This is a genomic window from Stappia sp. TSB10P1A, assembly GCF_900185725.1.
In the GTDB taxonomy this organism is placed as follows: Bacteria; Pseudomonadota; Alphaproteobacteria; order Rhizobiales; family Stappiaceae; genus Stappia.
This window is the reverse complement of the sequence record NZ_FYAU01000024.1, coordinates 394339-449939: the sequence shown is the minus strand read 5'-3', so window position 1 is coordinate 449939 and position 55601 is coordinate 394339. Positions and strand designations below refer to the sequence as shown.

Annotated in this window: 54 protein-coding genes (2 of these 54 only partly in view); 23 read left to right on the top strand and 31 right to left on the bottom strand. The window is 68.3% G+C overall.

From position 1 onward, the window contains the following. The 3 genes from TSB10P1A_RS10645 to pobA form a co-directional block, all read right to left on the bottom strand. A protein-coding gene (locus TSB10P1A_RS10645) for an amidohydrolase family protein (protein ID WP_186387880.1) crosses the window boundary here: on the bottom strand, positions 1-120 show its 5' end (the start). It extends 1170 nt beyond the left edge of the window; the window shows 120 of its 1290 coding nt (coding positions 1-120); it begins with the start codon at positions 118-120; its stop codon lies beyond the left edge, outside the window. 101 nt (positions 121-221) lie between these two features. Beyond that, positions 222-1226 (bottom strand): polyphosphate kinase 2, encoded by a 1005-nt coding sequence (ppk2, locus tag TSB10P1A_RS10640; RefSeq protein WP_244293074.1) that lies wholly within the window; start codon positions 1224-1226, stop codon positions 222-224. Between the two features lie 297 nt (positions 1227-1523). Next, positions 1524-2738: a 4-hydroxybenzoate 3-monooxygenase gene (gene pobA / locus TSB10P1A_RS10635; RefSeq protein WP_186387878.1), complete on the bottom strand. Its 1215-nt coding sequence runs from the start codon at positions 2736-2738 to the stop codon at positions 1524-1526. Between the two features lie 178 nt (positions 2739-2916). Between pobA and TSB10P1A_RS10630 the strand changes: the two genes are divergently transcribed. Then, positions 2917-3723 carry an AraC family transcriptional regulator gene (locus TSB10P1A_RS10630; RefSeq protein ID WP_186387877.1) on the top strand — a complete coding sequence of 269 codons (807 nt, stop codon included), beginning with the start codon at positions 2917-2919 and terminating at the stop codon, positions 3721-3723. Between the two features lie 12 nt (positions 3724-3735). On the opposite strand, the gene pap is transcribed toward TSB10P1A_RS10630, so the two are convergent. Beyond that, complete coding sequence (gene pap, locus TSB10P1A_RS10625; protein ID WP_186387876.1) at positions 3736-5202, bottom strand: polyphosphate:AMP phosphotransferase; 1467 nt, start codon at positions 5200-5202, stop codon at positions 3736-3738. Positions 5203-5455: 253 nt separating this feature from the next. Between pap and TSB10P1A_RS10620 the strand changes: the two genes are divergently transcribed. Beyond that, the gene (locus TSB10P1A_RS10620; protein WP_186387875.1) at positions 5456-7549 is read left to right on the top strand and encodes a bifunctional DedA family/phosphatase PAP2 family protein; all 2094 of its coding nucleotides are present in this window, start codon (positions 5456-5458) and stop codon (positions 7547-7549) included. On the opposite strand, the gene TSB10P1A_RS10615 is transcribed toward TSB10P1A_RS10620, so the two are convergent. Further along, positions 7504-7815: a helix-turn-helix transcriptional regulator gene (locus tag TSB10P1A_RS10615; RefSeq protein ID WP_244293066.1), complete on the bottom strand. Its 312-nt coding sequence runs from the start codon at positions 7813-7815 to the stop codon at positions 7504-7506. The genes TSB10P1A_RS10620 and TSB10P1A_RS10615 overlap by 46 nt on opposite strands. A gap of 163 nt (positions 7816-7978) precedes the next feature. On the opposite strand from TSB10P1A_RS10615, the gene TSB10P1A_RS10605 reads away from it, so the two are divergent. From TSB10P1A_RS10605 to TSB10P1A_RS10580, 6 genes are all read left to right on the top strand, one after another. Next, positions 7979-8422, top strand: a complete 444-nt coding sequence (locus tag TSB10P1A_RS10605; RefSeq protein ID WP_186387872.1) for a YeeE/YedE family protein — start codon at positions 7979-7981, stop codon at positions 8420-8422. Between the two features lie 3 nt (positions 8423-8425). Beyond that, on the top strand, positions 8426-8863 hold the full coding sequence (locus TSB10P1A_RS10600) for a DUF6691 family protein (RefSeq protein ID WP_186387871.1): 438 nt from the start codon (positions 8426-8428) through the stop codon (positions 8861-8863). Between the two features lie 56 nt (positions 8864-8919). Next, the gene (locus TSB10P1A_RS10595; RefSeq protein WP_186387870.1) at positions 8920-9813 is read left to right on the top strand and encodes an MBL fold metallo-hydrolase; all 894 of its coding nucleotides are present in this window, start codon (positions 8920-8922) and stop codon (positions 9811-9813) included. A gap of 11 nt (positions 9814-9824) precedes the next feature. After that, positions 9825-10265: a TIGR01244 family sulfur transferase gene (locus tag TSB10P1A_RS10590; protein ID WP_186387869.1), complete on the top strand. Its 441-nt coding sequence runs from the start codon at positions 9825-9827 to the stop codon at positions 10263-10265. A gap of 131 nt (positions 10266-10396) precedes the next feature. Further along, the gene (locus TSB10P1A_RS10585; RefSeq protein ID WP_186387868.1) at positions 10397-12181 is read left to right on the top strand and encodes a SulP family inorganic anion transporter; all 1785 of its coding nucleotides are present in this window, start codon (positions 10397-10399) and stop codon (positions 12179-12181) included. A 39-nt stretch (positions 12182-12220) separates the two neighbouring features. Next, positions 12221-13282: a hypothetical protein gene (locus tag TSB10P1A_RS10580; protein WP_186387867.1), complete on the top strand. Its 1062-nt coding sequence runs from the start codon at positions 12221-12223 to the stop codon at positions 13280-13282. A gap of 69 nt (positions 13283-13351) precedes the next feature. On the opposite strand, the gene TSB10P1A_RS10575 is transcribed toward TSB10P1A_RS10580, so the two are convergent. Beyond that, complete coding sequence (locus TSB10P1A_RS10575; RefSeq protein ID WP_186387866.1) at positions 13352-15421, bottom strand: GGDEF and EAL domain-containing protein; 2070 nt, start codon at positions 15419-15421, stop codon at positions 13352-13354. 177 nt (positions 15422-15598) lie between these two features. On the opposite strand from TSB10P1A_RS10575, the gene TSB10P1A_RS10570 reads away from it, so the two are divergent. After that, complete coding sequence (locus tag TSB10P1A_RS10570) at positions 15599-15970, top strand: septal ring lytic transglycosylase RlpA family protein (protein WP_186387865.1); 372 nt, start codon at positions 15599-15601, stop codon at positions 15968-15970. 232 nt (positions 15971-16202) lie between these two features. Here TSB10P1A_RS10570 and TSB10P1A_RS10565 read toward each other — a convergent pair whose 3' ends face one another. Then, positions 16203-17123: a LysR substrate-binding domain-containing protein gene (locus TSB10P1A_RS10565; RefSeq protein WP_186387864.1), complete on the bottom strand. Its 921-nt coding sequence runs from the start codon at positions 17121-17123 to the stop codon at positions 16203-16205. Between the two features lie 187 nt (positions 17124-17310). On the opposite strand from TSB10P1A_RS10565, the gene TSB10P1A_RS10560 reads away from it, so the two are divergent. Then, positions 17311-18531 carry an acyl-CoA dehydrogenase gene (locus TSB10P1A_RS10560; RefSeq protein ID WP_186387863.1) on the top strand — a complete coding sequence of 407 codons (1221 nt, stop codon included), beginning with the start codon at positions 17311-17313 and terminating at the stop codon, positions 18529-18531. Between the two features lie 257 nt (positions 18532-18788). After that, complete coding sequence (locus TSB10P1A_RS10555; RefSeq protein WP_186387862.1) at positions 18789-19979, top strand: alanine--glyoxylate aminotransferase family protein; 1191 nt, start codon at positions 18789-18791, stop codon at positions 19977-19979. Between the two features lie 18 nt (positions 19980-19997). Here TSB10P1A_RS10555 and pyrF read toward each other — a convergent pair whose 3' ends face one another. Then, the gene (pyrF, locus tag TSB10P1A_RS10550) at positions 19998-20747 is read right to left on the bottom strand and encodes an orotidine-5'-phosphate decarboxylase (protein ID WP_186387861.1); all 750 of its coding nucleotides are present in this window, start codon (positions 20745-20747) and stop codon (positions 19998-20000) included. A 166-nt stretch (positions 20748-20913) separates the two neighbouring features. On the opposite strand from pyrF, the gene hisB reads away from it, so the two are divergent. The 7 genes from hisB to coaA all read left to right on the top strand — a co-directional run bounded on the left by hisB (position 20914) and on the right by coaA (position 25860). Continuing rightward, complete coding sequence (gene hisB, locus TSB10P1A_RS10545) at positions 20914-21507, top strand: imidazoleglycerol-phosphate dehydratase HisB (protein WP_186387860.1); 594 nt, start codon at positions 20914-20916, stop codon at positions 21505-21507. Positions 21508-21528: 21 nt separating this feature from the next. Then, positions 21529-22044 (top strand): DUF2628 domain-containing protein, encoded by a 516-nt coding sequence (locus TSB10P1A_RS10540; RefSeq protein ID WP_186387859.1) that lies wholly within the window; start codon positions 21529-21531, stop codon positions 22042-22044. Between the two features lie 59 nt (positions 22045-22103). Further along, positions 22104-22754, top strand: coding sequence for an imidazole glycerol phosphate synthase subunit HisH (gene hisH, locus TSB10P1A_RS10535; RefSeq protein ID WP_186387858.1), 651 nt, complete (start codon positions 22104-22106; stop codon positions 22752-22754). Positions 22755-22785: 31 nt separating this feature from the next. Beyond that, complete coding sequence (gene hisA, locus TSB10P1A_RS10530) at positions 22786-23517, top strand: 1-(5-phosphoribosyl)-5-[(5-phosphoribosylamino)methylideneamino]imidazole-4-carboxamide isomerase (RefSeq protein ID WP_186387857.1); 732 nt, start codon at positions 22786-22788, stop codon at positions 23515-23517. Positions 23518-23616: 99 nt separating this feature from the next. Beyond that, on the top strand, positions 23617-24396 hold the full coding sequence (gene hisF / locus TSB10P1A_RS10525; RefSeq protein WP_186387856.1) for an imidazole glycerol phosphate synthase subunit HisF: 780 nt from the start codon (positions 23617-23619) through the stop codon (positions 24394-24396). Positions 24397-24465: 69 nt separating this feature from the next. Beyond that, positions 24466-24789 (top strand): phosphoribosyl-ATP diphosphatase, encoded by a 324-nt coding sequence (locus TSB10P1A_RS10520; RefSeq protein ID WP_186387855.1) that lies wholly within the window; start codon positions 24466-24468, stop codon positions 24787-24789. 96 nt (positions 24790-24885) lie between these two features. Next, complete coding sequence (gene coaA / locus TSB10P1A_RS10515) at positions 24886-25860, top strand: type I pantothenate kinase (protein ID WP_244293065.1); 975 nt, start codon at positions 24886-24888, stop codon at positions 25858-25860. Between the two features lie 10 nt (positions 25861-25870). Here coaA and TSB10P1A_RS10510 read toward each other — a convergent pair whose 3' ends face one another. From TSB10P1A_RS10510 to TSB10P1A_RS10455, 12 genes are all read right to left on the bottom strand, one after another. After that, positions 25871-27181 (bottom strand): folylpolyglutamate synthase/dihydrofolate synthase family protein, encoded by a 1311-nt coding sequence (locus tag TSB10P1A_RS10510; protein ID WP_186387854.1) that lies wholly within the window; start codon positions 27179-27181, stop codon positions 25871-25873. 122 nt (positions 27182-27303) lie between these two features. Further along, on the bottom strand, positions 27304-28302 hold the full coding sequence (gene accD / locus TSB10P1A_RS10505; RefSeq protein WP_186387853.1) for an acetyl-CoA carboxylase, carboxyltransferase subunit beta: 999 nt from the start codon (positions 28300-28302) through the stop codon (positions 27304-27306). A gap of 72 nt (positions 28303-28374) precedes the next feature. Continuing rightward, positions 28375-29205 carry a tryptophan synthase subunit alpha gene (gene trpA, locus TSB10P1A_RS10500; protein ID WP_186387852.1) on the bottom strand — a complete coding sequence of 277 codons (831 nt, stop codon included), beginning with the start codon at positions 29203-29205 and terminating at the stop codon, positions 28375-28377. A 171-nt stretch (positions 29206-29376) separates the two neighbouring features. Further along, a complete protein-coding gene (locus tag TSB10P1A_RS10495) occupies positions 29377-30540 on the bottom strand; it encodes an iron-containing alcohol dehydrogenase (protein ID WP_186387851.1) in 1164 nt (387 codons plus the stop codon). Between the two features lie 50 nt (positions 30541-30590). Then, entirely contained in the window at positions 30591-31979 is a 1389-nt protein-coding gene (locus tag TSB10P1A_RS10490; RefSeq protein ID WP_186387850.1) for an aldehyde dehydrogenase family protein, read from the bottom strand. Positions 31980-31994: 15 nt separating this feature from the next. Then, a complete protein-coding gene (locus TSB10P1A_RS10485) occupies positions 31995-32399 on the bottom strand; it encodes a type II toxin-antitoxin system VapC family toxin (protein ID WP_186387849.1) in 405 nt (134 codons plus the stop codon). Next, a complete protein-coding gene (locus TSB10P1A_RS10480) occupies positions 32392-32781 on the bottom strand; it encodes a hypothetical protein (protein WP_186387848.1) in 390 nt (129 codons plus the stop codon). The genes TSB10P1A_RS10485 and TSB10P1A_RS10480 overlap by 8 nt, the downstream gene beginning before the upstream one ends. A 90-nt stretch (positions 32782-32871) precedes the next feature. Further along, positions 32872-34236, bottom strand: coding sequence for a glutamine synthetase family protein (locus tag TSB10P1A_RS10475; protein WP_186387847.1), 1365 nt, complete (start codon positions 34234-34236; stop codon positions 32872-32874). A 90-nt stretch (positions 34237-34326) separates the two neighbouring features. Next, positions 34327-35376: a TRAP transporter substrate-binding protein gene (locus TSB10P1A_RS10470; RefSeq protein ID WP_186387846.1), complete on the bottom strand. Its 1050-nt coding sequence runs from the start codon at positions 35374-35376 to the stop codon at positions 34327-34329. A 135-nt stretch (positions 35377-35511) separates the two neighbouring features. Next, positions 35512-36834, bottom strand: a complete 1323-nt coding sequence (locus TSB10P1A_RS10465; RefSeq protein ID WP_186387845.1) for a TRAP transporter large permease subunit — start codon at positions 36832-36834, stop codon at positions 35512-35514. Beyond that, positions 36834-37430, bottom strand: a complete 597-nt coding sequence (locus TSB10P1A_RS10460) for a TRAP transporter small permease subunit (protein WP_186387921.1) — start codon at positions 37428-37430, stop codon at positions 36834-36836. The genes TSB10P1A_RS10465 and TSB10P1A_RS10460 overlap by 1 nt, the downstream gene beginning before the upstream one ends. Before the next feature lie 2 nt (positions 37431-37432). Next, the gene (locus tag TSB10P1A_RS10455; RefSeq protein ID WP_186387844.1) at positions 37433-38242 is read right to left on the bottom strand and encodes an N-formylglutamate amidohydrolase; all 810 of its coding nucleotides are present in this window, start codon (positions 38240-38242) and stop codon (positions 37433-37435) included. A gap of 182 nt (positions 38243-38424) precedes the next feature. Between TSB10P1A_RS10455 and TSB10P1A_RS10450 the strand changes: the two genes are divergently transcribed. Continuing rightward, complete coding sequence (locus tag TSB10P1A_RS10450) at positions 38425-39312, top strand: MurR/RpiR family transcriptional regulator (protein WP_186387843.1); 888 nt, start codon at positions 38425-38427, stop codon at positions 39310-39312. Positions 39313-39330: 18 nt separating this feature from the next. On the opposite strand, the gene pcaQ is transcribed toward TSB10P1A_RS10450, so the two are convergent. Beyond that, on the bottom strand, positions 39331-40248 hold the full coding sequence (gene pcaQ, locus TSB10P1A_RS10445) for a pca operon transcription factor PcaQ (RefSeq protein WP_186387842.1): 918 nt from the start codon (positions 40246-40248) through the stop codon (positions 39331-39333). A gap of 98 nt (positions 40249-40346) precedes the next feature. On the opposite strand from pcaQ, the gene pcaC reads away from it, so the two are divergent. The 4 genes from pcaC to TSB10P1A_RS10425 are packed head-to-tail and all read left to right on the top strand — an operon-like array spanning position 40347 to position 43417. Further along, a complete protein-coding gene (gene pcaC, locus TSB10P1A_RS10440; protein ID WP_186387841.1) occupies positions 40347-40757 on the top strand; it encodes a 4-carboxymuconolactone decarboxylase in 411 nt (136 codons plus the stop codon). Then, on the top strand, positions 40754-41476 hold the full coding sequence (gene pcaH / locus TSB10P1A_RS10435; RefSeq protein ID WP_186387840.1) for a protocatechuate 3,4-dioxygenase subunit beta: 723 nt from the start codon (positions 40754-40756) through the stop codon (positions 41474-41476). The genes pcaC and pcaH overlap by 4 nt, the downstream gene beginning before the upstream one ends. Beyond that, a complete protein-coding gene (pcaG, locus tag TSB10P1A_RS10430) occupies positions 41476-42042 on the top strand; it encodes a protocatechuate 3,4-dioxygenase subunit alpha (protein ID WP_186387839.1) in 567 nt (188 codons plus the stop codon). Before pcaH ends, pcaG begins: the two co-directional genes overlap by 1 nt. Positions 42043-42073: 31 nt before the next feature. After that, positions 42074-43417: a lyase family protein gene (locus TSB10P1A_RS10425; protein WP_186387838.1), complete on the top strand. Its 1344-nt coding sequence runs from the start codon at positions 42074-42076 to the stop codon at positions 43415-43417. A gap of 8 nt (positions 43418-43425) precedes the next feature. On the opposite strand, the gene TSB10P1A_RS10420 is transcribed toward TSB10P1A_RS10425, so the two are convergent. The 10 genes from TSB10P1A_RS10420 to TSB10P1A_RS10375 all read right to left on the bottom strand — a co-directional run. Beyond that, positions 43426-44370, bottom strand: coding sequence for an ABC transporter permease (locus TSB10P1A_RS10420; RefSeq protein WP_208987064.1), 945 nt, complete (start codon positions 44368-44370; stop codon positions 43426-43428). Continuing rightward, positions 44367-45461, bottom strand: coding sequence for an ABC transporter permease (locus tag TSB10P1A_RS10415; protein ID WP_186387837.1), 1095 nt, complete (start codon positions 45459-45461; stop codon positions 44367-44369). The genes TSB10P1A_RS10420 and TSB10P1A_RS10415 overlap by 4 nt, the downstream gene beginning before the upstream one ends. Further along, entirely contained in the window at positions 45458-47014 is a 1557-nt protein-coding gene (locus TSB10P1A_RS10410; protein WP_186387836.1) for an ABC transporter ATP-binding protein, read from the bottom strand. The genes TSB10P1A_RS10415 and TSB10P1A_RS10410 overlap by 4 nt, the downstream gene beginning before the upstream one ends. Positions 47015-47095: 81 nt before the next feature. Next, a complete protein-coding gene (locus tag TSB10P1A_RS10405; RefSeq protein WP_186387835.1) occupies positions 47096-48100 on the bottom strand; it encodes a BMP family protein in 1005 nt (334 codons plus the stop codon). A gap of 274 nt (positions 48101-48374) precedes the next feature. Continuing rightward, positions 48375-49982 carry a murein biosynthesis integral membrane protein MurJ gene (gene murJ / locus TSB10P1A_RS10400; RefSeq protein ID WP_186387834.1) on the bottom strand — a complete coding sequence of 536 codons (1608 nt, stop codon included), beginning with the start codon at positions 49980-49982 and terminating at the stop codon, positions 48375-48377. A 104-nt stretch (positions 49983-50086) separates the two neighbouring features. Then, positions 50087-52924 carry a [protein-PII] uridylyltransferase gene (locus TSB10P1A_RS10395; protein ID WP_186387833.1) on the bottom strand — a complete coding sequence of 946 codons (2838 nt, stop codon included), beginning with the start codon at positions 52922-52924 and terminating at the stop codon, positions 50087-50089. 173 nt (positions 52925-53097) lie between these two features. Then, entirely contained in the window at positions 53098-53469 is a 372-nt protein-coding gene (locus TSB10P1A_RS10390) for a helix-turn-helix domain-containing protein (protein WP_186387832.1), read from the bottom strand. After that, complete coding sequence (locus TSB10P1A_RS10385) at positions 53466-54053, bottom strand: Smr/MutS family protein (protein WP_186387831.1); 588 nt, start codon at positions 54051-54053, stop codon at positions 53466-53468. The genes TSB10P1A_RS10390 and TSB10P1A_RS10385 overlap by 4 nt, the downstream gene beginning before the upstream one ends. After that, the gene (locus tag TSB10P1A_RS10380; protein ID WP_186387830.1) at positions 54050-55111 is read right to left on the bottom strand and encodes a murein transglycosylase A; all 1062 of its coding nucleotides are present in this window, start codon (positions 55109-55111) and stop codon (positions 54050-54052) included. The genes TSB10P1A_RS10385 and TSB10P1A_RS10380 overlap by 4 nt, the downstream gene beginning before the upstream one ends. A 103-nt stretch (positions 55112-55214) precedes the next feature. Continuing rightward, positions 55215-55601, bottom strand: the 3' portion of a protein-coding gene (locus tag TSB10P1A_RS10375) for a Tim44/TimA family putative adaptor protein (RefSeq protein WP_186387829.1). It continues 327 nt past the right edge of the window; only the last 387 of its 714 coding nucleotides appear in the window; its start codon lies beyond the right edge, outside the window; it ends in the stop codon at positions 55215-55217.

Sequence of the window (55601 nt, the reverse complement as noted above, 5' to 3'; positions counted from 1 at the left end):
CCCCGCCTCGCCCGAAATGCCGGGCTCGACGGCAGCGATGCGGCCGTCCCGGCAGGCGATGTCGATGCGCTCGCGGCCGTCGGGCAGGGTCGCGTTCTTGACGAGAAGATCGAAGGACATGGGCGGCGTTTTCCGGAATCGGCGCAAGGCTCGGGGCGGGTTCGCCGCAGTTTCGGCCGCAACCGCGCCGGTTTCAAGCGCGGTCGCGACCCTGCCTCACTTTACAGCGACCGGGCGATGGCGTCCGGGGCTTCCCAGCCGCGACGCTGGTCGTACTCGCCGCGCTCATGGATGACGTTGGCGCGCCCGACCAACAGATCGTCGACGCGTCCGATCCGCTCGCCGTCCTTGTCCTTGTAGGGCATGGCGTGCAGCACGTAGCGCATGGCGTTGAGCCGCGCCCGCTTCTTGTCGTCGGACTTGATCACCGTCCAGGGCGAATCGGCCGTATCGGTGTGGAAGAACATGGCTTCCTTGGCCTGGGTGTAGTCGTCCCACTTGTCGAGCGAGGCAAGGTCGACCGGGGACAGTTTCCATTGCTTGAGCGGGTGGACGTTGCGCTCGCGGAAGCGGCGGTTCTGCTCCTCGCGGCTGACCGAGAACCAGAACTTGATCAGATGGGTGCCGCTGCGCACCAGGTTGCGCTCGAACTCCGGCACCTGGCGCAGGAACTCGCGATACTCCTCTTCGTTGCAAAACCCCATGACCCGTTCGACGCCAGCGCGGTTATACCAGCTCCGGTCGAACAGGACGATCTCGCCGACGGTCGGCAAGTGCCTGACATACCTCTGGAAATACCACTGGCCGCGTTCGACCTCATTGGGCTTTTCCAGCGCCACGACCCGCGCGCCGCGGGGATTGAGATGCTCCATGAAGCGCTTGATCGCGCCGCCCTTGCCGGCGGCGTCGCGGCCCTCGAACAGGATCACAACCCGCTGGCGGGCATCCTTGACCCAGGACTGCAGCTTGAGCAGTTCCGTCTGCAGAGTGAACTTCTGGCGCTCGTAGTCGCGCCGCAGCATCTTGAAGCGATAGGGATAAGCGCCTTCGCGCCAGTCGGCGGACAGCTCGTCGCTGGTCCGTCGCGGCGTGCCGGCGGCCTTGGGCAGGCCGAGCGCCCGCCGCATCACGCCGGCATCGTCGGGCGAGGCGCCCTCGAGGATCGCGTCAAGCCCCTCGTCACTCGTGCCGATGTCCTGCGAGGCGATCCGCTCGACCGCGGTCACTTCGCTTTCCTGCGCGGCAACGACCCGCTGCTCCGAAAGTCCCGAGAGATCGACCCGCCGCCCGCGCCGGCCGGAGCCGGCGGGAGGGCTGGTGTCCGGTTCGGCGAGCGGGTCCGCTGCTGCCTGCCTGCCACGTGTGTCGGATACCTGCCGGTCGCTGTCTGTCACGCGCGCCTCCTCCTGCCGCAAAACCGATGCGCTCCGCCGGCCGCAAGGCGGTCCGGCGGAGGTCGCTGGGTCAGCCTGCACACTTTTGCGGGATTCGCCTTGACCGGCATCAAGCGCGCTGCGCGAAACTCAATAGGGCAGGCCGACATAGTTCTCGGCGAGCGCCTGGCGGGCGGCGCGGGAGGAGGCGAGATAGTCGAACTCCGCCTCCTGCATGCGGGCGGCAAAGGCGCCGCGATCGGGAAAGGCGTGCAGCGTCGTCGTCATCCACCAGGAAAAACGCTCGGCTTTCCAGACCCTTGCCAGCGCCCGGTCTGAATAGGCGGCAAGACCGCTGTCGTCGCCGCGCCGGTAATGGGCGGTCAGCGCCTCGGAGAGATAATGGATGTCGGAGGCCGCGAGATTGAGGCCCTTGGCGCCGGTCGGCGGCACGATATGGGCGGCATCTCCGGCAAGGAACAGCCGGCCGAAGCGCATCGGCTCGGCGACGAAGGAGCGCAAGGGCGCGATGCTCTTCTCGATCGACGGACCGGTGACCAGGCGGCCGGCGATGTCGGCGGGCAGGCGGGAGACCAGTTCCGTCCAGAAGCGATCGTCGGACCAGTCTTCGACCTTCTCGTCGAGCGGGCACTGGACATAGTAGCGGCTGCGCGTGCGCGAGCGCATCGAGCACAGCGCGAAACCGCGCTCGTGGCCGGCATAGACCAGTTCATCATGCACCGGCGGCACGTCGGCGAGCAGCCCGAGCCAGCCGAACGGATAGACCATCTCGAACAGCCGCAGCCGGTCGGCGGGGATAGACCGGCGCGAGACCCCGTGAAACCCGTCGCAGCCGGCGACGAAATCGCATTCGATGCGGTGATATCTTTCGCCGAGGCGGAAGGTGACGAAGGGCCGCCCGCCCTCCAGATCGTGCAGTTGAACGTGCTCCGCCTCGTGCAGCACCGTGCCGCCCATGGCATCCCGTGCTTCGTAAAGGTCGGCCGTCACCTCGGTCTGGCCATAGACCATAACGGTCTTGCCCTCAGTGAGATCGGCAAGGTCGATGCGCAGGCGCCGGTCATGGAACGAGATCTCGACGCCGTCATGGACAAGCCCCTCGCGGTCCATGCGGGCGCCGACGCCGGCCCGGCGCAGCAGGTCGACCGCCCCCTGTTCCAGCACGCCGGCGCGGATCCGCGACAGAACATAGGCGCGGGAGCGGCGCTCCAGCACCACATTGGCGATGCCGGCAAGATGCAGAAGCTGGGACAGCAGCAGGCCGGAGGGACCGCCGCCGACAATGACGACCCCGGTGCGGGCGGGAACGTCGGCGGGGCTGCAGCCGGAAAGATCGGGGGTCATGCGCACGGATCCTTGACGCGATCGGCCCGCGAGCGGGCCTGCCAGTGTGCCGAGAATGGGCGCGAAGCACTGGACAAGGGAATGCAGAATTCGGTCAAATACAGGGATGAATCGAACATTCCAGGCTGCGCCGGATTACGGACTCTATGGGGAACCGGTGGGATCCGGCTTTCCCGACATGCTCCATATCGAACATCTCTCGGTTCGCAGCGGACCCCGCCGCTGGCGCATCGCCCGGCACCGGCACCCCTCGCTGCATCAGCTCTTCTGGATCGAGCGGGGCGGCGGCGTGCTGCTCGGTGAGGGGGGCGAGAGCGCGCTGGCCGGCGGCGACGTCCTGAACATGCCGGCAGGCGTTGCCCATGGCTTCCGCTTCCTGCCGGGCAGTGCCGGCATGGTGCTGACCCTGCCGCTGGCGGTGTTCGAGCCGATCCGCGCCCGCATCGATCCGCAGGGGCGGCTGCTTGCCCCGTGCCGGGGCCGGGCGCGCACTGCGCCGCCGGAGATGGAAGCGGTCCAGGCGGAGTTGCTGGGGCGGCGGGCGGGGCGGGACGAGGCGCTGGCGGCGCTGGCGGCACTGACCTTCATTTGGGTGCTGAGGCGGCTCGACGCGGGTCCGGACATGGCAAGCCCGGCGGCCAGCGGCCAGGCGGCGGCGCGGCTGGCGGCGCGTTTCCAGGCGCTGGTCGACGCCCATTACCGGCACTGGCACGGGCTCGGCCCCTATGCCGCGGCGCTGGCGGTGACGGTGCCGCACCTGACGCGGGCCTGCCGACAGGTGCTCGGCCAGCCCGCCTCCGCCGTGCTGCGGGGGCGGCAGATGCTGGAGGCGCGGCGGCTGCTCGCCTACACTCAGACAAGCGTCGCCGACATCGCCTATCGGCTCGGCTTTGCCGATCCGGGGCATTTTTCCCGTGTCTTCTCGGCCGCCACCGGCCTGTCGCCGAGCGCCTTCCGCGCCGGCTTCACCTCCGGCGCGGACTGAAGCGCCACGCCCTCACAAGGCCTGTTCGAGCCGTCCGACGAGCTGGCGCAGCATCTCGACGCGGGCGAAGCGCTTGTCCTCGGCGGCAACCAGATGCCAGGGCGCGAGGCGGGTCGAGGTGCGGTCGACCATGTCGCCGGCGGCCTCGGCATAGTGATCCCATTTCAGCCGGTTGCGCCAATCGTCATCGGTGAGCTTGAACTGCTTGTAGGGGACCTCCTCGCGCTCCTTGAAGCGGGCAAGCTGTTCCTGCCGGCTGATCGCCAGCCAGAACTTGACGACGATGGCTCCGGCATCCGCGAGTTCAGCCTCGAACTCGTTGATTTCGTTGTAGGCGCGCGACCAGGCCGCCTCGCTGCAGAAGCCCTCGACCCGCTCCACCAGCACCCGCCCGTACCAGGATCGGTCGAAGACCGCCGCATGGCCACGGCGCGGCAGCCGGTTCCAGAACCGCCAGAGCCAGGGATGGGCGTGCTCCTCCTGGCTGGGGGCGGCGATGCGGTGGACACGATAGCGGCGCGGATCGAGCGGGCGAATCAGGCGGCGGATGGCACCGCCCTTGCCGGCCGCGTCGTTGCCCTCGAAGGCGACGACCAGGGAACGGTCGCGAAAGGCCTTGCGGTCGACAAGACGGGCGAGCTCGTCCTGCAGGCGGTCAAGTTCGGTGCGATAGCGGTGGTTGGACAGGCGGGCGCCGAGGTCGACCGCCTCCACCGCGCTGCGTCGCTCGACGCGGGCAACCACGGCCGGCAGCGCCAGCGGATCGGCGGGGGCGGCCTCCAGCCGGCGGCGGATCGCCATTTCGACGCAGCGGCCCAGCGCCAGGTCGCGGGCCCGCGGCTCATCGCTGGGGATGACGATCCAGGGGGCGATCGGCGTGGAGGTGGCGAGCGCCGCCTGCTCGAAGGCCGCCTGGGCGCCGGAGGCATGGGCGATGTCGGTCCATTCGGCAAGGATGCGGCGGGCGCGGCCCTTTCTGCCGAGCCCCTTGAGCCGGCGCTTCTGCATCGCCGGCGTCAGCGAGAACCAGAATTTCAGCACCAGCACGTTCTCGCGGGCGAGCAGCCCCTCGAACCGGTTGATGCGGGCGAGGCGGCGCTCGAACTCGGCCTCGCCGATCTCGCCCTGGACGAAGCAGCGCAGCGGCTCGTTGTACCAGGAGGAGACGACGATCGAGGTCTCGCCCAGCGCCGGCAGGTCGCGCCAGTAGCGCCACAGGTCCGGACGGCCGCGCTCCTCGTCGGTCGCCTCGTCATAGGCGTTGCAGGTGACATAGCGCACGTCCAGCCATTCGTGCAGGCGGGCGATGGCGTCGTTCTTGCCGGCGCCGTCGACGCCGGCGATGACGATCAGCACGGAGAAGGGCTTCTTTTCGATCACCTCGAGCTGGGCGGCGAGCAGCTCGGTGCGCAGCTTCGGCTCGAGCGCATCGAAATCGGTGCGCGACAGGTCGACGGGAAGGGAAGCCGACTGGAACACGGGCACACGTCTCCTGCTGTCTTGTTTTCAAGCACCGTTTGATCGAGCACAAGGTGCCGTGCCCGGCGCCGCGATGCAATGGCGCCGCCGTCCGCACCGATCATGACCGCCGGGCCAGCCTTCGGAGCGCACAGGGAAAAATGCGTCTTGCGAGGATTGGCGAAGCAGGCCGCAGGACGTACATGTAGCGGGCCGCGACCGGGGAAATCCACCCCTCGCCAGCCAGGAACCAGTTCATGCCGGGCCGCGTCTCGTGACGGACCTTCTCAACCAGCTTGTCGCCTTCATCGGCGAGAACCCGACCCTCGCCAATGCGGTCGTGTTCCTGATCGCGATGGGCGAGGCGCTGTTCATCGTCGGCATGTTCGTGCCCTCCACGGTGGTGCTGGTCGGCGCGGGAACGCTGGTCGGCCTCGGCAAGCTCGATCCCTGGCCGATCCTGCTGTGGACGACGCTCGGCGCCATCGCCGGCGACGCGATCTCCTACTGGGTCGGGCATGTCTACAAGGACCGAATCAAGTCGGTCTGGCCGTTCAACCGCTACCGGACGCTGGTCGAGCGGGGCGAGGCCTATTTCCGACAGCATGGCGGCAAGAGCGTTTTCATCGGCCGCTTCGTGCCGGGGGTGAAGGCGATCGTGCCGGGCATCGCCGGCATGGTCGGCATGCCGGTCGGCCGCTTCACCTTCATCAACGTCACCTCGGCGATCGCCTGGGCCATCGTCCATCTCGGCCCCGGCGTCATCGCCGGCACCGCCTTCAGCGCTCTCGGCGCGATCAGCGGCCGGCTGGCGACGGTGCTCGGCGTGCTCTTGGTGCTGCTGTTCGTCGCGGTGATGATCGCCCGCTGGCTGATCCTGATCGTGCTGCCGCTCTATGCCGGCAGCCGGCTGAGGACCGTCGAATGGCTGGGCCGGCACGAGAACCGCGTCAGCCGGTGGTTCGCCCGCATGCTCGACCCGGCGCATCCGCGCTCGGCCGGCATGATCGTGTCGGCGCTGCTGCTGATCGTCACGGTGCCGCTGTTCGTGGCGCTGGCCGCGGCGATCTCGCCCGACAATGGGCTGAGCCGCGCCGACACGGCGATCCGCAACCTGTTCCAGGACCTGCGCACCCCGGTCGGCGACGACATCATGACCTTCATCACCATGCTCGGCGACGGGGTGGTGATCGCCGCCGTGGCGGCGGTGGTGATCGCCTATCTGTTCGCCCGCAAGGCCTGGCGCCGGGCAACCGGGCTGATGATCGCGATCGCCGGCGCGGCGGTGTTCGTGCCGCTGTTCAAGATGCTGTTCCAGCGCGAGCGGCCGATCGACATCTACACCGGCGCCGACGCGCTGTCCTTTCCCTCCGGCCATGCGACGCTGACCGTGGTGCTGTTCGGCATCGTCGCGGTGCTGGTCGCGCACGACCGCTCTCCGCTGACCAAGGCCGGGATCTTCTCGCTGGCCGTGCCGCTGATCGGCGCCGTCGCCTTCTCCCGCATCTATCTCGGCGCGCACTGGATGAGCGACGTGGTCGGCGGCATCACCTTCGGCACGGCGATGGTCGCCGCCTTCGCCTTCGTCTTCGGCTCGGTGCACAACGAGAAGATCGGCCGCTGGTCGCTGGCGGCCTTGACGGCAGCGACGCTGTCGGTGGTCGGCGGCATTCACATGGCGCGCAATTTCGACCAGGCGCGGGAGATGTACCGCCCGAGCATGCCGGTGGAGATCCTGAGCGCGGACGAATGGCTGTCCGGCGGCTGGCAGAAGCTGCCGACGCACCGGATCGAACTCAGCGGCGAGCAGGAGGAACCGCTGATCCTGCAATGGAGCGGCGACCCGCAGGCGCTGGCCGAAGCCCTCGCGCAGGACGGCTACCGTCCGGCGCCCGGCTGGTCGCTCGTCACCTTCACCGGCTTCCTGACCGGACAGACGGCGGCGGAAGACCTGCCGACCCTGCCGCGCATCCAGAACGGACGCGGCGCCGATCTGGTGCTGGTGCGCCGCGACGGCGACGACACCGACGGCACGCAAGGCGGGCGCTGGGTGCTGCGGCTCTGGCCGACGCGCTTCGAGGTGATGACGCAGACCGGCGAACGGCTGCCGCTCAGGGTCGGCTCGCTGATTCACGAGCGCATCCTGCGGCCGCTCAACGAGTTGTCGGCCCCGCGCGCCGACCGCGACCTGCCGCAGGCGGACGAGAACCCGCTGAACGACCTGCCGGGGATCGTGCTGAGGATGCGGCGGGACGGCTCGACCGTGGCGCTGGGAGGACCGGCGGCGATGCGCCCGGCAAACCCGGCGGATCCGCTGCCGGATCAGGCTCCCGCTTCGACGCCCGGCGCGGAAGGGGCGGCGCAATAGATGCCGTAAAGCGCCTCGAGAACGGCAAGAACCTCGTCGCCGGCCAGCCGATAATAGACGGTCTGGCCGTCGCGACGGGCCTCCACCAGACCCTGGGCGCGCATCCTGGCGAGATGCTGGGACAAGGCAGACTGGCTGAGGCCGACCCGCTCGGCCAGCGCGCCGACGCAATGCTCCCCGCGCACCAGATGGCACAGCACCAGCAGGCGGCGGCTGTTGGCCATCGCGGCGAGGAGAGCGGCGGCCTCGTCGGCCTTATTTTCCATGTCTTGAATATTCATGCTTGCTAATTTATTGCCCCTTTATATATTTGCAATCCGAGGAAGCCCTGATGGGTCAGCAAGTCGCAACCACACAAGGTGCCATTGACACCGCAGGCTCTTCGTTCTCCCGAGATCTCCGCCACCCCCCGTTCCGCGAGACATCGACATGAGCGAGTTCACACCCTTTTCTTCCGCCGCCGGCGGCGCGCTGATCGGCCTCTCCGCCGTCATGCTGATGGCGCTGCTTGGCCGTATCGCCGGCATCAGCGGCATCATCGGCGGCCTGCTGCCCCCCTATGCAACCGGGTCCGTCGCGGCCGCAGAGCGGGGCTGGCGCCTGGCCTTCCTTGTCGGCATGATCGCCTCGCCGCTGGTGCTGCTGGCGGCAACCGGCAGCCTGCCCCAGATCGAGGTGCCCGTGTCGCTGCCGATGCTGGTGGCTGGCGGCCTGATCGCCGGTGTTGGCGTGTCCTATGCGAGCGGCTGCCCCTCCGGGCACGGCGTGTGCGGCATGGCGCGCTTCTCGAAGCGCTCGATCACCGCCACCTTGACCTTCATGGCGACCACGGCCGCCACCGTCTTCATCGTCCGCCACATCGCCGGAGCCTGACCGATGACCCGAATCCTTCCCGCCTTCCTCATCGGCCTGCTGTTCGGCACCGGCATCCTGCTGTCGGGCATGGCCAATCCGGCCAAGGTGCTGAACTTTTTCGACATCGCCGGAACCTTCGACCCCTCGCTCGCCTTCGTCATGGGCGCGGCGCTGATCGTCACGGTGATCGGCTACCGGCTGGTGATGGCCCGCCCGGCGCCGGTGCTTGCCGCCGGCTTCTCGCTGCCGGGCACCACCCGGCTCGACCTGCGCCTGATCGGCGGTTCGGCACTGTTCGGCATCGGCTGGGGCCTTGCCGGCTTCTGTCCGGGCGGCGTGGTGCCGGCACTCGGCCTCGGCCGCAGCGAGCCGTTCGTCTTCGCCGGCGCGATGGTGGCGGCGATCGCCGCGATCCGCCTCGTCGAAGCCTGGCGGGTGCGGCAGCCGCAGACCGCCTGAGCCCGCCTGACACGGCCTTTCACGAAACGACATCGATACCGATGGAGCACGACACGATGACCGAGACGACCTATCCCATCGATCCGACGACCCGGCCGGAGGTCACCGCCTTCTTCGACCCGCAGACCAACACCATCTCCTATGTGGTCAAGGATCCGGCCTCGACGGCCTGCGCCGTCGTCGACAGCGTGATGGACATCGACTATGCCGCCGGCCGCATCTCCTTCGAGTCCGCCGACCGGATCATCGACTTCGTCCGCGAGAACGGGCTGACGGTCGAGTGGCTGATCGAGACCCATGTCCATGCCGACCACCTGTCCGGCGCCCCCTATATCCAGGGCAAGCTCGGCGGGCGCATCGGCATCGGCGAGAACATCAGGATCGTCCAGGACACGTTCGGCAAGGTGTTCAACGAGGGCACCGAGTTCCAGCGCGACGGCTCGCAGTTCGACCACCTGTTCCGCGACGGCGACACCTACACGGTCGGCGGCATGACCTGCTTCGCCATGCACACGCCCGGCCACACGCCAGCCTGCATGACCCATGTGATGGGCAATGCCGCCTTTGTCGGCGACACGCTGTTCATGCCCGATGGCGGTACGGCGCGGGCCGACTTCCCCGGCGGCGATGCGCATGAGCTTTTCCGGTCGATCCACAAGGTGCTGGCACTGCCCGACGAGACCCGGCTGTTCATGTGCCACGACTACGGCCCGAACGGCCGCGAGATCCGCTGGGAAACCACGGTCGGCGAGGAGCGCAAGCACAATATCCATGTGCGCGACGGTGTGACGGAAGAGGAATTCGTCGCCATGCGGCAGGCGCGCGATGCGACCCTGGACATGCCGAAATTGATCATTCCCTCGATACAGGTCAACATGCGCGCCGGCAAGCTGCCCCCCAAGGACGAAAGCGGCCGGACCTTCCTGAAGGTGCCGGTCAACGGATTGTAAGGACAGGAAGAATGCAGAGCGCACGGGTCGACGACACCCTCACCGTATCGTTCCAGATCCAGCCGGAGGATGTCGCCGCGATCCGCGATGCGGGCTTCGTCGCCATCATCAACAACCGGCCGGACGGCGAGGTCGCGGACCAGCCGGCGGGCGAAGAAATCGCCCGCGCCGCCGCCGAGGCGGGCCTCGCCTATGCGGCGCTTCCGGTCTCGGGCCGCGAGGGCATCACGCCCGACACGATCCGCGGCTTTCAGGAGGTGCTGGAGGCCGCCGGCGGTCCCGTCTTCGCCTTTTGCCGGACCGGCACGCGCTCGATCAACCTGTGGGCCCTGTCCCAGGCTGCCGATCGCGACCCGGCCGAACTGCTGCAACTGGCGGCGGAGGCCGGCTACGACCTGTCCGCCCTTGCCCCGGCCCTGCGCCAGATCGCCAGCCACGGCCTGCCCGGCTAAGGCCCACCGGCGCTGACGCCGGAGCCCGAGCCGCACGGCAGGTGGGTCTCCCCTTGCGAGGGGACCGTCTCGACGCGCCGCGCGCTTGCGCGCGGCGTCCCTTTTCCTGCGACCTCTATTCCGGCCCGGACATGACTCGCCTTGCCTCCTATCTCCCGATCCTCGACTGGGGACGCAGCTACACCCGGCACACGGCGACCGACGATCTGATCGCCGCGCTGATCGTCACGATCATGCTGATCCCGCAGTCGCTCGCCTATGCGCTGCTGGCCGGCCTGCCGCCGGAAGTCGGTCTCTACGCCTCGATCCTGCCGCTGGTGGCCTATGCGCTGTTCGGCACCAGCCGGGCGCTTGCCGTCGGGCCGGTGGCGGTGGTGTCGCTGATGACCGCCTCGGCGGTGGGAGAACTCGCCGCCCAGGGCACGCCCGAATATCTCGGCGCGGCGATCGTGCTGGCTCTGCTGTCGGGCGCGATGCTGATCGCGATGGGGCTGTTCCGCCTCGGCTTTCTCGCCAACCTCTTGAGCCATCCGGTGATTTCCGGCTTCATCACGGCGAGCGGACTGATCATCGCCGCCGGGCAGCTCAAGCATATTCTCGGGCTCGGCGGCTCCGGCAACACCTTGGTGGAGATCCTCGCCGGGCTCGCTTCCGAACTCGGCAATGTCAATCCCTACGCTCTCGCCATCGGCGTGCCGGTCACCGCCTTCCTGTTCTGGGTGCGCAGCGGGCTGAAACCGGCGCTGATCCGCGCCGGGCTGCGGCCACGGCTTGCCGACATCATCGCCAAGTCGGGCCCGGTCGCAGCCGTGGCAGCGACGACGCTGGCGGCCCATGTCTTCTCCCTCGGCGACAAGGGGGTGAAGCTGGTCGGCCACATTCCCGCCGGGCTGCCGACCCCGGCGCTTCCCTCGCTCGACCCGCACCTTTGGAGCCAGCTTCTGGTGCCGGCGCTGCTGATCTCGGTGATCGGCTTCGTCGAGTCCGTTTCCGTCGCCCAGACGCTGGCGGCCAAGAAGCGCCAGCGCATCGTCCCCGACCAGGAACTGATCGGCCTCGGCGCGGCCAACATCGCCTCCGGCCTGTCCGGCGGCTATCCGGTGACCGGCGGCTTCGCCCGCTCGGTGGTGAATTTCGACGCAGGCGCGGCAACCCCGGCCGCCGGCGCCTTCACCGCGGTCGGCATCGCGCTGGCCACCCTGTTCCTGACGCCGCTGATCGCCGACCTGCCGCAGGCGACGCTGGCGGCAACGATCATCGTGGCAGTGCTGTCGCTGGTCGACCTGAAGGCGCTCAGGCGGGTCTGGGCCTATTCGCGCAGCGACTTCGCGGCGATGGCGACCACCATTGCGGCAACGCTTGTCCTTGGCGTCGAAACCGGCGTCACCGTCGGTGTCGGCGTGTCGCTGGCGCTGCACCTTTATCGCAGCGCCCGGCCGCACATGGCGATCGTCGGCATCGTCCCGGGCACGGAGCATTTCCGAAACGTCAACCGGCACAAGGTGATCACCGGCGACACCGTGCTCACCTTGCGGGTCGACGAGAGCCTGTTCTTCGCCAACAGCCGCTTCCTGGAGGACCGGCTGACGGAGCTGGTGGCAGAACGGCCGAAGCTGCGCCATGTGGTGCTGATGTGCACGGCGGTGAACGAGATCGACGCCTCGGCGCTGGAGAGCCTGGAGGAGATCAGCCGGCGGCTGGAGGCCGCGGGGGTCGGCTTCCACCTGTCGGAGGTCAAGGGCCCGGTGATGGACCGGCTGCAGCGGACCGATTTCCTGACCCATCTCAACGGCAAGGTGTTCCTCACCCAATACGAGGCTCTTGCCGCGCTCGACCCGCGCACGACCCATATCGCGGAGGCACGCCAGCCGCGCAAGGCAACCAGAGCGGACTTCTGGATCGGCCCGGAAATCTGAGGCGGGAGGATGGGTGGCGGGAGGATGGGTGGCGGGACGATGGACGGCGACGCGCGGACAGGCGAGGGACACGATCCGGCAAGCGGGCTTGCCTGGCGTTTTCGCCCCGCACCCGCCGGAGGCAGCGACTTGCTTGCCGTGGTCTTCTCGCAGGTGCGCGTGCCCCCCGGCCGCTTCGGGCTGGAGCGGTTCTTCTCCAACACCCGCCACGCCTGCCTGTTTCTCAACTGTCCGGACCCCACATGGTATCTCGGCTGCGAGACAGCGATCGACCGGGCGATCGATGCGGCGCTTGCGGCCTCCGGCGCGGCGCGGATCGTCCATTACGGGGCCTCGAAGGGCGCTTATGGTGCGCTCGTCACCGCGCTGCGGCGCGGCGACGGGCAGGTCTTCGCCTTCGGCCCGGAACTGCTACTCGGCCGGCCCGGCAGCCAGAGCGGCGCGGTGGTCCGGCCGGCGATGGCCACCGCCCCGGACCTGGCACCACGGCTGGCGCGGTGCGGCGAAGGACCGGAGCTGACGCTGGTCTTCGGCATCTTCGACGCGACGGACGCGGCCGGCGCCGTGGCCCTGGCCGGGCAGGATCTGCCGGCGCGGGTCAAGGTGCTGCGGCTCCTCTCCTCCCATGCCAGCCACGACCATCTCTACACGCTCAACATCGCCCGCAAGCTGATCGCCGGCTTCTCCCGCGATCTCGGGACCCTGTGCGCCGAACGCGGGCTGATCGCCGAGGACGGCACCGCCGAGTTCGCCCGCTTTGCCGCCTTCGCCGGTCGCATGGCGGCGGAGGAGCACGATAGCCAGGACGCGGTGGGGGAGGCGCTTGCCGACCCTTACGCACGCGTCAATCCGGGCTATGGGCTGGCGGTGGGCCAGGCGCTCATCCGCCTCGGTGAGCGCGAGCAGGCGGCACATTGGCTTGCCGGGGTGCAGGAGAGGGTGGACGCGATGCCGGGAGCCGGCGCGCTGCCCAAGCGCTGGCGCAAGATGGTGTGGCAGGCACGGCTGACGGCGGCCGACGCGACGACCCGCACGGCCCTGGCGGCGCAGGCGCGCGAGCGGTTTCCCGGCGAGGACTGGCCGGAGGCGGCTCCCTGGTGAGCCGGCGGCGGCCGCAACCCGTCAATGCCAGGCTGGGGCCGGGCTGGGGTGCCAGGTTCAGTGCCAGGTTCAGTGCCAGGTTTCGGGCGGCGACACGGCCTGCCCCTGGGCGAAGCAAACGCCGAGTTCCCTCAGGATGTCGAGATGCCGGGCTTCCGTCACATATTCGGCGACGGTCGGCAGGCCGAGCGCCTCCGCAAGGCCGACGACCCCCGAAACCGCGGCCCGCTTGACCGGATCGCCGGCAAGGCCCGCCGTCAGCAGCCGGTCGATCTTGATGAAATCGAACGCATTGGCGCGCAACTGGGTGAAGGCGGCGAACCCACGGCCGAACTTGTCCAGCGTGATGCGGCAGCCGAGCGCGCGCAGGTCCGCCATCAGGTTCCACGCCTCCGGCTTCAGCCGCGACAGCGCCGTCTCCGGCACCTCGAAGACGAGCCGCTCCGAAAGACCCGGCGAGCGCCCCAACCGATCGAACAATTGGCGGGCGAAGACCGGACTGTGCAGGGTTTCCTCCGACAGGTCGATCGCGATCGGTAACCGGTGGCTCGTTCCCGCCTCGAGACGGGACAGCACGGCATTGACCACCAGCCGGTCGACCGCCCGCATCAGGCCGTGCCGTTCGGCAATGGCGCGGATCATCGAGGGTCCGTGCAACTCGCCGTCCTCGGTGGCAAGACGCGGCAGCACCTCCTGCATTGCCGGCAAGCCGCTGGCGAGATCGACGATGGCCATGACATTCAGCACGAAGCCGTTGCCGGCGATTGCCCGTTCGACCGCGAGCAGGTGACGGATCTCCACCTTCCTGTCGTCGCCGGGCTTCCTCATGCCGTCATGCACGACGATGCGATGGCCTCCGGCCGCCTTGGCCTGCATGCAGGCGAAGTCGGCCCATTGCAGCACCCGGCCGACGGTGACGGCCTGCCGCGCGCCCTCCTCGTCGCCAGCCGCGGGCACCGCCACGGTGGCGATGCCGATGCTGGCGCTGCTGCGGAAGCTCATGCCTTCCCAGTTCAGGCGGTATCCCTCGAACGTGGCCAGCAACCGGTTGCAGATCGCCTGAGCGGCAAGGGGCAGCATGCTGTCGATGATCAGGCCGAACTCGTCGCCGCCGATGCGCGCCACCTCGACGTCCTCGCCGGCCGATTGCTGCAGCAGCCGCGCGATATCCTGAAGAAAACGGTCGCCAGCGCCGTGTCCGGCCGTGTCGTTGACCAGCTTGAAGCCGTCGAGATCGATGAAGACGACGCTGAAGCCTTCGCTCCGGCGCGCCCGGAAGGCGGCAACGCGCTCCTCCAGCCCGGTTTCGAAGGCGCGGCGGTTGGCGATGCCGGTGAGATCGTCCTGCAGCGCCAGCCGCTCCAGCCGCTCCGACAGGCGACGGGTCTCGGTGACGTCGCGCAGGGTAACGACGACCGCGTCGATCTCGCCATCGCTGTTTCGGAAGGGTTCGAGGCGGGCGTCCATCACCACCGGAGAGCCGTCCGGCGCCGTCTCGTGGAAATCGTATTCCACCGCCTCGCCGGCAAGGCATCGGTCGAGCCAGGGGCGGACCTCGGCGGCGAACCGCGCCTCGCCGACAATCTCGATCAGCGACTCTCCGCGAAAGCTCTCGGCGGTACGGCCATGCCAGCGGGCATTGCTTTCGTTGGTGAGGATGTAGCGGTAATCGCGATCGACGATCGACAGGCGGTCCGACATCTGGGTGACGGCGCTCTCATAGAGCCGCAGCACCTCCTCCGCCGCCTTCAGATCGGTGATGTCGCGCCCATAGGCGGCAACCCCGAGCAAGTGACCCGCGGCATCATGCACCGGCTGGTAGCGCACGTGAAAGAAGCGGCGGCCCTGGCCGGGCACGTTGATCCAGTCCTGCAGCACCGTGGCGCAACCGGACAGGGCTTTTTCCAGGAACGGCGCGCGGCGCGGGAAGGCCGTGGCGCCGGCAATCTCCTGCACCGTGCGACCGATCGTCTGCTCGCGGCTGAGGCCGGCGATCATCACGTAAGGTTCGTTGGCCTCGCGGATGACATAGTCCGGCGTGCAGAAATAGATGGGATCCTGAGACGCAGCGATGATCGCGGCATGCAGCCCCTCAGCGGGCCATGCCAGGTCCGGCCTTGCCGCGTCATCCGATGTCATTCGGTCCGCCCCCGCAACATCGTTCCACTTTCGCAGAAGCCGTAGCGGCATGAAGCGGGATTTGCCACAACAAAGTCATGAAAAACGGCCATTCCCGGAGGAGATGATCAATACCGTGTCGGAGCCGCGTGGCGCGATCCGCAAGATAGTTAGGATTGACAATATGGATTGCCGAAAATGATTCGCAAGCCCCGGGCCCGCCTGTTGGCGTTGTCGCTCTGCGCCGGACTGACCGCCAAGCCTGCCCTGGCGGAATGCGGCAGCGCCTCCTGGTACGAACTGACCGGGCGCACCGCAAGCGGCACCCCCAACAATCCGGAAGCCCTGACTGCGGCACATCGCACCCTGCCCTTCGGCACGCGGGTGAAGGTCGAGAACCTCGCCAATGGCGAGACGGTGACGCTGACCATCGTCGACCGGGGACCCTTCGCGCGGGGCCGGGTGCTCGACGTCTCGCGGCGGGCGGCACGCGAGCTGAAATTCCTGCGTCGGGGAGTGACCAAGGTGCGGGTGACGGTGACCGGCAAGGCGACGCCCTCCTGCGGCTGAGACCGCACGCCGAAGGCTGCGGCCGGACGCCTGTCGGCCGGGAGGCCGAAGCGGACGGGAAACTGGTCCTGACCGTGAGGAGGGAGGGGGAAACCCCACGGCCAGGACCGCCGCATCTCCTTGACGAAGACAGATCGATAGCAACAGGATTCGCCGCGGCTGCAAACCCGGAATCTTGCGTATCGCCGCTGTGCCCGTCGTGGCTGGCGAAGCGGTGGCCGCCGGTGGCGCCTCAGCCCGGCAGCGCAGGCCGGTCGCCGCCACCGGCCACCACCTCCCCCATCAGCCAGTCGCGGAACCGGGCAGCGACGGGGCGCAGCGAGCGGTCCTCCGGATAGACGAGGTGATAGGCGGAGGGCAGCCGCAGCACCGTGTCGAAGAGCTGCACCAGCCGTCCGGAGGCCAGTTCCTCGGAAACGAAGAAGCGCGGCACCAGGGCCGCGCCGAGGTCGTTGGCGGCGGCTTCGGCCATCATCACGAACTGTTCGAAGCGCGGCCCCTGGAAGGCGAGTTCCGTCTCGACCCCGGCGCATTCGAACCACTGGCGCCAGGCGAGCGGCCGCGTCGACTGATGCAGCCGGGTGAGCGGCGCAAGATCCTGCGGCCGGCGGATCCGGTGGCGGGCGCGGAAGGCCGGCGAGGCGACCGCGATCACCTCCTCGCGGAACAGCGGCTCGGCAACGGCGCCCGCCCAGACCGGATCGCCGTAGTGGATCGCCACGTCGAACGGCTCCTTGGCAAAATCGAAAGGCCGCAGGCGCACCGTCACATTGAGGCTGGCGGTCGGATGGACGGCGATGAAGCCCGAGAGGCGCGGAGCCAGCCAGCGGGTGCCGAAGGAGGGCAGGGTGGCCAGGTTGAGCACGTCCTCGTTGCCCGCGAAGGACATGACCTGGCGGGTGGCGGCGGTCAGGCTTTCCAGCGCGCCGCGCACATCGTGCAGATAGAGCCTCCCGGCATCGGTGAGCACGATGCGCTGACGCACCCGCTTGAACAGTTCGACGCCGAGCCGGACCTCGAGATGGCGCACCTGCTTGGAGACGGCACCTTGAGTGAGATGCAACTCCTCCGCCGCGCGGGTGAAGCTGCCGTGCCGTGCCGCGCACTCGAAGGCGATCAGGCTGTCGACATGGGGAACGAAGCCGCGTTTCAAACCCTATTCCATCCGCTCATGAACTTGGGACAACATATCACTTTTCGCCGGGGGCGACAGACCGGACACTCGCGCCCGGACATTCACCCCTTTCGCGGGTCCGGCCGCCCAGAGCGGCGCGGGCCCTGATAACGAACGCACTCCGCCAGCAGCAGCGCCCGCAGGCGGATCGGAGGAGACCACAGCCATGACCGCACACGCATCCGTTCACAAGTCCGACCCGACCGGCGGCGGCCGCTTTTCCTGGGAAGACCCGTTCCTGCTGCGCGACCAGTTGAACGAGGACGAGATCCTGATCATGGAAACGGCCCGCGCCTATGCCCAGGACAAGCTGCAGCCGCGCGTGCTGGAAGCCTATGCGCAGGAGAAGACCGACCGCGAGATCTTCAACGAGATGGGCGAACTCGGCCTGCTCGGCATCACGCTGCCGGAAGACTATGGCTGTGCCAACGCCTCCTATGTCGCCTATGGCCTCGTCGCCCGCGAGATCGAGCGGGTCGATTCCGGCTACCGTTCGATGAACTCGGTGCAGTCGTCGCTGGTGATGTATCCGATCTATGCCTATGGCAGCGAGGAGCAGCGCAGGAAGTACCTGCCGAAGCTCGCCAGCGGCGAATTCGTCGGCTGCTTCGGCCTGACCGAGCCCGATGCCGGCTCCGACCCGGCCGGCATGCGCACCCGCGCCGAGAAGATCGACGGCGGTTACCGGCTGAAGGGCTCCAAGATGTGGATCTCCAACGCGCCGATCGCCGATGTCTTTGTCGTCTGGGCCAAGTCCGACGCCCATGACGGGGCGATCCGCGGCTTCGTGCTCGACAAGGGGATGAAGGGCCTTTCCGCGCCGAAGATCGGCGGCAAGCTCAGCTTGCGCGCCTCGATCACCGGCGAGATCGTCATGGACAATGTCGAAGTCGGCGAGGACGCGCTGCTGCCGAATGTTTCCGGCCTGAAGGGCCCGTTCGGCTGCCTCAACCGCGCCCGCTACGGGATTTCCTGGGGCGCGCTGGGTGCGGCCGAGGATTGCTGGCACCGGGCCCGCAACTACGGCCTGGAGCGCAAGCAGTTCAACAAGCCGCTGGCCCAGACCCAGCTCTTCCAGAAGAAGCTCGCCGACATGCAGACCGAGATCGCGCTCGGCCTGCAGGCCTCGTTGCGCGTCGGCCGCCTGTTCGACGAAGGCCGCGTGGCGCCGGAGATGATCTCCATCGTCAAGCGCAACAATTGCGGCAAGGCGCTGGACATCGCCCGCCAGGCCCGCGACATGCATGGCGGCAACGGCATCCAGGAGGAGTACCACGTGATGCGGCACGCCCAGAACCTGGAGACGGTGAACACCTACGAGGGCACGCATGACGTTCATGCGCTGATCCTCGGCCGCGCCCAGACCGGCCTGCAGGCGTTCTTCTGAGCAGGTGATGGAGGGCGGGGGCCCGCGGCCCCTGCCCCATTCCTCGTCACCGGCCTGCCACGGCACAGGCTCGATCTCGGCGCGCCGTCGCACGAACGGATTGCACAACGACGCGTGGTGGTGGAAAACACCATGGTCTGATCCTGCAGGGTTCGCCTCACGCGCAGCTTGCACGGCCATTCTCTCCCCCGCCCGCGCGGCGGGCCCGCCACGACATGCGGGCCGCCTTTTGCCGCGCAGCCTTTCCGGAGCCTGCCATGACGCTCGCCAGCGGCCGCGAATTCCTGATGATCCCTGGGCCGACCACGGTGCCGGACGAAGTGCTCAGGGCCATGCACCGCCCGGCGATCGACATCTATACCGGCTCGCTCGTCGGGCTGACCGACAGCCTGCTCGCCGACCTGCCGAAGGTGTTCGGCACCACAGGCAAGGCCTTCCTTTATGCCGCCAACGGCCACGGCGCCTGGGAAGCGGCGCTGACCAACACGCTGTCGCGCGGCGACCGGGTGCTGGTGCTGGACTCGGGCCGCTTCGCCCGCGGCTGGGGCGAGATGGCGAAAATGTCCGGCCTCGAGATCGAGGTGCTGCCGGGCGACTGGCGCCGGGCCGTCGATCCGCTGGCGGTGACCGCGCGCCTTGCCGCGGATACCGCGCATGAAATCAAGGCGGTGCTGGTGGTGCAGGTGGACACGGCCTCGGGCGTGCTCAACGACATCGCCGCCCTGCGCAAGGCGATCAATGCGGCCGGCCATCCGGCGCTGTTCATGGTCGACACCATCGCCTCGCTCGGCTGCGTGCCCTACAAGATGGACGCGTGGGGCGTCGACGTGACCGTCACCGGCGCGCAGAAAGGGCTGATGACGCCGCCGGGCCTTGCCTTTGTCGGCGCCAATGCCAAGGCGCTCGCCGCGCATGAGACGGCAACCCTGAAGACCTTCTACTGGGACTGGACGTTCCGCCAGGGCAGCGAGCACTACCAGAAATATTGCGGCACGCCGCCGGAGCACCTGCTCTTCGCCTTCCGCCAGGCGCTCGACCTGCTTCTGGACGAAGGGCTGGACGCCGCCCATCACCGCCATGCGCTGCTGGCCGCGGCCGTGCGCGCCTGCGTCGCCAAATGGGCCGAAGGCGGGGCGATGGAGCTGAACATCCTGGAGGAGGCCCAGCGCTCCAACTCGGTCACCGTGGTGCTGACGCCGGGCTTCGATCCGGCCGTGCTGCGCCGCTGGTGCCAGCAGACCTGCAACGTCACCATCGGCGGCACGATCGGCGAGATCGCCGGCAAGGGCATCCGCATCGGCCATATGGGCCATGTCAACGCGCCGATGGTGCTGGGCACGCTCGGGACGCTGGAATTGGGGCTCAAGATGCTCGGTGTGCCGCACGGTGCGGGCGGCGTGCAGGCCGCGATCGAGTGCCTGGCGGCGGGGCTCGCCGAGCCCCGCTGATCCGGGTCCTGGGTTCGCTTAGAGCGCGCGGCCGATCTCCTCGACGATGGCCTCCGCCGCCGCCCGGCGGTTGGCGACCATGATCACGGGCCGCGCGACCACCAGATAGTCGGCACCGGCAGCAATCGCATCGGCCGGGGTCATGATGCGCTTCTGGTCGCCGGCCTCGGACCCTGCCGGACGGATGCCAGGCGTCACGGTGACGAGGCGCGGGCCGACCACCGGGCGCAGCGAGGCGACCTCCAGCGGCGAGCAGACGATGCCGCCCATATTGGCCGCGCGGGCATCGGCAGCGCGCGCAATCACCAGATCCTCGACGCCGCCGGCATAACCGGCATCGTGCAGGTCGTCCTCGTCCATCGAGGTCAGCACGGTAACGCCGAGCAGGCAGACATCGCCGCCGGCCGCGGCAAGGCCGGCAACGGCCGCGCGCATCGCCTTGGGATAGGCGTGGATGGTGACGAAGCGCACGCCCATGCGGGCGATGTTCTCGACCGCCTTCATCACCGTGTTGTCGATGTCGAGAAGCTTCACGTCGAGAAAGATGCTGTGGCCCTCGCGGGCAAGCTCGGCGGCCAGTTCCAGGCCGCCGGCGAACTGAAGCTGCATGCCGATCTTGTAGGTGCCGACGGCACCCGCGGTCTCGCGCACGATGGCGCGGGCCTCCTCCACCGTCGGCACGTCAAGGCCGACAATCAGGCGGTCGCGGGCGCTCGCCGGCGCGAAAGGGGACGGGTCCTCGTCCAGCGGTAGGGCAGCGCTTTGCATCGGCAGGTCTCCGGAACGTTGCAAGTGTCGAAAATCCGTCTTACCCGTGCAGGGCGATCTTGGCCAGATCGCGGCGCGGCGCGCGCAGGTATTTCATTGCGGCAAGCCTCCTGTTACAAGGCTTCGCTGCCGGCAGCAGGCCGGTGACAGAAGGACAGGGTCGCCCATGCGCACCGCGAAGATCTCGCGCAAGACGAAGGAAACCGACATTGCCGTCGAGATCGTCCTCGACGGGACCGGCGCCTATTCGGTGCAGACCGGGGTCGGCTTTCTCGACCACATGCTGGAGCAACTGTCCCGGCATTCGCTGATCGACATGACGATCCGCGCCAGCGGCGACACCCATATCGACTTTCATCACACGGCCGAGGATGTCGGCATCGCCCTCGGCCAGGCGCTGCGCCAGGCGCTCGGCGACATGACCGGCATCACCCGCTATGCCGACTGCCATCTGGCCATGGACGAGGCGCTGACGCGCTGCGCCCTCGACGTGTCGGGCCGGCCGTTCCTGGTGTGGGACGTCACCTTCCCACGCGACAAGGTCGGCGACTTCGACACCGAGCTGTTCGAGGAGTTCTTCCGCGCCTTCGCGATGAATGCCGGCATCACGCTGCATATCGCCAACCTGACGGGCAGCAACTGCCACCACATTGCCGAGACCTGCTTCAAGGCGGTGGCGCGGTCGCTGCGCAAGGCGATCGAGCCGGACCCGCGACAGGCCGGCCGCGTGCCCTCGACCAAGGGCCAGCTCGGCGGCTGAGACCGCCGGACGGAGGGATAGATGACGATCCATATGGTGCTGATCCCGCCCGGTACCTCGCCCGAGACGATCGGCGAGGGTGCGGCCGAGCGCACCGTCTTCATCCCCGACCGCTTCAACTGGGCGGCGCTGGTCTTCACCCTGCCCTGGCTGCTGGTGAAGCGGCTGTGGCTGGTGCTGCTCGCCTATCTGCTGGTCGGCCTTGCCGCCGAACTCGCCTCGCGGTTTGTCGGCGGGCCGATGCCCGGCATTGCCACGGCGGCGCTGTCGATCCTCTTCGCCTTCGAGGCGAACGGGTTGTGGCGCTGGACGCTGGAGCGGCGCGGCTGGCAGTTCGTCGCGGTGATCGAGGCGCAGAACCGCGAGGAGGCGGAACGGCGCTTCTTCGCAAGGCTTGCCGCCCACCAGGCGCAGGCAGACGCCGCCGGCACCACGCCGAAGCCCGAGACCCCGCCGCCGCATCGCCCTGGCTACCCGGTGCCGCGCATCGGCGCGGAGCGGGTCGTCGGCCTGAGCCTTGCCCCGCATCAAGGCTGACATCCGGCACACCGCGCCGCCCCCTGCCACCTTCCCGCATCGCCTGACGGATTGAACCCATGCTGATCGCCATCATCGACTACGGCTCCGGCAACCTGCGCTCGGCCGAAAAGGCCTTCGAGCGGGCCGCCCATGCCCATGGCCATGGCGCCAGCGTGCGGGTGACGGCCGACCCGGACGTGGTGGCGCGGGCCGACCGGATCGTGCTGCCGGGCGTCGGCGCCTTTGCCGACTGCCGGCGCGGCATCCGCGCGGTCGACGGCATGGAGGCCGCCCTCGTCGAGGCGGTCGAGGCGAAGGGGCGCCCCTTTCTCGGCATCTGCGTCGGCATGCAATTGATGGCGAGCCGCGGCCTGGAGTTCGAGAAAAGCGAAGGCTTCGGCTGGATTCCCGGCGACGTCACCGCGATCACGCCGGACGATCCGGCACTGAAGATCCCGCATATGGGCTGGAACACGATCCGCAAGCTTGCCGATCACCCGCTGCTTGCCGGGATCGAAACGGGCGAGACGGGCCTGCACGCCTATTTCGTCCACTCCTTCCACCTGAAGGCGGCGGACCCGGCGCATGTCATCGCCACCGCTGACTATGGCGGGCCGATCACCGCGATCGTCGGACGCGACACGATGGTGGGCACCCAGTTCCACCCGGAAAAGAGCCAGCGGCTCGGCCTTGCGCTGATCGCCAATTTCATCGAGTGGGCGCCGTAAGCGGCACCTGCGACGAGACGGAACACCTATCATGCCCATCCTGTTTCCCGCCATCGACCTGAAGGGCGGCCAATGCGTCCGCCTGAAGCTCGGCGACATGGCGCAGGCCACCGTCTTCAACGACGACCCGGCCGCCCAGGCCCTCAGCTTCCAGACGCAGGGCTTCCGCTACCTGCATGTGGTCGACCTCGACGGCGCCTTCGCCGGCGAGAGCCGCAATGGCGCGGCGGTCGACGCCATCCTGCAAGCAACGACCAATCCGGTGCAGCTTGGCGGCGGCATCCGCAGCCTTGCGCATGTGGAAGCCTGGCTCGCCAAGGGCATCGCCCGGGTGATCCTCGGCACGGTGGCGGTGCGCGATCCCGATCTGGTCAAGGCCGCCTGCAAGGCCTTTCCGGGCCGGGTCGCCGTCGGCATCGACGCGCGCGGCGGCAAGGTGGCGGTCGAGGGCTGGGCGGAGACCTCCGAACTCTCGGCCATCGAGCTCGCCCGCCGCTTCGAGGACGCCGGCGTTGCCGCGATCATCTATACCGACATCGACCGCGACGGGGTGCTGGCCGGCATCAACTGGGACGGCACGCTGGAGCTGGCCGGCGCCACCTCGATCCCGGTGATTGCCTCCGGCGGCCTTGCCTCCATCGAGGACGTCAAGCGGCTCGCCGCCCCCGACTGCGCCGTGCTGGAAGGCGCGATCTCAGGCCGGGCGCTCTATGACGGGCGGCTCGATCCGGCCGAGGCCTTGAAGATCCTTGCCGCAGGGTAAGATGCTAGTCGTCGCCGCCCTTGCGCTCTTTCCCGGCTTTGCAGCACGGGTCAGGACCTGTATGCTGCGACCGCGAAATACGTCGGGTAATCGCCTAACATGCTGAAAGCACGTGTCATTCCCTGTCTGGACGTCAAGGACGGCCGCGTCGTCAAGGGCGTGAACTTCGTCAATCTGGTCGATGCCGGCGATCCGGTGGAGGCCGCGAAGGCCTATGATGCGGCCGGCGCGGACGAACTCTGCTTCCTCGACATCACTGCAAGCCACGAGAACCGCGACACGATCTTCGACGTGGTCCGGCGGACGGCGGAGGCCTGTTTCATGCCGCTGACCGTCGGCGGCGGCGTGCGCCGGGTCGAGGACATCCGCAAGCTGCTGGTGGCCGGCGCCGACAAGGTGTCGATCAACACGGCGGCGGTGAAGAACCCCGATTTCATCCGCGAGGCGGCGGAAAAGTTCGGCGCCCAGTGCATTGTCTTGTCCATCGACGCCAAGCAGGTCAACGCGCCCGGCGAAGCGGAACGCTTCGAGATCTTCACCCATGGCGGGCGCGAGGCGACCGGCATCGACGCCGTCGACTTCGCCCGCAAGGCGGTGGAGCTGGGCGCCGGCGAGTTGCTGGTCACCTCGATGGACCGCGACGGCACCCGCACGGGCTTCAATCTGGCGCTGACCCGCGCCATCGCCGATGCGGTGCCGGTGCCGGTGATCGCCTCCGGCGGCGTCGGCACTCTCGACCACCTGGTCGAGGGCGTGCGCGACGGCCACGCGACGGCGGTGCTCGCCGCCTCGATCTTCCATTTCGGAACCCACACCATCCGCGAAGCCAAGGAACACATGGCCCGGGCCGGCATTCCCATGCGGCTCGACGCGGCCTGACACCAGGGCCCGCCCCGACGCGCAGAAAACAGCCGGCAGGGGCGCGAAGCCGCAGGAGATGTCCGACCAATGACCGGCTTCACACTGACCGACCTTGACCGCATCATCGCGGCGCGGGCGCAGAGCGACGACGAGAGCTCCTACACCCGCAAGCTGATCGGCAAGGGGCCGGCGAAGATCGCCCAGAAAGTGGGCGAGGAGGCAGTGGAGACGGCGATCGCGGCGGTGGCCGGCGATGCGCGGGAGCTGACCGGCGAGGCCGCCGATCTGCTCTACCACCTGCTCGTCCTGCTCAAGGTGCGCGACGTGCCGCTTGCGGACGTGATGGCGGAGCTGGAACGCCGCACGGCACAGACGGGTCTTGAGGAGAAGGCATCGCGGCGGCCCGGCTGACAACCGGCCTTGCGACGGACTGCCCGGCACGGCCCACGCGACCGTTTCCGGGTCTTGCGAGCGAACGGCCGGGCATCCGGCAGGAGCGAGGATTGCATGGTCGCCATGGAGCACAGCCTCAACAGGTTCACCGAGGACGATCTGTCGCCGTACCGGGTCTTTACCGAGGCGGAATGGGCGAAACTCAGGGCCGACACGCCGATGACGCTGACGGCGGCGGAGGTGCGCCGGCTGCAGTCGCTCAACGATCCGGTGTCCATCGCCCAGGTGGAATCGATCCTGCTGCCGCTGTCGCGGCTGCTCGCCTATTATGTCGAGGCGACACAGCAGTTGCACCGTGCAACCACGCGCTTTCTCGGCAGCAACGACGTCAAGAACCCGTTCGTCATCGGCATCGCCGGCTCGGTGGCGGTCGGCAAGTCGACGACGGCGCGCCTGCTGCAGGCGCTGCTGGCGCGCTGGCCGGCGAGCCCGAAGGTCGACCTCGTCACCACCGACGGCTTTCTCTATCCCAACGCGGTGCTGGAGGCGGAGGGCCTGATGCGGCGCAAGGGCTTTCCCGAAAGCTACGACCGGGCAACGCTGCTGAAGTTCCTGTCGGACCTGAAGGCCGGGCGGCGGCATGTGCGCGCGCCGGTCTATTCCCACTTCTATTACGACGTGATGCCGGGGCAGTTCGTCACGGTCGACCGGCCGGACATCCTGATCCTCGAGGGGCTCAACGTGCTGCAGACGACCAACCTGCCGCGCGACGGCAAGGAGGTGCCCTTCGTCTCGGATTTCTTCGACTTCTCGATCTATATCGACGCCGACGAAGACGTGCTGCACGACTGGTACGTGTCGCGTTTCATGCGGCTGCGCGAGACCGCCTTCCGCGATCCCGGCTCCTATTTCAACAAGTATTCAAAGGTCGGCGACGCGGAGGCGCTGGCGATCGCCGAAGGGCTGTGGAACGAGATCAACCTGGTCAACCTGCAGGAAAACATCCTGCCGACCCGGCCGCGCGCCGACCTGATCCTGCGCAAGGCCGAGACCCACGCGATCAACGAGGTTCGGCTGCGCAAGCTGTGAGCGGGTTTCCTCAGACCGGCTTCATGCCGTTGCGGGCAAGCACTTCGCCGGCGAGATAGAGCGAGCCGCAGATCAGGATGCGCGGCGGCACAGTGTCACCGGCGGCGCGCTCCCGCACATGGGCGAGCGCTGCGACAAGCGAGGCATGGGCGTCGGCCGCAAGGCCCGCCTCCCGCGCCGATCCGGCAAGGCAGGCGGGATCGCGGCCGGCATCGGTGGTGGTCAGCGGGACGCAGGCGACCTCGCGCACAAGACCGGCAAAGGGGCGGAAGAAACCGACCGGATCCTTGGTCTTCAACATGCCGGAGACGAGATAGAGCGGCCTTGGGCGGCGCTCCTCCTGCTCCGCCATCACCTCGGCGATGGTGATGCCGGCGCCGGGATTGTGACCACCGTCGAGCCAGAGTTCGCTGCCGGGCGGGCAGAGATCCAGCAGCGGACCTTCCGTCAGCGGCTGCATGCGGCCCGGCCAGTCGACCGACAGGAGCCCGGCCTCGATGGCCTCGACCGCCGGCAGACGGCCGGCCGCTCGCAGCGAGGCGATGGCCATGGCCGCGTTGACGATCTGGTGGCGGCCGAACAGGCGCGGCAAGGGCAGGTCCATCAGCCCCTCCTCGTCCTGATAGACGAGGCGGCCGTTTTCCTCGAAGGCGGTGAAATCCTGCCCGAACACCTGGAGCGGCGCGCCAAGACGGGCAGCGACCCGCTCGATCACCGCCATCGCCTCGTCGGGCTGCGGCGCGATCACCGCCGGGCAGCCGCGCTTGAGAATCCCGGCCTTTTCCGCCGCAATGTCGGTCAGCCGCTCGCCCAGATAGCGCTCATGGTCCATCGACAGCGGCGTGATGGTGGCGGCGAGCGGCGCGTCGACCACATTGGTCGCGTCGAGCCGGCCGCCGAGACCGACCTCCAGCAGCAGCACATCCGCCGGCTCCTCGGCAAAGAGCAGCAGGGCGGCGGCGGTGGTGACCTCGAAGAAGGTGATCTCCGCGCCGGCGTTGGCCTGCTCACAGACGTCGAGCGCCTCGATCAGCCGCGCATCGGTGACGAGACGTCCGGCAAGGCGGATGCGCTCGTTAAAGGCGACGAGATGCGGCGAGGTGTAGACATGCACCTTGAGCCCGGCCGCTTCCAGGATCGCCCGCATGAAGGCTGTGGTGGAGCCCTTGCCATTGGTGCCGGCGATGTGGACGAGCGGCGGCAGCCGGTCCTGCGGCCGGCCAAGCGCGCCCAGCAGGCGCTCCATGCGGCCGAGCGACAGGTCGATCTCGCGCGGATGCAGCGCAAGCAATCGGTCGAGGATCGCGGTTACCTGGTCCATTGTCCGCCCGTCCCGCCGCGCTGGAAGCGCGCCTGCAGCAGCCTTCATGGTTAGGGGAACTTCCGGGGACGCGGCAAGCCTGGCAGCGTCCGCCGGTGTCGTGCCTGCGACAGCGCGGCCGGCTAGTGGCTTTCGCCGCCGCCGTCGCTGCCGCCACCGCCGCTGTCGCCGCCCGAGGAACTGTCGCCGCCATGGGCGAATTCCGGCGAAACCTCGGCTGTGCCGTTCGAACCCGGCAGCGACTTCAGTTCCTCCTCGTCCGGCAGGCTGACCTCGGCCTTCATCAGGATCGAGCAGACCCGGGCGATCGTCTCGGGCAGCTTGTGGCGATGCACAACCATGTCGACCATGCCGTGATCGAGAAGGTATTCGGAGCGCTGGAACCCGTCGGGCAACTTCTCGCGGATGGTCTGCTCGATGACGCGCGGCCCGGCGAAGCCGATCAGCGCCCCCGGCTCGGCCATGTGGACGTCGCCAAGCATCGCGTAGGAGGCGGTGACGCCGCCTGTCGTCGGATTGGTGAACACCACCACATAGGGCAGGCCCGCCTCGCGCAGCATCTGCACGCCGACGGTGGTGCGCGGCATCTGCATCAGGGAGAGGATGCCTTCCTGCATCCGCGCGCCGCCCGAGGCGACGAAGAGCACGAAGGGCGTCTTGCGCGCGACAGCCGTCTGCATGCCGGTCAGCACCGCCTCGCCGGCGGCCATGCCGAGCGAGCCGCCCATGAAGGCGAAGTCCTGCACGGCGGCGGTCATGTCCATGCCGCGCAGCTTGCCGGTCGCCACCGTCACGGCATCGTCCAGACCGGTCTTGGCGCGGGCATCGCGCAGGCGGTCGGTGTAGCGCTTCTCGTCGCGGAACTTCAACGGATCGGCGGCGACCTCCGGCGTCGCCACCTTCTCGAAGGTGCCGCCGTCGAAGAACAGTTCGAGCCGGCGACTGCCGGAAATCCGCATGTGGTGACCGGAATTGGGCACCACCCATTGATTGGCCTCAAGATCGCGGTGGAAGACCATCTCGCCGGTCTCCGGGCACTTGATCCAGAGGTTCTCCGGCACGTCCCGCTTCTGCAGCAGGCCGCGAATCTTCGGGCGAACGACGTTGTTGATCCAGTTCAAGGCAGATACCGTCCGTTGTCTTGCATGTTCCCGGCCGTCATTGGCTTTCCGGCCGTCCTTGGCCGCTGCGGCTCAGCCGCGGGCCCGGGCGACGCCGCCGGCAAGCGCCCGCACCACCTTCGCCACCGCCTCGACGGTCGCCGGCGTTGCCCGGCCCTCGCCATCAAGGCTGTTGCGCACCGCTTCCACCAGCACCGAACCGACGACGACGCCGTCGGCGTCGCGGCCGATCACCTCGGCATCCTCCGCCGTCTTGACGCCGAAGCCGACCGCCACGGGCAGCGCGGTGTGGCGCTTGATGCGGCGGACCGCTTCGGTGACCCGGTCGCGGTTGGCGATGGTGGCGCCGGTGATGCCGGTCACCGATACGTAATAGACGAAACCGGACGTGTTGGCGAGAACGGCGGGAAGCCGCTTGTCGTCGGTCGTCGGCGTCGTCAGGCGGATGAAGTTGAGCCCGGCGGCCATCGCCGGCAGGCAGAGCTCGTCGTCGGCCTCCGGCGGGATATCGACGATGATCAACCCGTCGACGCCGGCCTCGACCGCCGTCTTCACGAAAACCGCGGGATCGCGCACGTAGATCGGGTTGTAATATCCCATCAGCACGATGGGTGTGTCCTGGTCGTGGCGGCGGAAGGCGCGCACCATGTCCAGCGTCTTGTCCATGGTCTGGCCGGCGGCGAGCGCGCGCTGGTTGGCGAGCTGCACCGGGATGCCTTCGGCCATCGGATCGGAGAAGGGCATGCCGAGCTCGATGACGTCGGCGCCTGCGGCCGGCAGCGCATCGAGGATCGCCTGCGAGGTGGCAAGGTCCGGATCGCCGGCGGTGACGAAGGTCACCAGCGCCGGGCGGTTCGCCGCCTGCAATGCCGCAAAGCGGCGGTCGATCCGCGTGTCACTCATCTGCCCGGTCCCACCCTGTCATTGTCCTGCCGGTGTCGTCCGGCCCCCAGGGCCGGCCGGTCGCGGCTGTCGCGGGCCAGTCCTGCCCGCGAAAGCCAGTGGGGATGTAGGGGGCAGACAGGCCCCCTGTCAATCGGCGAAGCGGCCCCTGAGGCCGCCGCGCCGCCGACATCAGAGCCGGCCGGTCAGCGCCGCGTCGAAGATCGAGGCGGCACCCTCGAGCGTCAACTCGATCGGGTTGCCGCCGGCGGTCGGATCGACAATGGCCATCTCGGCGATCTTCGCGGCCTTGGCGCCGTCGACCTTCAGCCCTTCCAGCGTATGCGGCACGTCGAGCGCGGTGCGCAGGTCGAGCACCGCCTGCAGGAACCCGTCGAAACCGCCGGAGATGCCGAGATAGCCGGCGAGCCGGTCGATCTTGGTCTCGATGGCCGCGCGGTTGAACACCAGCACATAGGGCATGAAGACCGCGTTGGTCATGCCGTGATGGGTGTCGTAGAGCGCGCCGACCGGATGGGAGAGCGCGTGGATGGCACCAAGGCCCTTCTGGAAGGCGACCGCGCCCATGGCGGCGGCCGACATCATGTGGCCGCGGGCGACGAGATCGTCCGGCACCTCGGCGACACGCTTCAGGTTCTCGAAGACGAGGCGCATGCCCTCGACCGCGATGCCGTCGCCCATCGGATGGTAGAAGGTGGAGGAATAGGCCTCCAGGCAGTGGGCGAGGGCGTCCATGCCGGTGCCGACGGTGAAATAGCGCGGCATGCCGACGGTCAGCTCCGGATCGCAGATGACGATGCCGGGCAGCATCTTCGGGTGGAAGATGACCTTCTTGGTGTGGGTTTCCTCGTTGGTGATGACGCCGGCGCGGCCGACCTCGGAACCGGTTCCGGCCGTGGTCGGCACGGCGAGGATCGGCGCGATGCCGTCCGGATCGGCGCGGGTCCACCAGTCGCCGATGTCCTCGAAGTCCCACATCGGCCGGGTCTGGCCGGCCATGAAGGCGATGACCTTGCCGGCATCAAGACCGGAGCCGCCGCCGAAAGCGATGACGCCGTCATGGCCGCCGGCGCGATAGGCGGCAACGCCCGCCTCGACGTTCGATGCGGTCGGGTTCGGCTTGATGTCGCTGAAGATGTCCGGCTCCAGGCCGGCCTGGCGCAGCAGCTCCAGCGCGTTGGCGGTCATCGGCAGGCGGGCAAGGCCCGGATCGGTGACCAGCAGCGGGCGCTTCATGCCGAGCAGGGCGGCGCATTGGCCGAGCTCGTTGATGCGGCCGGCGCCAAAACGGACGGAGGTCGGGTAGTTCCAGTTGACGGACGGGGTGGTGGTCATGCCTTGGATCCTGAGAGGAAGAAGCGCGAAACGGAGAGGTCTGCGCGCCCTTACGAGCGGGCGCGCAGGTGGAAGGACTTCGGCCGGGTCAGCGACAGGTAGCCGATCTCCGACAGGGCGGCGCCCTTGCCGGTATCCTTGACGCCGGTCCACACCAGCGCCGGGTCGAGATAGTCGCAGCGGTTCATGAAGACCGTGCCGGTCTCCACCCGGTCGCCGATGGCGATGGCGGCCTCCTCGTCGGCGGTCCAGATCGAAGCGGTCAGGCCGTAGGGGCTGTCGTTCATCAGGGCGATCGCCTCCTCGTCGGAGCGCACCTTCATCACGCCGACGACCGGGCCGAAGCTCTCCTCGCGCATCACCGACATCTGGTGATCGACATCGACCAGCACCTGCGGCATCAGGTAGGGCGTGCCTTCCTTGTCCTGCGGGAAGCTTGCCCGGTCGACCAAGGCCTTCGCGCCCTTGCGCAGGGCCTCGGCGGTCTGCTCGCGCACATGGGCGGCAAAGCGCGCCTGCGCCATCGGCCCGAGCGTCGTCGCCGCATCGAGCGGATTGCCAAGCGTGTAGGCGGAGGCGGCCGCCGCCAGACCCTCGACCACCGCGTCATAGTGCGTCTCATGCACATAGACGCGCTCGATGCCGCAGCAGCACTGGCCGGAATTATAGAAGGCGCCATCGGCGAGGTTCTCGACCGCGAAGGCGACATCGGCGTCCGCGCGGACATAGGCCGGGTCCTTGCCGCCGAGCTCGAGGCCGAGCGTGGCGAAGGTGCCGGCCGCCGCCTTCTCGATGGCGCGCCCGCCGGCGACCGAACCGGTGAAGTTGATATGGTCGATGCGGCCCGACCCGAGCAGCGCCTCGGTCTGACCGTGGTTCAGCACGATGTTGCGGAAGACGCCCTTGGGCAGACCAGCCGCCTTGAATGCCTTGTCGAGCCGCTCGCCGACCAACAGCGTCTGCGCCGCGTGCTTGAGGATCACCACATTGCCGGCGATCAGCGCCGGGACGATGGTGTTGATCGCCGTCATGAACGGATAGTTCCACGGCGCGATGACCATGACGATGCCGAGCGGTTCGGGCCGCACATAGCGGGTGAAGCCCGGTCGGTCGGTATGGTGGCGGGGCCGCAGCGCCTCCTCGGCGATCTTGACCATATAGTCGGTCCGCTCGCGCGTACCGCCCTTCTCGCCGCCATAGCGTACCGGCCGGCCCATCTGCCAGGCGAGTTCCGGCACGATCTCGTCGTTCATCGCCTCAAGCGCGGCGACGGCGGCAAGCACTGCGGCGCAGCGCTCGGAAATCGGAGTGGCGGCCCAGCCAGCCTGCGCGGCGCGGGCCTCGGCCACCGCCTTGTCGATCTCGGCGGCACTCGCCACGGGGCGCTCCGCATAGACGGACCCGTCGACAGGGGAAATCAGCTTCACTGTTTCAGACATGACCTCGGCTTTCATTTAGCACGCTAGAGTCTTTACGTGTCCCGCCTCGCCATAGGCGAGGATGGCCCGGTCGCGAGTGACGATGGTTAGGTCGTATTCGCGCGCCGTGGCAATGAGGATCCGGTCCATGGGATCGTTGTGAACCGGTGTTGGCAGAAAGGAAGAGGCGACCAGGATGTCGGGGGTCACCGCCTCCACCTCAAGATCGGCTGCCTTCACGAAGTCGTTGAACCACCGCAATGGCGGCTTGACGGACGCCAGCCGCCCCTTGGCGACGAGCACACCGAGTTCCCAGGCCGACATCGCGGACAGACTGACCGGCGAGCCGGTATCCAGCATCGCCAGAGCGTCCTCCGCGATCGGATCTCCCTGAGAGATCCAGATCATTGCGCAGGTGTCGAGCAGGAACCGCTCAGCCATCGGCATAAACCCCCGCCCAGTCCGGATCGGCCGGCATGGTGAGGTCGGCCCCCTCGGCAACGGTCAGCGTTCCCTTCATGCAACCATAGAGCCGTCCCGCGCGGCGCGGCGACGCAGCCGGCGCCGACGACACAGGCGGCCGCCCCCGGCGAAACGTGAGGCGCTCCCTCGCCAGATCGACATTCGCAGTGACATAGCCTGCGTCCAACCACACTTTTGTGATAACACTGTTACTCGGATTGTTGCTCCACCAAGCGCGATGCCGCCGAGCGGAGGCGGGCAACCGGTCATCGATGAGCTTCTCGATCTCCGCAAATGTCATAGGAACCTGCTCAATATTTCTGGTCTTCAGATAGGCTCCAAGAGGATCGTACTTGCGCATTGCAACCTCCGTGATCGTTGCCGGACTGCCCGGACGGCTTCACGCTACCTCCAATCCAAAAGTGTTGCAACAGTACCTTTTGTTACTTTCCTAAGCGCGCTCGAAACCGCGGGCGAGTTCGTAGTCGGTCACCACGCGGTCGAATTCCTCCTGCTCCCATTCCGCCGCACGGACGTAATGGTCGATCACCGCATCGCCGAAAGCCTCGCGCAGCATCTTGGACTTGCGCAGGGTCTCCGTCGCCGCCCTCAGCGTGCGCGGCACCTCCTTCAGCCGGCGCGACTGGTAGAGGTCGCCGGTCACCGGCGCCTCGAGCTCCAGTTTCTCCTCGATGCCCCGGATACCCGCCGCAAGCTGCGCGGCCAGAGCCAGATAGGGGTTGAGGTCCGAGCCGCCGATGCGGCACTCGACGCGCACGCCCCTGGTGCCCTCGCCGCAGAGCCGGAAGCCGGCGGTGCGGTTGTCGATGGACCAGGCGGTCTTGGTCGGCGCGAAGGTGCCCTTCTGGAAGCGCTTGTAGCTGTTCACATAGGGCGCCAGGAACCAGGTGTAGTCCGGTGCATAGCGGATCAGGCCGGCCATGTAGTGACGCATCAGTTGCGACATGCCATGCGGCGCGTCCGCATCGAAGAAGGCGCTGGTGCCGTCCGTCTTCCACAGCGACTGATGGACATGAGCGGAAGAGCCGACGCGGGCATGATGCCATTTCGGCATGAAGGTGACCGCGCGGCCATGCTGCCAGGCGATTTCCTTGGTGGCGTGCTTGGCAATGGTATGGTGGTCGGCGCAGGCGAGCGGATCCGCGTAGCGGATGTTCAGCTCCTCCTGCCCGGCCTCGGCCTCGCCCTTGGAGTTCTCCACCGGGATGCCCGCGGCATAGAGATGATTGCGGATCGGGCGCATCACCTCCTCTTCCTTGGTGGTCTGGAGGATGTGGTAGTCCTCGTTATAGGCGGAGATCGGCTGCAGATCGCGGAAGCCCGAGCGGCGGATGTCGTCGAAGCTCTTCTCGAACAGGAAGAACTCCAGCTCGGTCGCCATCTTGGCCTCGAAGCCCAAGGCCTCGAGACGGGCGATCTGCCCCTTGAGCAGCGCCCGCGGCGAGTGCGGCACCGCCTCGTGATGATGGTCGAGCAGGTCGCACAGCACCATCGCCGTGCCATCCAGCCAGGGCACGGGGCGCAGGGTCGAAAGGTCGGGCTTCATGACATAGTCGCCATAGCCGCCGGCCCAGCTCGTCGCGGCATAGCCCTCGACCGTGTACATCTCGAGATCCGTCGCCAGCAGGTAATTGCAGCAATGGGTCTCCTCGAAGGAGTGGTCGATGAAGTTGCGCGCATGGAAGCGCTTGCCCATCAGACGGCCCTGCATGTCAACGGCGCAGACCAGCACGGTGTCGATGGTGCCGTCGGCGACGGCAGCCTTGAGAGCGTCAAAAGTGAGATTGCCAGCCATTGGAACCATCATTGTCGGTTAAGCGGGGCGAAAGCGCGTGTGAAACGAAAACGCGACCGGGGCGGCAGCCGCCGCCCCGGTCGGTCGGCATCAGGTGTAGCGGTAAGGCCGCCCGGCCTTCTGCATGTCGGCATTGTACTTCTTGAAGATCTCGACGACCTTGGCCTTGGTCGCGGACTCGGCGGCGATCTCGTCCCAGAACTTGACGGCGGCGTCCTCGACCGTCGCCCATTCGGCGTCCGGGATCGAGGTGAGTTCCATCTTGGTTCCGTGAACGCGAAGGCTTGCCTCACCGCCCCAGTACCACCACTGGCGATAGTAGTGGGACGCATCCATGGCCAGTTGCAACATGGTCTTGAGATGGTCGGGCAGTTCGTTCCAGCGGTCCATGTTGGCGAAGAACGACCCGGCCCAGGCGCCGGAGATGTTGTTGGTGAGGAAATAGTTGGTCACGTCGGCCCAGCCGACCGTGTAGTCTTCGGTGATGCCCGACCAGGCGACGCCGTCGAGCTCGCCGGTCTGCATCGCGACCTCGATGTCCTCCCAGGGCAGGGTCACCGGCACGACGCCGAACTGGGCGAGGAAGCGGCCGGCGGTCGGGAAGGTGAAGACACGCTTGCCCCTCAGGTCCGCAAGGCTGCGGATCGGGTCCTTGGTGGCGAAGTGGCACGGATCCCAGGCGCCGGCGGAGATGTGCTTGACTCCGACCTTGGCGTATTCCTCCTCCCAGATCTCCTTCAGGCCGTACTGGTTGAACAGCACCGGCACGTCCAGCGAGTAGCGGCTGGCGAAGGGGAAATAGCCGCCGAATACGGTCACTTCCGTCGGCGACGCCATGGAATCGTCATCCGACTGCACCGCGTCGATGGTGCCGCGCTGCATGGCACGGAACAGCTCTCCGGTCGGCACGAGCTGGTCGGCGAAGAACAGCTCGATCTCCATCTGGCCGTTGGCCGCCTGGTTGAAGGCGTCGATATGCGGCTTGATGACATGCTCGGCGAGCGCCGCGCCGGCATAGGTCTGCAGGCGCCACTTGATCGGTGCCTGACCGAGAACGGCGGGGGCGGCCAGCGTCGAGGCGCCGGCTGCGGCGACGGTGCCGAGGCCCGCCTTCTTCAGAAAGTCGCGTCTGTTGGTCATGTCTCATTCCCCTTGGTTTCGTTGACGAGATGCAAGGCGCGCCCGTTCTGATTGTTGTGGTGGCGCGGCGGTCCGTATGCGGGTCGGCGGTTCTCCTTCTGCTGCGAACGAACGGATCGGTTCGGCCCTCCGGTCTCAGCGGCCATAGACATAGTCGGGCAGCCACAGGGCGATCTGCGGGAACATCATTATCAATGCCAGGGCCAGGATCATGACCAGCACGAAGGGCGTGATCGAGCCGTAAATGTCGCGCATGGAGATCTGCGGCGGCGCCATCGCCCGCATCAGGAACAGGTTGTAGCCGAAGGGCGGGGTCATGTAGGCGATCTGGGTGGTGACCGTGTAGAGCACGCCGTACCAGACGAGATCGAAGCCGAGCGCCGCGACCAAGGGCACGTAGAGCGGCGCGACAATGACCAGCATCGCCGTATCGTCCAGGAAGGTGCCCATCACCAGGAACGACACCTGCATCAGGATCAGGATCATCCAGGGCGACAGGCCGAGCCTTTCGGTAAAGAGGGTCTCGATCGCCTTGACCGCGCCGAGCCCGTCGAACACGGCGCCGAAGCCAAGGGCCGCAAGGATGATCCACATGAACATGCAGGAGATCGCCAGGGTCTGGCGCAGGCAGGTCTCGAAGACGGTCCAGGTCATCCGCCGCTTGAGGACAGCGGCCAGGAAAGCGGTCATGGCGCCGATGGCGGAACTCTCCACCAGCGAGGTCCAGCCATTGACGAAGGGCACCATCATCGCCGCGAAGATCGCCAGCGGCAGGACGCCGGCGCCGAGCAGGCGCAGCTTCTCGGCACGCGGCACCGAGCGCTCGTCCACCGGCAGGACCGGACCGAGCGAGGGGGTGATGCGGCAACGGACATAGATATAGACGATGAACATCGTCGCCATCATCAGCCCGGGCACCACGCCGGCGAGCCAGAGCTGGCCGACCGGCTGGCGGGCGATCATCGCATAGAGCACCAGCACCACCGAAGGCGGCACCAGGATGCCGAGCGAGGACCCGGCCTGGATGACGCCGGTGACCATACGCTTGTCGTAGCCGCGACGCAGCAGTTCGGGCAGGGCGATGGTGGCGCCGATCGCCATGCCGGCGACGGACAGGCCATTCATCGCCGAGACCAGCACCATCAGGCCGATCGTGCCGATGGCAAGCCCGCCGGAGACCGGCCCCATCCACACGTGGAACATCTTGTAGAGATCGTCGGCGATCTTCGATTCCGACAGGACATAGCCCATGAAGATGAACATCGGCAGGGTGAGAAGCGGATACCACTTCATCAGCTTCATGGCCGAGGCGAAGGGAATGTCCGAGCCGCCGGTGCCCCACAGCGCCAGCGCCGCCACAGCGGCGACGCCGCCGATCGCGCCGAAGACGCGCTGCCCGGTCAGCAGCATCAGCATCATCGACGAGAACATCAGCAGCGCGATCATCTCATAGGACATCAGATCTCCTCTCCGCGGATGCGCGCGATGTCCTTGATCAGTTCGGAAACGGCCTGCAGCAGCATGAGCAGGAAACCGAGGCACATGATCGTCTTGATCGGCCACAGGATCGGCCGCCAGGCGGTCGGGCTGCGTTCGATATGGCCGATGACCTTGCCGGCCGCCTCGGGACCGCCGGTCACGAAGGCAACGACGAGGTTCTTCAGGAAGGTGAAAGGCTCGGTGCCGAAATGGCCGAGCGAGTAGGCGGTCGAGCCAATGCCGCCATAGAGCAGCACGCCGAGATAGAAGATCAGCACCAACACCGTGAAGGCGTCGAACCAGGCCTTCTTCTTCACTGTCCAGCCCGCATAGAAAAGATCCATGCGCACATTCGAGCCGAGCTGGATCGAATAGGGCCCGCCGAGGATGTAATAGGCGACCATGGCGAACTGGGCGACCTCCAGCGTCCACAGGGACGGCAGGAAGAAGGTCTTGGAAATCGACGACCAGAGCAGCACCGCGACCATGACGAAGAGGCCATACATGATGACCCGGCCGAGGCGATAGTTGATCGCATCGACCACCTTCACATAGCTGCGCAGCAGGCGCGGCATGGTCACGCCCCCCCGCTTCGCGCCAGATCCGCCAGCGCGGCGCGCAGCGCGCGGGCAAGCCGCGCCGCCCACAGGCTTTCGCCGGCAGCGTCCGCGATCTCGTCGTTGCGCACCTCGATCATCACGCAAGGCAGCCCGCGTGCCTCGCCGTGACGGCCCACCGTGTAATAGACCCCGTCGCCCGGCGCATAGGGCTCGTTGTCGCCGAGATCGGCAATGTTCTGCGCCGCAAGGTCGGCGAGCATCGCCTCGGCGACCCGCCGGTCGCGATTGGACAGGATGCCGACCGGCCAGGGACGGTTGAACCCCTTGTAGAGCGGCGTGAAGCTGTGGACCGAGACGACGACGCTGTCGAGACCGGCGGCCGCGCGCGCGTCGAGCAGCGCCTCGATGCGGGAATGGAAGGGCGTATGGGCGAGCGCGATGCGGCGGGCCCGCTCGGCCGGGTCGAGATTGCGATTGCCGGGGATCTCGGTCGTCTCGCTGACCACCGGAATGAGGTCATGGGCGGCGGTGTCGCGGTTGCAGTCCAGCACCAGGCGCGACAGGTCGGGATAGACGAGCGGCGCGTCGAACAGGCGCGACAGATGGCGCGAGACGCCGAGCGCACCCGGGTCCCAGGCGATATGGGCGCGCCGCGCCGCCTCGTCGAGGCCGAGATCGCCATAGTCCGGCGGCAGGCGGCGCGAGGCATGGTCGCACAGCAGAACCAGGGGGCCGCGGCCGCCCGGGTTCTCCGCGACGACGACCGTCTCCGCCTGCGCCGTGTCGCCGGGCAGGAGTTCGCCTTCGCGTGCCGCTGTCGATCCCATCCCTGTCCCCCGGCCGGATCCCCTCGCGAAAGAAACGCAACTGCTGTTATATTTGTTACAAAATTGCGTTTGCACTCGCTTCCTGTATGATTTGATACATTGCCGGGACCGATGTCAATCGGGTTTCGGCTGGGAACCTGGACAAGGGTCCGGCATCCGGCCGGGGAGGCGGCCTCACCACCATGACATCGCTTGCCGAAGAGATCCGCGAGAGGCTGGGCGAATGCACCGCCACGGAGCGGCGCGCCGCGCTCGCCCTGCTCGCCAATTATCCGGTGCTGGGGCTCGGCACCGTCGCCCAGTTCGCCAGCGCCGCCGGCGTGAGTTCGCCGACCATCCTGCGCTTTGCCGCGCGCATGGGCTGCGGCACCTATGCGGCGCTGCAGACCCGGCTGCGCACGGAGCTGGAGGACCAGCTCAAGTCGCCGCTGGCCAAGGCCAAAGACGGGGCACAGGCAGGCGGTACGGGAACCGGCATCGGCGCCGTCGCGGAGGCGGCCCGCGCCAATATCGGCGAGACCTTCCGCCACCTGCCGGCGGCGGAGCTGGAAGCCGTGGTGTCGCTGCTGTCCGACGAGCGGCGCACGCTCTATCTGCTCGGCGGCCGTTTCACCGACGCGCTTGCGCGCTACATGGCGGCGCATCTGCGTATCCTGCGCTCCGGCGTCATGCATATGGCCGGGCAGGAAGGCAACTGGCGCGACGCGCTGCTGGATGTCGGCCGGCGCGACGTGCTCGTCGTCTTCGATATCCGCCGCTATCAGGCGGATCTCGGCCGGATGGCCACGGCCGCCGCGAAACGCGGGGCCACGGTGGTGCTGATCACCGACAGTTGGCTGTCGCCGATCGCCAGCGTTGCAACGCATGTGCTGCCGGCGCGCATCTCCGTGCCCTCGCCCTGGGATTCCTCGGCGGCCCTGATGGTGATCGCCGAGACGCTGGTCGCCGGGGTCACCGCGCGCGATCCCGAGCGCAGCGAGCGGCGCATGTCGGCGCTCGAAGCCTATCGCGACGAGGAGGATCCCAAGCGTCCGTCGCCGACATCGGGTGAGGCTCCCCCGACCGGCTGAGACAGCCTCGTCTCAACCCTAGAGCCCTCGCTGGGCGACCGCCTCGCGCATCACCGCCATGAACAGCAGCAGATCGGGCGTGTGCGCCTCGGATGCCCGGGTTGAGATGCCGACCGGCCCCAGCGTGATGCGGGTGTCGACGGCGAGCGCCGCAAGCTGGCCTTCGGCGAGATCGTTGGCGACGACGCCGTTGGAAATGATCCACACCGCATCGGTGGAGCGGGTGAAGGCGCGGCCGAAGGCATTCGACACCGTCTCGATCCGTCGCGGCAGCCGGCCGATGCCGTTGGCCACCATCAGCCGCTCGACCAGCGGCCGGATCGCCGCACTGCGATTAGGAAAGAGCACGGGAAAGTCCGGCAGGCGGACAAGGTCCGGGTCGGCGATCAGCGGGTGAGCGGGACGGACGGCCAGCACCACCTGCTCGCTGTAGAGCTGCTGGAAGGCAAGCCCCTGCATCGCGTCCGGCTGGCCGAGCCGCCCGATCACCACGTCCAGCGCCCCCGTCTTCAGTTCCCCGAGGAGATGGCCGTTCGGGCCGGTGACGATGTCGAGCGTGGCGCCGCGTCCGCGGTCCAGATATCGACCGGCGGCGAGCGGGACGATGCTGGCCGCAACGCTTGGCAAGGCGCCGACGCGCAGCAGCCGCTCCGAACCCATTCGCACCTGGTCGATACCGTCGAGCCCTTCGGCGAGCGCTGCCACCGACAGGCCGGCATAGTGGCGGAAGATCTCGCCCTCCGCCGTCAGCGACACGCCGGAGCGCCCGCGCTCCATCAGGCCGACGCCGAGCAGGGCCTCCAACTCCTTCAGCGTCTTGGAGACGGCCGGCTGGGTGACGTTGAGGGCGCTTGCCGCCTCCGTCAGGCTGCGTAGCCGCGCCACTTCCAGGAAGGCCTGCAGATGGCGCAGCTTGATCCCTGCTCCGACGGGCATTTGTCTCTCCGGTTATGCAAAATGGCGAAATACTCATTTTACATTACCAATTGCCGCGTCCATCCTGAAGCTCCACCATGGGCGGGGAGTGTGGCAGGATGAACGGGCAGGACCCTTTCGAGGCGGGCATGGCGACCCGCAAGGCCGTCTTGGGCGAGACGCATGTGGCGCGTGCCGAGGCGGCGCGCGACGACTTCGACGGCCCGTTCCAGGACCTGATCACCCGGGGCGCCTGGGGCGGGGTCTGGGCGCGCGACACGATCAGCCGGCGGGAGCGGTCGATGATCACCATCGCCCTGCTCGCCGCGCTCGGCCATGACGAGGAGTTGGCGATGCATTGCCGCGCCACGGCGCGCACCGGCGCCAGCCGCGAGGATGTCTGCGAGGCCCTGCTGCATGTGGCGATCTATGCCGGTGTGCCGGCCGCCAACCGGGCGATCCGCATCGCCCGCGCCGCCTTCGCGGAGATGGAGGAGACCCGCAGCGGATCGGGAGGAGACAAGACGTGACGACAACCGCCTTCTACCGGCGCGACCGCACGCAGCAGCCGCTGCCGCTGTCGCCGGGCTACAAGAGCACCGTGCTGCGCGCGCCGCTCCGGCCGCTGCATGCGCTGGAGCAGACCGCCCTGGAGCAGAGCGGGCCGGCGCTCGGCCACACCCCGCTCGGGCCGCTCGATCACGACCTGATCCGCAATGCGGCAACCACGGGCGATGCGCTTGGCGAGCGCATCTACGTCTTCGGACGGGTGCTCGACGAGAACGCCCGGCCGGTGCCGAACGCGCTGGTCGAGGTCTGGCAGGCCAATGCCGCCGGCCGCTACGCCCATGTGCGCGACGGTTATCTCGCCCCGCTGGACCCGAACTTCACCGGCTGCGGGCGCTGCGTCAGCGATGCGGACGGGCGCTACCTGTTCCGCACGATCAAACCGGGCCCCTATCCCTGGCCGAACAACGGCTCCGACTGGCGGCCGGCGCATATCCACCTGTCGGTCTTCGGCGAGGCCTTCGCCCAGCGGCTGATCACCCAGCTCTATTTCGAAGGCGACCCGTTGATCCCGCTCTGCCCGATCGTCAACACGATCCCCGACAAGACCGTGATCGACCGACTGGTGGCGCGGCTCGACATGCGCAACCAGGAGCCGTTCGACTGCCTCGCCTACCGGTTCGACATCGTGCTGCGCGGCCGGCGGCAGACCCATTTCGAGAACCGGACGGAGGGCCTGTGATGAACGACCGGCTGAAGGAAACCCCCTCCCAGACCGCGGGACCTTACGTCCATATCGGCACCGCGCCGCAGACGATCGGCCGGCCGGCGCTGCCGAACCAGCCGGGTCCGGTGATCGAGAGCAACACCGGCGAGGTGATCGTCATCGAGGGCCGTGTGATCGACGGCGCCGGCGCGCCGGTACGCGACGCGATGCTGGAGATCTGGCAGGCGGACGGCATGGGCCGGGTCGGCGACTATGGCCTCTTCGCCCGCGCGACCGCCGATTTCGACACCGGCACCTTCCGCTTCCAGACCGTGCGGCCAGGCCCGCACGCGGCAGGCCATGCCCCGCATGTGGCGGTGCTGATCTTCGCCCGCGGCATCAACATCCACCTTCACACGCGCATGTATTTCCCGGAAGATCGCGAGGCGCTGGCGAAGGACCCGGACATGCGCCGGCTCGAGCCGGAGGCGGTGGCGACGCTGGTCGCAACGGAAGCGGGGCAGACCGAGAACGGGGTGCCGCTCTACCGTTTCGACATCCGCCTGCAGGGCAAGAACGAGACGGTGTTCTTCGACATCTGAACGTCGCGGATCCCTCCAAAAGGCAGAGGCCATGGCCGACATCCCTCTCGTTTCGCCGCTTCATGCCGGCCTGTTCGGCGACGACGAGACGGCGGTCCTGTTCTCCGCCGAGGCGGAGATCGCCGCGATGGTGGAGGTGGAGCGGGCGCTTGCCCGGCTGCAGGGCGCCGGCGGGCTGATCCCGGCGGGTGCCGCCGACGCCATCGACCGGGAGCTTTCCGGCATCGTGCCGACGCCTGCGGAGCTTGCCGCCGGAACGGCCGCGGCCGGCGTCCCCGTCCCCGCGCTGGTGGCGGCACTGCGGCAGAAGCTGTCGCGGCCGGCAGCCGACTACCTGCATTTCGGCGCCACCTCGCAGGACATCGCCGACACCGGCCTGATGCTGCGCCTCGCTCGCACGCTGGCGCTGTTCGAGGCGCGGCTAGTGGACATCGTGGCGCAGCTTTCCGCGCTCGCCGCCCGGCACCGGGCAACGCCGATGGCCGGCCGCACCCGGGGCCAGATCGCAACGCCGATCAGCTTCGGCCTGCGCGTCGCGACGTGGACCTTGCCGCTCGCCCGCGCGAGACAGCGCCTTGCCCGGCTGCGGCGCGAGGCGCTGGTGGTGCAACTTGGCGGTGCCTCCGGCGATCTTGCCGCGATGAACGTGCCGGGGCGCGCCGCGGAACTGGCCGGCGCCCTCGCCAAGGAGCTTGGCCTTGCGCCATCGCTCCCCTGGATGACCGACCGGGAGCCGCTGCGCCGGATCGCCCGCGAGGCAAGCGAGATCGCGCTGACGCTCGGCAAGATCGGCGAGGACGTGATCCTGCTCGCCCGTTCGGAAGTCGGCGAGATCCGGCTTGCCGAGGCGGGCGGCTCCTCGACCATGCCCCAGAAGCAGAACCCGGTGCGGGCCGAGACGCTGGTGGCGCTCGCCCGTTTCTCCGCCGCGCAGTCGGCGGCGCTGTCCGCCGATGCCCTGCACCGCGAGGAGCGGGACGGCGCCGCCTGGATGGGCGAATGGCTGGTGCTGCCGCAACTGATGCTGGCGACCGGCGCGGCGCTGCGCCATGCGCAGGCGCTTGCCCTCGGCATGGAGGCCGATGCGACAAGGATGGCGGCAACCGCCACCGGCGGCGGCGGGCTGTCGCTCGCCGAGCGCTTTTCCTTCGCCCTGTTGCCGCATGTCGGCCGCACTGCTGCGCAAGATCTGGTGAAGACGGCCGCGGGTCTGGTGCGCACTGAGGGCGGCACGCTGGCCGAGGCGCTGTCGCGGCTGACCGACGCGCCGCTCGACTCGCGGGCACTGGCAGATCCCTCGTCGGTGGCCGCACCGGCGGCGGCGATGACCGACGAGATGCTGGCCGAAATCGCCGCACTCATGCGCGGCGACTGACCTTTCGCCTATCGCTGGCCCTTGAAATAGGGCTTCAGCATCGCGCGCGGATAGTCCGCCTTGCGGGCGACCATGACCAGCGCCAGGATCGACAGCAGATAGGGCAGCATCAGGAACACTTGGCCGGGCACAAAGGCGCCGACCTCGGTCTGCAGCCGCACCTGGAAGGCGTCGAAGGCGCCGAACAGCAACGCGCCGAGCAGCGCCTTGCCGGGGCGCCAGGAGGCGAAGACGGTGAGCGCGATGCAGATCCAGCCGCGGCCGTTGACCATGCCGAAGAAGAAGGCATCGAAGGCGGACATGGTCAGGAAGGCGCCGCCCAGCGCCATCAGCGCGGAGCCGGCAACGACCGTGCCCATGCGCAGCGCCATGACCGACAGGCCCTGCGCCTCGACCGCCGCCGGATTGTCGCCGACGGCGCGGATCGCCAGCCCGAGCGGAGTGCGGTAGAGCACGAAGCCGACCACCACCACCATCGCCAGCGCCAGCATGGTCAGCGCCGTCTGCTGGAAGAGGACGGTGCCGAGGAAGGGCAGGTCGGACAGAACCGGGATATCAAGCGGCTGGAAGGCGGTGATGCGCGGCGGCGAGGTGACGTCGGGCAGGGCCGTGCGATAGGCGTAATAGCTGAGGCTGGTGGCGAACAGCGTCACGCCGATGCCCGAGACATGCTGGGAGAGGCCCAGCGGCACGGTCAGCACCGCATGCAGCAGGCCGAAGGTCGCCCCGGCGAGCGCTGCGACCAGCACGCCGCCCCACAGGCCGGCGCCAAGCCAGGCGGCCATCCAGCCGGCCATGGCGCCGGCAGTGAAGATGCCTTCGATCCCGAGATTGAGGACACCGGCACGCTCGCACAGCAGCGCGCCGAGCACGCCGAAGATCAGCGGCGTGGCGATCCGCAGCGCCGCCGCCCAGAAATTCGGCGAGACGAGGATGTCGAGGATTTCCATCATGCCCCGGTGTCCTTGCCGGCGGATGCCCTGCGCCCCGGTCCAACCAGCCGTATGCGGAAGCGCACGAAGAGGCCGGAGACGAGGACGGCGATCAGCGAGGTGGCGACGACGAGGTCTGCCAGATAGTTGGAAACGCCGATGGCCCGGCTCATGCTGTCGGCACCGACGAAGACACCGGCGATGAACAGGGCCGCGACCACGACGCCGAGCGGCGACAGGCCGGCCAGCATGGCGACGACGATGCCGGCATAGCCGAAACCGGGCGACAGGTCGGCGGTGAGATAGCCTTTGAGGCCGGCCACCTCGCCGACGCCGGCGAGCCCCGCCAGCGCGCCGCTGAACAATGCGACGCGAACGAAGGTCGCGGTCACCGGGATGCCGGCATGGCGGGCCGCGTCCTGGTTCTCGCCGACGGCGCGGATTTCGAAGCCCCAGACCGTGCGCGCCAGCAGGATATGGGCGAGCAGCGCGGCGATGAGCGCGACGATCAGCCCGGCATGGACACGCATGCGGTCGAACAGCTTTGGCAGCGTCGCCGCATCCGCCATCGGCTCGGATTGCGGCCAACCCATGCCCATCGGGTCCTTCATCGGCCCTTCCAGCATCATCTGCACGAAGAGCACCACGACGAAGTTGAGCAGCAGGGTGGTGACCACCTCGTCGGCGCCGAGCCGCAGCTTCAACAGCGCCGGCACCAGCATCATCATCGCCCCCGCCAGCGCGCCGGCGAGCAGCACGAGCGGGATCATCACCGCCGGCGGGGCGGAGATCGCCCCGGACCCAATGGCAACGGCGGCAAGCGCGCCTGCATAGAGCTGCCCCTCGCCGCCGATATTCCACAGCCGCGCCCGAAAAGCGAGGGCGGCGGCAAGGCCGGTGAGGATCAGCGGGGTCGCCCGCGACAGCAGTTCGGAGACAGCGAAGAACGAACCGAAGGCGCCCCTCGCCATCAGCACATAGGCCTGCAGCACCGGCGCACCCGCCGCCATGATCGGCAGGGCGGCGAGCGCCAGGGCGGCCAGCGCGGCGGCGACCGGAACGCCGGTGCGCAGGAGAGGCGAGACGGTCTCGCGCGGCTCGAAGCGGATCATGCGGCCTCCTCCGCGTGGCCGGCCATCATCAGGCCGACAGTGGCGCGGTCGAGCTCGCCGGCATCGCGCGCCGGGGTGAGGTGGCCGCGATGGATCACCGCGATGCGATCCGACAAGGCGAAGAGCTCGTCGAGATCCTCGGAAATCAGGATGACGCCGGCCCCGCGCGCCCGCGCGGCAAGCAGGCGGCGATGCACCTCGCCGGTGGCGCCGATGTCGAGCCCGCGCGAGGGCTGCGCGGCGAGCACCACCGCCGGCTCGGCGTCGAGCGTGCGCGCCAGCACGATCTTCTGGATGTTGCCGCCCGACAGCAGCCGCGAGATCGCGGAGCCGCCCCGGCAGCGGATGTCATGGGCGGCGATCGCCTCACGGGCGCGCGCCGCGATCGCCCCGAAATCGAGGAAACCGAGGCGCTGGTAGCGGGCGGAGCGGATTTCCTCGATCACCAGGTTCTCGGCAACGCTCATCGCCCCGACGATGCCGTCGCGGTGGCGATCCTCCGGGATCCGGGCAAGGCCGGCGGCGATCATCGCCCGGGCATCCCCCGCCGTGACATCGCGTCCTGCGAGCAGGATGCGGCCCGACGTGGCGCGCTCCAGACCGGAGACGAGGCGGGCGAACATCGCCTGACCGTTGCCGGAAACCCCGGCAATGCCGAGGATCTCGCCCGAGCGCAGGGCCAGCGAAAGGTCCCTGACCGCCTCGCGGCCGCTGCCGGCGCAGACGCCCTCAAGCGCCAGCAGCACCTCGCCGGGGGCGCGCGGCTCGCGCCGGCTCTGGGACAGCGAATGGCCGACCATCAGTTCGGCGAGCTTCTGGCGGTCGCACTCGGCGGTCGGCAGGTCGGCGACCTTGCGGCCCATGCGCAGCACCGCCACACGGTCGGAGGCGCTGAGCACCTCGGCCAGCTTGTGCGAGATGAAGACGATGGCAAGGCCGCTGTCCGCGAGCTGGCGCAAGGTGGCGAACAGCCCTTCGGACTCCTGCGGCGTCAGCACGGCGGTCGGCTCGTCCAGCACAAGGACGCGCGCATCGCGATAGAGCGCCTTGAGGATTTCCACCCGCTGCTGTTCGCCGACCGACAGGCGCGAGACGCGCAGGTCGAGATCGACGGTCAGCCCGCTGTCGCGCATCAAAGCCTCCAGCCGCTGCCGGTCGGCGCGGGAGGAGGTGGAGGGGGCCAGCAGCGGCCTTGTGCCCAGCACGATGTTCTCGAAGGCGGTGAGGTTCTCGGCCAAGGCGAAATGCTGATGCACCATGCCGATGCCGGCATTGAGCGCCGCATGGGGCGAACCGGGCTCGAGCGGCACAAGTTCGCCGTCAGGACCAACGATGCGCACTTCGCCCTCATCGGCGACATAGTGGCCGAACAGGATGTTCATGAGCGTGGTCTTGCCGGCGCCGTTCTCGCCGAGCAGGGCGACGATCTCGCCCGCGTGCAGGTCGAGATCGACCGCCTCGTTGGCGGTCATCGCGCCGAAGCGCTTGGTGATGCCGGCGAGCGACAGCACGATCTTGCGCTCGTGCGGCCGGCCGGGCAGCGGCTCGCTCATCTCCACTCCGGGGCAAAAGGGAAGCACGGCGAGCCCGCCCCCGGTCTCTGTCTGAGACCGGGGTGGGCCGCGATCAGGCGATCACATGGTCGACTTGGGCTCGGCGTCGTTGACGTTGACGCGGAACAGGCCGCCGAGAATGTCCGCCTCCGTCTCGCGGGCGGCCTTCACCACCTCCGCATCGGCAAGGCTCTCGTCGACGACGAAGCTGCCGCCGCCATAGGACATGAAGGAATACTGGCCGTAGTCCGAAGGCTCGAAGCTGTCGGAGGTGACCGCCTCGATCACCCGGTCGATGGTCGGCTCCATATGCCACAGGGCGCTGGCGAGAATGGTGCCGGGATAGTCGCCGGCGGTGTCGATGACATTGCCGATGGCGAGGATGCCCTTCTCCTTGGCGGCATCCGACACGCCGAAGCGCTCGGCGTAGAGAATGTCGGCGCCCTTGTCGATCATCGCAAAGGCCGACTCCTTGGCCTTGGGCGGATCGTACCAGGAATTGATGAAGGTCACCAGGAACTTGACATCCGGGTTGACCGACAGAGCGCCCTCCATGAAGGCGTTCATCAACCGGTTGACCTCGGGGATGGCGTAGCCGCCGACCATGCCGATGACGTTGGACTTGGTCGCCTTGCCGGCGATCATCCCGGTCAGGTAGCTCGGCTCGTGGATCCAGTTGTCGAAGACCGCGAAATTCGGCTGCGCCGGACCGAAGGACGAGCCCATCAGAAAGGCGGTGTCGGGATATTCCGCCGCCACGCTGCGCGCCGCCCGCTCCACGGCGAAGGCCTCGCCGACGATCAGGTCCATGCCGCCTTCGGCATATTCGCGCATGACGCGCTCATAGTCGGTGTTGGCGACATTCTCGGAATAGGTGTAGGTCACGTCGCCGCGCGCCTGCGCCGCCTGCAGCGCCTGGTGGATGCGCCCGACCCACTGCTGCTCGACCGGCACGGTATAGATCGCCGCCACTTTCAGCGGCTTGTCCTTGGCCAGCGCCGGCAGGCCGCCTGCCATGACCGCAAACGATGCGGCAAGCCCCAGGACGGCCCGACGCGTCCAGGCGAAATGATCGTTGATTGCCATCTGACTCCCCCTCGCAGACTTCTGCACCCCGCCGCGGTTTGCACGAGGGCGCGCCCGTTTCATCACCCTGCGGAAGCCCTGCTGCGGCCACTCGCCCGGCGAGCGAAATTGGACCACATTCCAGGCACGCTCACAATGGAGGCAGCGGCTGTTCGCGGCTGTTTTTTGAACGGATGGACAAAGTTTGATCGTCTGGTCAAAAATTAAGCCGACAAAGCACGCGGCGACGGCAACCCGACCACCTGCGCCGCGTGTTCGGCCAAGACCTCACAGCCTATCCGAGCGGATCGTCCGAGGCGGGGGGCGGGGCGGCACGGCGGCGGGCGCGAGCGGCGCGGGCGCGCGCGAGGTAACCCTTGAGATCGACCGCGCCGGTGAGTTGCACGAACAGCGCGAACAACACCATGCCAGCCGCCACCAGGAGACCCAGCGCGGCGAAACGCACCAGCACCGAGGGCGCGCCGATCAACGGCGCCAGCAGCCAGTCGCCGAGCAGCAGGCCGCCGCCCATGGCCAGGCTGGCCAGGGCCAGCAGCGGCAGGCGGCGGCGGGCGCTGCGATCGACGCGGAAATGTCCCCGCCGCCACAGCGCCGCGCCCAGCAGTCCGGCATTGACCCAGCCGGCGAGCGAGGTGGCGAGCGCAATGCCGACATGGCCGAGGAACGGAGCGAGCGCCAGCGCGCCGATCACGTTCACCGCCATGCCGATGCCGGCGAACCACATCGGCGTCACGGTGTCCTCGCGGGCGAAGAAGCCGGGCGAGAACACCTTGTTGAGCACGAAGGCCGGCAGGCCGAACGCAAAGGCGATCAGCGCGGCGGTGGTGGCGCTGGCTGCCTCGGCCCCGAACTCGCCGCGCTGATAGAGCACCGAGACGATGGGCTCGGGCACCGCGATCAGCGCAATGGTTGCCGGCAGGGTCAGGGCGAGGGCGAATTCCATTGCCCGGTTGAGCGTGCCGTTGGCCTGGCCGTTCTCGCCGGCACGCAGCGAGCGCGACAGGTCGGGCAGCAGCACCACGCCAATGGCGATGCCGACGACACCGAGCGGCAATTGGTAGATCCTATCGGCATAATAGAGATAGGAGACCGCGCCAGCCTGGGTGGACGCAATCACCGTGCCGACGACGATGTTGATCTGGGTGATGCCGCCGGCCAGCACCCCCGGCACGCCGAGCCGGCAGAGACGGCGAACGCCGGCGGTCAGACGCGGCCGTAGGATCGGGACGGAAAAACCCATGTGGCGCACGGCGCCGACAAGCAGCGCCAGTTGCGCGAAACCGGCGACCGCAACACCGCTGGCGAGCACCACCCCGAGCATCGTGCCCGGCTCGAGCCCCGCATACCAGATGCCGGTGAGCACGGCGATCATCACCAGGTTGAGGATCACCGGCGCGAAGGCGGCGGCGGCGAAGCGGCGATAGGTGTTGAGGATGCCCGACAGGCAGGCGACCAGCGACATGCACAGCAGGTAGGGAAAGGTGATGCGCGACAGCAGCACCGCCAGCTCGAACTTCCCCGGATCCTCGGTAAAGCCGGGGGCAAGCAGGAAGACCAGCCCCTGCATGGCAAGAAGGGCAACGGCGGTCAGCGCCAGCAGCGTCCACAGCAGGGCGGCGATGATCTCACCGGCGAAGCGGCGCGCGCCCGCGTCCCCCTGTTCTTCCAGCGCCCGGGCGAACAGCGGCACGAAAGCGGAATTGAACGCGCCTTCCGCGAACAGGCGGCGGAACAGGTTGGGCAGGCGGAAGGCGACGAAGAAGGCGTCGGCCACCGGCCCGGCGCCAGCAAAGGCGGCGATCATCACGTCGCGGACGAAGCCGAGGATGCGGCTCGCCATGGTGGCGCCGCCGACGGTAACGAAGTTTCGCAGGAGACTCATCGAGCCAGCCATGGGCGGAAGGTCCGTTCAGGAGTGACGGGAAGGCGCATCGGACGGCACAGGTCAGGTAGCACGGTTCTGGACACCACGGCCGGGCAGGGCGATCAGGCGGTGCCCGCGCGGCGCGGGCGACGGCGGGCCGGCGGCTCCTCGGTCGCCTCCCCCTCGACCGCCTCGCGCAGACGCTCGCGGATCGCCTCCTGCCGGCCGATATTGCCGATCTTCTGTCCGGTCAGATCGGTGACATAGAAGACGTCGACCGCCCGCTCGCCGAACGTGGCGATATGAGCGGAATTGATGTTGAGATTGAGGCCGGAGATCGCCCGCGTCAGATCGTAGAGCAGACCGGGCCGGTCGAGGCCGGAAATCTCCAGCACCGTGTAGCGGTTCGACCAGGAATTGTTGACCAGAACCTCGGTCTCGACGCGGAACGCCTTCATCCGCGAGCGGGACGCCGCCTTGCGGGCGACGCTGTCGGGCAGACGCTCCTCGCCGCGCAGCGCCTTCTCGATCAGCCGGCAGACGCGCTCGCCGCGGCGGATCTCGTCGTCGTCGCCGGGCAGCTCGCGGGAAATGTAGATCGTGTCGAGGGCGAACCCGTCCGTCGTCGTGTCGATCTGCGCGTCGACGATATTGGCGCCGGCGACGAAACAGGCACCGGCGATGGTCGACAGCAGCCGCGGATGGTCGGCCGCCAGCACGGTGATCTCGGTGACCTCCTCGAAGGCATGGGTGACGACGCGCGAGGAAAAGCCGGTGCCGGCGCGGTCGGCGGCGCGGATCATCTGCGCATCGGTGATCTTGCGCTCCAGCGGCACGCGCAGCCAGTAGGCCGGATAGTGACGCTCCAGATAGGCGGCCAGTTCCTCCTCGTCCCAGGAGGCGAGCGTTGCCGCGAGCTCGCGCTTCGCCGCCTCAACCCGCATGCCATGCGGCAACAGGCTGTGACCGCCGGTCAGCACCGGCTCGCACTCATAATAGAGCGTGCGCAGGAGCTGGCCCTTCCAGCCATTGAAGACATTGGGGCCGACGGCGCGGATATCGGCGACGGTCAGGATCAGCAGCAGCTTCAGCCGCTCGAGGCTCTGCACCTCGCGGGCGAAATCCTCGATCGTCTTGCGGTCGGCGAGATCGCGGGACTGGGCGATGGTGCTCATGTCGAGGTGATGCTCGACCAGCCAGGCGACGGTCTCCGTCTCCGAGGGGGTTAGGCCGAGACGCGGACACAGGCGGCGGGCGATGCGGGCGCCGGCGATGGAATGGTCCTCCGGCCGGCCCTTGGCGATGTCGTGCAGGAACATGGCGACGAAGAGGACCTTGCGGTTCTGGATCGTCTTGATCAGGTCGGTGGAGAGCGGATGGTCCTCGCCCGCCTCGCCGCGCTCGATCTCGCCCAGCACGCCGATCGAACGGATCAGGTGCTCGTCGACCGTATAGTGGTGGTACATGGAGAACTGCATCATCGCCACGACCTTGCCGAAATCGGGCACGAAGCGGCCGAGCACGCCGGTCTCGTTCATCTTGCGCAGCACGGTCTCGGGATCGTTGCGCGAGGTCAGCACCTGCAGGAACAGCCGGTTGGCTTCCGGATCCTCGCGCACCTGGCTGGTGATCAGTTTCAGCGACCGGCGAACCAGCTTCAGCATCTCGGGATGCAGCATCACCGCGTGCCGGTCGGCGATCGCGAAGAGACGGATCAGGTTGACCGGATCCTTCTCGAACACATCGTCGGCAACGGCGTTGAGCCGCCCCTTGTCGATCACGAAGTCGGGCGAGCCGGTCTGGACCTGACGGCGGCGGGCGCGGGCGGCGATACGGTCGATCAGCTTCGACAGCGGCTGCGGCGCCTTGGCGTGCTGCTCCTCCAGCGCGGCGCAGAAGATCCGGGTCAGGTCGCCGACATCCTTGGCCACCAGGAAATAGTGCTTCATGAAGCGCTCGACGTCCTTCATGCCCGGATGCTGGGTATAGCCGAGCCGCACGGCGATCTCGCGCTGGACGTCGAAGGACAGGCGCTCCTCGGCCCGGCCGGTGAGAAAATGCAGGTGGCAGCGCACCGCCCAGAGGAAATCCTCGCCCTTCTTGAAGCGCTGGAAGTCGGAGCGGGTGAAGACGCCGGCCTTGACGAGGCCCGAGCCGGAGCGCACGCGGTAGAAGTATTTGGAGATCCAGAACAGGGTGTTGAGGTCGCGCAGGCCGCCCTTGCCTTCCTTGACGTTGGGCTCGACCAGGTAGCGCGAGGTGCCCTGGCGGGTGTGGCGGGCATCGCGCTCGGCAAGCTTGGCGGCGATGAATTCCGGGCCGGTGCCGGCGACCACGCTCTTGTCGAAACGGGCGATCAGTTCGTCGGTGAGCGGCTCCTCGCCCCAGACATGGCGCGCCTCGAGCAGTGCGGTGCGGATCGTCATGTCGCTGCGGGCAAGGCGGAGGCACTCGTCGATGTTGCGGGTCGCGTGGCCCACTTTCAGGCCGAGATCCCACAACATGTAGAGGATGTATTCGACGATCTGCTCGCCCCAGGGCGTCTGCTTGTAGGGCAGCAGGAACAGCAGGTCGACATCCGAGCCCGGCGCCAGGGTACCGCGGCCATAGCCGCCGACGGCGACGATCGACATGCGTTCGGCCGCGGAAGGGTTCTTGACCCGGTAGACGTGATGGATGGCGAAATCGAAGATCACCCGCAGGATCTCGTCCTGCACATGGCTGAGCCGCTTGGCGCAGAGCGTGCCGCCGCCATCGGCGAAGAGCAGTTCCTCGACCCGGACGCGCGCGTCGCGCATCGCCGCCTTCAGTTCGGCGAGAACCTGCCCGCGAACGGCAAGGTCGGACCCGTCCCCGTCTTTCGCGGCAGTCAGCGCCGTCAGCCGGTGGCGCAGGTCATCGGCGTCGATCAGCCCGGCAAAGGGGTCGGCGGCGCGGGCGGAGGTCTTCGGCGTCGTCACTTGCAGCGCGGTCCTTCTTGCGGCGCAGTCGTTCTCGTCGCCGCATGGCTTGGGGCGAGAGGCCCGCGCGGCCCTGCCGGCGGCGACTGCGGACCCTACGCCCGCCGCCCGCCCCGCTCAAGGGGCGCCGGAAAAGAACCGGAGGTCGTTTGACGACCTTCAGATTCGGGCAACTAGATCCTGTCCCGCGCCGCCGCCACCCGCACTTGATGCAGCAGATGGGCAAGACTGTCGCGCGACAGGCCGGAAATCTTCGCCGCCAGCAGGTTGGCGAGCTCGGTCGCCTCCGGCTGCAGGCCGGCCGTGTCGATGGAGACCTTCGGGTCGGAGATCTCGGCGAGCCGCTGCAACTCCTCCGCCTCATCCCAGATCACGTTGAAGAAGGCGATGATCCGCTGGACCATATACCAGGTCGGGCGGCCGCGCCGGCCATGCTCCAGCGCCGAAAGATAGGCCGCCGACACGCCCAGCGCCGCCGCCATGTCGGACAGGGTGATGCCGCGTTTCTTGCGCAACTCCCGCAGCTTCGCACCGAACGGCGTCATCGTCCCCTCCGCTCTCCGCCCTTGCGGATCCTGACATAGAGCGCGCCGCCGCCGCCATGGGCGGCATGCGCCTCCTCGAACCCGACCACCAGCGGACGAAACTCGGGAAAGGCCAGCCATTGCGGCACGACGCGGCGCAGGATGCCGCGCTCTCCCGCGATCGGGCTGCCGCCGGGGGCGCCCTTGCCGGTGATCACCAGCACGAGGCCGGCACCGCTCGCCTGGGCATGGGCGAGAAACCCGCGCAGGCGCACATGCGCCTCCGCCTGGGTCAGGCCATGCAGGTCGATGCGCATGTCGATGGCGCGGCTGCCGCGGACGATCCGGCGCCGCTGGCGCGGCTCGAGCGGCGACAGGGGTGGCGGCGCCGGCGGAGCGGGCGGACGCAGCGCAGAGGCGCCCGTCGCCGCAGGCTTCGCCGGCAAGGCGGCCGCCGGCACGGGGGCGGGTGCCTCCTCGGCTTCCGCTTGTCGCGCCTCTGCCCTTGCGCGGCCGCGCGGCGCCAGCGGATCGACGTCCGCCGTCACCTGCTCCCACAGGCGGCGTTCCTCGGGCGAGGGCTGGCGACCCCGGCGACGGCTCACGGCGCGCCCTCGCGTCCGCGCGGCACCAGCAGCACCATGTCCGCCCGGTGCTGGATGCGCCCGGCCCGCTCGCCGGCCGCCTCGCCCGAGCCGAAGAAGATGTCGCCGCGTGCCGGGCCGATGATGGCCGAACCGGTGTCCTCGGCGATCATCAGGCGGCGAAACTGCTCCTGCGCGCCATTCGGGCCCGAGGGAAGATCGGCGGAAACGAAGACGAGCGCCCCATAGGCGTGATGCGCCGCATCGACGGCGAGGCTGCGCCCGGGCAGCAGCGGCAGCCCGGCCGCCCCCACCGGCCCCTCGTGCTCCGCCGCCTCGCTCACCTCGCGGAAGAAGATATAGGAGCGGTTGCGGCGCAGGACGGCGTCGATCTCGGTCGGGTTTTCCGCCAGCCACTTGCGCAGTACCTGCATGGTGACGGTACCGGGCTCGGCAAGGCCGCGCTCGATCATCACCCGGCCGATGGCGCTGTAGGGGTGACCGGTCTTGCCGGCATAGCCGACGCGCAGGCTGCCGCCCTCGCGCAGGCGGATGCGGGCAGAGCCCTGGACATGGACATAGAAGGCATCGACCGGATCGGCGAGCCAGACGAGTTCGAGGCCCCGTCCGTCCAGCGCCCCGTCCATGATCGCCCCCCGGTCGGGCGGCGCAACCAGGCGGCCCGCGCTGTCGGCAAAGGCGAAGGGCGCGTCGGCCGGCAGGCCCTCCGGCACGGGTCGCCCGGCCAGGGCGACGAGCTCCGGCGGGCGGGCAAGCAGCGGCGTGTCGTAGCCGCCGCCCGGCTGTCGCGCACCGTCATATTCGGGCTCGAAATAGCCGGTGACAAACCCGTCGGCGACAATCCGTCGCGGTTCGAAATGGCGCTCCAGGAAGGCGCGGGCGGCCAGCGGCTCGTTGCTTTCGGCGGCGGCTCGTGCCGGCGCGCAGAGCCGCGCCAGATCGCCCGGCAGGACCGGCAGCCGCTCGCGGCAATGGCGCAGGAAGGCGGAAAGGGCGGCTCGGTGGTCGTCGCCGGCCCAGCCGGACAGGTCCGCGAAGGTCAGGGGCGCAGACAGCATGAGGGGTTTTCCGCGCGCCAGAGCCGGACCCGCCACAGCGATACCGGCAAGCAGTGCCGCCGCCAGGCCGGCAGCAAGGGCCGTCCGGCCGGCGGCACGCACATCACTCGACCGATTCGGTCGCCACCAGACGCCAGTTGGGATCGCGCGAATTGGTGTCGCGGGCGAAGGTCCAGATGTCGGTGACGTCGCTGACCGCGTTCGGGTCGCCATCGACGATGGCGCCGTTGCGGTCGCGGGTAGCGGAGATCAGTTCGGAGCGGAACTTGACGGTGACCTGGGCGATGGAGCCCTTCAGCGCCGCCTCGACGATATCGGCCTTGTCGATGCCGACAAAGGTGGACTCGATGGTCTCGCCACGCGATTCCCGGTCGGAGATGGCGGCGACGAAGCCCTCGTAGACATCCCTGGACAGCAGGTTCTTCAAGGTCTTGCGGTCGCCATTGGCGAAGGCGGTGACAATCATCTCGTAGGCCGCGCGGGCGCCCTG

Coding starts and splice junctions, on each gene's coding strand:
- hisH (WP_186387858.1), top strand. CDS start 22,104: ATGCTGATCGCCATCATCGACTACGGCTCCGGCAACCTGCGCTCGGCC.
- TSB10P1A_RS10420 (WP_208987064.1), bottom strand. CDS start 44,370: ATGATGGAAATCCTCGACATCCTCGTCTCGCCGAATTTCTGGGCGGCG.
- TSB10P1A_RS10630 (WP_186387877.1), top strand. CDS start 2,917: ATGCTCCATATCGAACATCTCTCGGTTCGCAGCGGACCCCGCCGCTGG.
- hisF (WP_186387856.1), top strand. CDS start 23,617: ATGCTGAAAGCACGTGTCATTCCCTGTCTGGACGTCAAGGACGGCCGC.
- hisA (WP_186387857.1), top strand. CDS start 22,786: ATGCCCATCCTGTTTCCCGCCATCGACCTGAAGGGCGGCCAATGCGTC.
- TSB10P1A_RS10520 (WP_186387855.1), top strand. CDS start 24,466: ATGACCGGCTTCACACTGACCGACCTTGACCGCATCATCGCGGCGCGG.
- TSB10P1A_RS10580 (WP_186387867.1), top strand. CDS start 12,221: ATGGACGGCGACGCGCGGACAGGCGAGGGACACGATCCGGCAAGCGGG.
- pcaQ (WP_186387842.1), bottom strand. CDS start 40,248: ATGCCCGTCGGAGCAGGGATCAAGCTGCGCCATCTGCAGGCCTTCCTG.
- TSB10P1A_RS10470 (WP_186387846.1), bottom strand. CDS start 35,376: ATGACCAACAGACGCGACTTTCTGAAGAAGGCGGGCCTCGGCACCGTC.
- TSB10P1A_RS10510 (WP_186387854.1), bottom strand. CDS start 27,181: ATGGACCAGGTAACCGCGATCCTCGACCGATTGCTTGCGCTGCATCCG.
- TSB10P1A_RS10570 (WP_186387865.1), top strand. CDS start 15,599: ATGATTCGCAAGCCCCGGGCCCGCCTGTTGGCGTTGTCGCTCTGCGCC.
- TSB10P1A_RS10495 (WP_186387851.1), bottom strand. CDS start 30,540: ATGACCACCACCCCGTCCGTCAACTGGAACTACCCGACCTCCGTCCGT.
- TSB10P1A_RS10450 (WP_186387843.1), top strand. CDS start 38,425: ATGACATCGCTTGCCGAAGAGATCCGCGAGAGGCTGGGCGAATGCACC.
- murJ (WP_186387834.1), bottom strand. CDS start 49,982: ATGAGTCTCCTGCGAAACTTCGTTACCGTCGGCGGCGCCACCATGGCG.
- TSB10P1A_RS10555 (WP_186387862.1), top strand. CDS start 18,789: ATGACGCTCGCCAGCGGCCGCGAATTCCTGATGATCCCTGGGCCGACC.
- TSB10P1A_RS10460 (WP_186387921.1), bottom strand. CDS start 37,430: ATGCCGCGCCTGCTGCGCAGCTATGTGAAGGTGGTCGATGCGATCAAC.
- TSB10P1A_RS10585 (WP_186387868.1), top strand. CDS start 10,397: ATGACTCGCCTTGCCTCCTATCTCCCGATCCTCGACTGGGGACGCAGC.
- TSB10P1A_RS10615 (WP_244293066.1), bottom strand. CDS start 7,815: ATGGAAAATAAGGCCGACGAGGCCGCCGCTCTCCTCGCCGCGATGGCC.
- pyrF (WP_186387861.1), bottom strand. CDS start 20,747: ATGCAAAGCGCTGCCCTACCGCTGGACGAGGACCCGTCCCCTTTCGCG.
- TSB10P1A_RS10405 (WP_186387835.1), bottom strand. CDS start 48,100: ATGGCAATCAACGATCATTTCGCCTGGACGCGTCGGGCCGTCCTGGGG.
- TSB10P1A_RS10590 (WP_186387869.1), top strand. CDS start 9,825: ATGCAGAGCGCACGGGTCGACGACACCCTCACCGTATCGTTCCAGATC.
- TSB10P1A_RS10595 (WP_186387870.1), top strand. CDS start 8,920: ATGACCGAGACGACCTATCCCATCGATCCGACGACCCGGCCGGAGGTC.
- TSB10P1A_RS10380 (WP_186387830.1), bottom strand. CDS start 55,111: ATGCTGTCTGCGCCCCTGACCTTCGCGGACCTGTCCGGCTGGGCCGGC.
- coaA (WP_244293065.1), top strand. CDS start 24,886: ATGGTCGCCATGGAGCACAGCCTCAACAGGTTCACCGAGGACGATCTG.
- hisB (WP_186387860.1), top strand. CDS start 20,914: ATGCGCACCGCGAAGATCTCGCGCAAGACGAAGGAAACCGACATTGCC.
- TSB10P1A_RS10425 (WP_186387838.1), top strand. CDS start 42,074: ATGGCCGACATCCCTCTCGTTTCGCCGCTTCATGCCGGCCTGTTCGGC.
- TSB10P1A_RS10600 (WP_186387871.1), top strand. CDS start 8,426: ATGACCCGAATCCTTCCCGCCTTCCTCATCGGCCTGCTGTTCGGCACC.
- trpA (WP_186387852.1), bottom strand. CDS start 29,205: ATGAGTGACACGCGGATCGACCGCCGCTTTGCGGCATTGCAGGCGGCG.
- TSB10P1A_RS10475 (WP_186387847.1), bottom strand. CDS start 34,236: ATGGCTGGCAATCTCACTTTTGACGCTCTCAAGGCTGCCGTCGCCGAC.
- pcaC (WP_186387841.1), top strand. CDS start 40,347: ATGAACGGGCAGGACCCTTTCGAGGCGGGCATGGCGACCCGCAAGGCC.
- pcaG (WP_186387839.1), top strand. CDS start 41,476: ATGAACGACCGGCTGAAGGAAACCCCCTCCCAGACCGCGGGACCTTAC.
- TSB10P1A_RS10485 (WP_186387849.1), bottom strand. CDS start 32,399: ATGGCTGAGCGGTTCCTGCTCGACACCTGCGCAATGATCTGGATCTCT.
- TSB10P1A_RS10560 (WP_186387863.1), top strand. CDS start 17,311: ATGACCGCACACGCATCCGTTCACAAGTCCGACCCGACCGGCGGCGGC.
- pobA (WP_186387878.1), bottom strand. CDS start 2,738: ATGACCCCCGATCTTTCCGGCTGCAGCCCCGCCGACGTTCCCGCCCGC.
- TSB10P1A_RS10410 (WP_186387836.1), bottom strand. CDS start 47,014: ATGAGCGAGCCGCTGCCCGGCCGGCCGCACGAGCGCAAGATCGTGCTG.
- TSB10P1A_RS10415 (WP_186387837.1), bottom strand. CDS start 45,461: ATGATCCGCTTCGAGCCGCGCGAGACCGTCTCGCCTCTCCTGCGCACC.
- TSB10P1A_RS10605 (WP_186387872.1), top strand. CDS start 7,979: ATGAGCGAGTTCACACCCTTTTCTTCCGCCGCCGGCGGCGCGCTGATC.
- TSB10P1A_RS10490 (WP_186387850.1), bottom strand. CDS start 31,979: ATGTCTGAAACAGTGAAGCTGATTTCCCCTGTCGACGGGTCCGTCTAT.
- TSB10P1A_RS10455 (WP_186387844.1), bottom strand. CDS start 38,242: ATGGGATCGACAGCGGCACGCGAAGGCGAACTCCTGCCCGGCGACACG.
- TSB10P1A_RS10390 (WP_186387832.1), bottom strand. CDS start 53,469: ATGACGCCGTTCGGTGCGAAGCTGCGGGAGTTGCGCAAGAAACGCGGC.
- TSB10P1A_RS10540 (WP_186387859.1), top strand. CDS start 21,529: ATGACGATCCATATGGTGCTGATCCCGCCCGGTACCTCGCCCGAGACG.
- TSB10P1A_RS10465 (WP_186387845.1), bottom strand. CDS start 36,834: ATGTCCTATGAGATGATCGCGCTGCTGATGTTCTCGTCGATGATGCTG.
- TSB10P1A_RS10480 (WP_186387848.1), bottom strand. CDS start 32,781: ATGCGCAAGTACGATCCTCTTGGAGCCTATCTGAAGACCAGAAATATT.
- TSB10P1A_RS10575 (WP_186387866.1), bottom strand. CDS start 15,421: ATGACATCGGATGACGCGGCAAGGCCGGACCTGGCATGGCCCGCTGAG.